Source organism: Allobosea sp. CS1GBMeth4 (genome assembly GCF_900185715.1).
GTDB lineage: Bacteria > Pseudomonadota > Alphaproteobacteria > Rhizobiales > Beijerinckiaceae > Allobosea.
The window spans coordinates 108,824-162,983 of the sequence record NZ_FYAS01000002.1 but is presented as its reverse complement, the minus strand read 5'-3'; the positions used below and the strand labels follow the sequence as shown (position 1 = coordinate 162,983).

General features: G+C 68.6%; 54 protein-coding genes and 3 tRNA genes (2 of these 57 cut by a window edge). 34 read left to right on the top strand and 23 right to left on the bottom strand.

Going from position 1 to position 54,160, the window contains the following annotated elements; all coding sequences use genetic code 11:
- Positions 1-1,544, bottom strand: the 5' portion of a protein-coding gene (locus CS1GBM4_RS00830; protein WP_186416779.1) for a valine--tRNA ligase. Its footprint begins 1,285 nt before the window's first position; only the first 1,544 of its 2,829 coding nucleotides appear in the window; it begins with the start codon at positions 1,542-1,544; its stop codon lies beyond the left edge, outside the window.
- A 205-nt stretch (positions 1,545-1,749) separates the two neighbouring features.
- On the opposite strand from CS1GBM4_RS00830, the gene CS1GBM4_RS00825 reads away from it, so the two are divergent.
- Both CS1GBM4_RS00825 and CS1GBM4_RS00820 read left to right on the top strand, forming a co-directional pair.
- Positions 1,750-2,235, top strand: a complete 486-nt coding sequence (locus CS1GBM4_RS00825; protein WP_186416778.1) for a pyridoxamine 5'-phosphate oxidase family protein — start codon at positions 1,750-1,752, stop codon at positions 2,233-2,235.
- A 12-nt stretch (positions 2,236-2,247) separates the two neighbouring features.
- Positions 2,248-2,460, top strand: coding sequence for a hypothetical protein (locus CS1GBM4_RS00820; RefSeq protein WP_186416777.1), 213 nt, complete (start codon positions 2,248-2,250; stop codon positions 2,458-2,460).
- A gap of 89 nt (positions 2,461-2,549) precedes the next feature.
- Here CS1GBM4_RS00820 and CS1GBM4_RS00815 read toward each other — a convergent pair whose 3' ends face one another.
- The 3 genes from CS1GBM4_RS00815 to CS1GBM4_RS00805 all read right to left on the bottom strand — a co-directional run bounded on the left by CS1GBM4_RS00815 (position 2,550) and on the right by CS1GBM4_RS00805 (position 5,544).
- Positions 2,550-3,125 (bottom strand): DUF2497 domain-containing protein, encoded by a 576-nt coding sequence (locus tag CS1GBM4_RS00815; protein ID WP_244606992.1) that lies wholly within the window; start codon positions 3,123-3,125, stop codon positions 2,550-2,552.
- Between the two features lie 163 nt (positions 3,126-3,288).
- Positions 3,289-4,701: a TolC family outer membrane protein gene (locus CS1GBM4_RS00810; RefSeq protein WP_244606991.1), complete on the bottom strand. Its 1,413-nt coding sequence runs from the start codon at positions 4,699-4,701 to the stop codon at positions 3,289-3,291.
- 201 nt (positions 4,702-4,902) lie between these two features.
- Positions 4,903-5,544, bottom strand: coding sequence for a methyltransferase domain-containing protein (locus tag CS1GBM4_RS00805; RefSeq protein WP_186416776.1), 642 nt, complete (start codon positions 5,542-5,544; stop codon positions 4,903-4,905).
- Between the two features lie 349 nt (positions 5,545-5,893).
- Here CS1GBM4_RS00805 and CS1GBM4_RS00800 point away from each other — a divergent pair, with 349 nt between their 5' ends.
- On the top strand, positions 5,894-6,115 hold the full coding sequence (locus CS1GBM4_RS00800) for a hypothetical protein (RefSeq protein WP_348522306.1): 222 nt from the start codon (positions 5,894-5,896) through the stop codon (positions 6,113-6,115).
- A gap of 41 nt (positions 6,116-6,156) precedes the next feature.
- Here CS1GBM4_RS00800 and CS1GBM4_RS00795 read toward each other — a convergent pair.
- Positions 6,157-6,230, bottom strand: a tRNA-Cys gene (locus tag CS1GBM4_RS00795).
- Between the two features lie 189 nt (positions 6,231-6,419).
- Between CS1GBM4_RS00795 and CS1GBM4_RS00790 the strand changes: the two genes are divergently transcribed.
- Positions 6,420-6,494, top strand: a tRNA-Asn gene (locus CS1GBM4_RS00790).
- 59 nt (positions 6,495-6,553) lie between these two features.
- Entirely contained in the window at positions 6,554-6,976 is a 423-nt protein-coding gene (locus CS1GBM4_RS00785) for a VanZ family protein (protein ID WP_186416774.1), read from the top strand.
- Positions 6,977-6,985: 9 nt separating this feature from the next.
- Here CS1GBM4_RS00785 and CS1GBM4_RS00780 read toward each other — a convergent pair whose 3' ends face one another.
- Positions 6,986-7,615: a glutathione S-transferase family protein gene (locus tag CS1GBM4_RS00780; RefSeq protein WP_244606990.1), complete on the bottom strand. Its 630-nt coding sequence runs from the start codon at positions 7,613-7,615 to the stop codon at positions 6,986-6,988.
- A 267-nt stretch (positions 7,616-7,882) separates the two neighbouring features.
- Here CS1GBM4_RS00780 and CS1GBM4_RS00775 point away from each other — a divergent pair, with 267 nt between their 5' ends.
- Positions 7,883-8,329, top strand: a complete 447-nt coding sequence (locus CS1GBM4_RS00775) for a VOC family protein (RefSeq protein WP_186416772.1) — start codon at positions 7,883-7,885, stop codon at positions 8,327-8,329.
- Positions 8,330-8,351: 22 nt separating this feature from the next.
- Here the strand turns inward: CS1GBM4_RS00775 and CS1GBM4_RS00770 are convergent.
- From CS1GBM4_RS00770 to CS1GBM4_RS00760, 3 genes are all read right to left on the bottom strand, one after another.
- Positions 8,352-8,438: transfer RNA gene (locus CS1GBM4_RS00770), tRNA-Leu, on the bottom strand.
- Between the two features lie 57 nt (positions 8,439-8,495).
- Positions 8,496-9,146: a DUF1190 domain-containing protein gene (locus tag CS1GBM4_RS00765; RefSeq protein WP_186416771.1), complete on the bottom strand. Its 651-nt coding sequence runs from the start codon at positions 9,144-9,146 to the stop codon at positions 8,496-8,498.
- A 29-nt stretch (positions 9,147-9,175) separates the two neighbouring features.
- Complete coding sequence (locus CS1GBM4_RS00760) at positions 9,176-10,756, bottom strand: AMP-binding protein (protein WP_186416770.1); 1,581 nt, start codon at positions 10,754-10,756, stop codon at positions 9,176-9,178.
- A 253-nt stretch (positions 10,757-11,009) separates the two neighbouring features.
- Between CS1GBM4_RS00760 and CS1GBM4_RS00755 the strand changes: the two genes are divergently transcribed.
- The 6 genes from CS1GBM4_RS00755 (at position 11,010) to CS1GBM4_RS00730 (ending at position 13,959) form a co-directional block, all read left to right on the top strand.
- A complete protein-coding gene (locus CS1GBM4_RS00755; RefSeq protein ID WP_186416769.1) occupies positions 11,010-11,522 on the top strand; it encodes a hypothetical protein in 513 nt (170 codons plus the stop codon).
- Between the two features lie 151 nt (positions 11,523-11,673).
- Positions 11,674-12,018, top strand: a complete 345-nt coding sequence (locus tag CS1GBM4_RS00750) for a hypothetical protein (RefSeq protein WP_186416768.1) — start codon at positions 11,674-11,676, stop codon at positions 12,016-12,018.
- Positions 12,019-12,179: 161 nt separating this feature from the next.
- Positions 12,180-12,470, top strand: coding sequence for a hypothetical protein (locus CS1GBM4_RS00745; protein ID WP_186416767.1), 291 nt, complete (start codon positions 12,180-12,182; stop codon positions 12,468-12,470).
- A 162-nt stretch (positions 12,471-12,632) separates the two neighbouring features.
- On the top strand, positions 12,633-12,968 hold the full coding sequence (locus CS1GBM4_RS00740) for a DUF1236 domain-containing protein (RefSeq protein ID WP_186416766.1): 336 nt from the start codon (positions 12,633-12,635) through the stop codon (positions 12,966-12,968).
- A gap of 138 nt (positions 12,969-13,106) precedes the next feature.
- Positions 13,107-13,364 (top strand): hypothetical protein, encoded by a 258-nt coding sequence (locus CS1GBM4_RS00735; protein ID WP_186416765.1) that lies wholly within the window; start codon positions 13,107-13,109, stop codon positions 13,362-13,364.
- A gap of 391 nt (positions 13,365-13,755) precedes the next feature.
- The gene (locus CS1GBM4_RS00730) at positions 13,756-13,959 is read left to right on the top strand and encodes a DUF4167 domain-containing protein (protein ID WP_186416764.1); all 204 of its coding nucleotides are present in this window, start codon (positions 13,756-13,758) and stop codon (positions 13,957-13,959) included.
- 954 nt (positions 13,960-14,913) lie between these two features.
- Here the strand turns inward: CS1GBM4_RS00730 and CS1GBM4_RS00725 are convergent.
- Positions 14,914-15,378, bottom strand: coding sequence for a hypothetical protein (locus CS1GBM4_RS00725; RefSeq protein WP_186416763.1), 465 nt, complete (start codon positions 15,376-15,378; stop codon positions 14,914-14,916).
- Positions 15,379-15,578: 200 nt separating this feature from the next.
- Between CS1GBM4_RS00725 and CS1GBM4_RS00720 the strand changes: the two genes are divergently transcribed.
- Both CS1GBM4_RS00720 and CS1GBM4_RS00715 read left to right on the top strand, forming a co-directional pair.
- Positions 15,579-16,649 carry a serine hydrolase gene (locus CS1GBM4_RS00720; RefSeq protein WP_244606989.1) on the top strand — a complete coding sequence of 357 codons (1,071 nt, stop codon included), beginning with the start codon at positions 15,579-15,581 and terminating at the stop codon, positions 16,647-16,649.
- A gap of 380 nt (positions 16,650-17,029) precedes the next feature.
- The gene (locus CS1GBM4_RS00715) at positions 17,030-17,932 is read left to right on the top strand and encodes a DMT family transporter (protein WP_186416762.1); all 903 of its coding nucleotides are present in this window, start codon (positions 17,030-17,032) and stop codon (positions 17,930-17,932) included.
- Positions 17,933-18,152: 220 nt separating this feature from the next.
- Here the strand turns inward: CS1GBM4_RS00715 and gpt are convergent, their stop codons facing one another.
- Positions 18,153-18,662: a xanthine phosphoribosyltransferase gene (gene gpt / locus CS1GBM4_RS00710; protein WP_186416761.1), complete on the bottom strand. Its 510-nt coding sequence runs from the start codon at positions 18,660-18,662 to the stop codon at positions 18,153-18,155.
- Positions 18,663-18,817: 155 nt separating this feature from the next.
- Here gpt and CS1GBM4_RS00705 point away from each other — a divergent pair, with 155 nt between their 5' ends.
- The gene (locus tag CS1GBM4_RS00705; protein ID WP_186416760.1) at positions 18,818-19,309 is read left to right on the top strand and encodes an anthrone oxygenase family protein; all 492 of its coding nucleotides are present in this window, start codon (positions 18,818-18,820) and stop codon (positions 19,307-19,309) included.
- Positions 19,310-19,313: 4 nt separating this feature from the next.
- Here CS1GBM4_RS00705 and CS1GBM4_RS00700 read toward each other — a convergent pair whose 3' ends face one another.
- From CS1GBM4_RS00700 to CS1GBM4_RS00675, 6 genes are all read right to left on the bottom strand, one after another.
- The gene (locus CS1GBM4_RS00700; protein WP_186416759.1) at positions 19,314-21,128 is read right to left on the bottom strand and encodes a methyl-accepting chemotaxis protein; all 1,815 of its coding nucleotides are present in this window, start codon (positions 21,126-21,128) and stop codon (positions 19,314-19,316) included.
- A 519-nt stretch (positions 21,129-21,647) separates the two neighbouring features.
- A complete protein-coding gene (locus tag CS1GBM4_RS00695) occupies positions 21,648-22,412 on the bottom strand; it encodes a competence/damage-inducible protein A (protein ID WP_186416758.1) in 765 nt (254 codons plus the stop codon).
- A gap of 124 nt (positions 22,413-22,536) precedes the next feature.
- Positions 22,537-23,388: an FkbM family methyltransferase gene (locus CS1GBM4_RS00690; RefSeq protein ID WP_186416757.1), complete on the bottom strand. Its 852-nt coding sequence runs from the start codon at positions 23,386-23,388 to the stop codon at positions 22,537-22,539.
- 67 nt (positions 23,389-23,455) lie between these two features.
- The gene (fhuF, locus tag CS1GBM4_RS00685; RefSeq protein WP_186416756.1) at positions 23,456-24,196 is read right to left on the bottom strand and encodes a siderophore-iron reductase FhuF; all 741 of its coding nucleotides are present in this window, start codon (positions 24,194-24,196) and stop codon (positions 23,456-23,458) included.
- Entirely contained in the window at positions 24,193-25,425 is a 1,233-nt protein-coding gene (locus tag CS1GBM4_RS00680; RefSeq protein WP_244606988.1) for an MFS transporter, read from the bottom strand. Before CS1GBM4_RS00680 ends, fhuF begins: the two co-directional genes overlap by 4 nt.
- A gap of 2 nt (positions 25,426-25,427) precedes the next feature.
- Positions 25,428-27,530 carry a TonB-dependent siderophore receptor gene (locus tag CS1GBM4_RS00675; RefSeq protein WP_244606987.1) on the bottom strand — a complete coding sequence of 701 codons (2,103 nt, stop codon included), beginning with the start codon at positions 27,528-27,530 and terminating at the stop codon, positions 25,428-25,430.
- Between the two features lie 281 nt (positions 27,531-27,811).
- Here CS1GBM4_RS00675 and map point away from each other — a divergent pair, with 281 nt between their 5' ends.
- Together map and radC are read left to right on the top strand one after the other, a co-directional pair.
- The gene (map, locus tag CS1GBM4_RS00670) at positions 27,812-28,636 is read left to right on the top strand and encodes a type I methionyl aminopeptidase (RefSeq protein WP_186416755.1); all 825 of its coding nucleotides are present in this window, start codon (positions 27,812-27,814) and stop codon (positions 28,634-28,636) included.
- A complete protein-coding gene (gene radC, locus CS1GBM4_RS00665) occupies positions 28,633-29,361 on the top strand; it encodes a DNA repair protein RadC (RefSeq protein ID WP_186416754.1) in 729 nt (242 codons plus the stop codon). Before map ends, radC begins: the two co-directional genes overlap by 4 nt.
- A gap of 108 nt (positions 29,362-29,469) precedes the next feature.
- Here the strand turns inward: radC and CS1GBM4_RS00660 are convergent, their stop codons facing one another.
- Complete coding sequence (locus CS1GBM4_RS00660) at positions 29,470-30,240, bottom strand: GntR family transcriptional regulator (protein WP_210201509.1); 771 nt, start codon at positions 30,238-30,240, stop codon at positions 29,470-29,472.
- 170 nt (positions 30,241-30,410) lie between these two features.
- On the opposite strand from CS1GBM4_RS00660, the gene CS1GBM4_RS00655 reads away from it, so the two are divergent.
- The 11 genes from CS1GBM4_RS00655 to CS1GBM4_RS00605 all read left to right on the top strand — a co-directional run bounded on the left by CS1GBM4_RS00655 (position 30,411) and on the right by CS1GBM4_RS00605 (position 41,742).
- Positions 30,411-31,943 carry an ABC transporter substrate-binding protein gene (locus tag CS1GBM4_RS00655; RefSeq protein WP_186416753.1) on the top strand — a complete coding sequence of 511 codons (1,533 nt, stop codon included), beginning with the start codon at positions 30,411-30,413 and terminating at the stop codon, positions 31,941-31,943.
- Positions 31,940-32,896: an ABC transporter permease gene (locus tag CS1GBM4_RS00650; RefSeq protein WP_186416752.1), complete on the top strand. Its 957-nt coding sequence runs from the start codon at positions 31,940-31,942 to the stop codon at positions 32,894-32,896. Before CS1GBM4_RS00655 ends, CS1GBM4_RS00650 begins: the two co-directional genes overlap by 4 nt.
- Positions 32,893-33,696 (top strand): ABC transporter permease, encoded by an 804-nt coding sequence (locus CS1GBM4_RS00645; protein ID WP_186416751.1) that lies wholly within the window; start codon positions 32,893-32,895, stop codon positions 33,694-33,696. The genes CS1GBM4_RS00650 and CS1GBM4_RS00645 overlap by 4 nt, the downstream gene beginning before the upstream one ends.
- 39 nt (positions 33,697-33,735) lie before the next feature.
- Entirely contained in the window at positions 33,736-34,560 is an 825-nt protein-coding gene (locus CS1GBM4_RS00640) for a creatininase family protein (protein ID WP_244606986.1), read from the top strand.
- Positions 34,561-34,630: 70 nt separating this feature from the next.
- Positions 34,631-35,686: an extracellular solute-binding protein gene (locus CS1GBM4_RS00635; protein WP_186416750.1), complete on the top strand. Its 1,056-nt coding sequence runs from the start codon at positions 34,631-34,633 to the stop codon at positions 35,684-35,686.
- Between the two features lie 14 nt (positions 35,687-35,700).
- Positions 35,701-36,756, top strand: a complete 1,056-nt coding sequence (locus tag CS1GBM4_RS00630; RefSeq protein ID WP_186416749.1) for an ABC transporter ATP-binding protein — start codon at positions 35,701-35,703, stop codon at positions 36,754-36,756.
- Positions 36,753-37,592 carry an ABC transporter permease gene (locus CS1GBM4_RS00625; protein ID WP_186416748.1) on the top strand — a complete coding sequence of 280 codons (840 nt, stop codon included), beginning with the start codon at positions 36,753-36,755 and terminating at the stop codon, positions 37,590-37,592. Before CS1GBM4_RS00630 ends, CS1GBM4_RS00625 begins: the two co-directional genes overlap by 4 nt.
- Positions 37,589-38,377, top strand: a complete 789-nt coding sequence (locus CS1GBM4_RS00620) for an ABC transporter permease (RefSeq protein WP_186416747.1) — start codon at positions 37,589-37,591, stop codon at positions 38,375-38,377. Before CS1GBM4_RS00625 ends, CS1GBM4_RS00620 begins: the two co-directional genes overlap by 4 nt.
- Positions 38,378-38,386: 9 nt before the next feature.
- Positions 38,387-39,064: an RraA family protein gene (locus CS1GBM4_RS00615; RefSeq protein ID WP_186416746.1), complete on the top strand. Its 678-nt coding sequence runs from the start codon at positions 38,387-38,389 to the stop codon at positions 39,062-39,064.
- Between the two features lie 86 nt (positions 39,065-39,150).
- Positions 39,151-40,752, top strand: coding sequence for a gamma-glutamyltransferase (ggt, locus tag CS1GBM4_RS00610; RefSeq protein WP_186416880.1), 1,602 nt, complete (start codon positions 39,151-39,153; stop codon positions 40,750-40,752).
- A 24-nt stretch (positions 40,753-40,776) separates the two neighbouring features.
- Complete coding sequence (locus CS1GBM4_RS00605) at positions 40,777-41,742, top strand: 2-hydroxyacid dehydrogenase (RefSeq protein WP_186416745.1); 966 nt, start codon at positions 40,777-40,779, stop codon at positions 41,740-41,742.
- An 82-nt stretch (positions 41,743-41,824) separates the two neighbouring features.
- Here the strand turns inward: CS1GBM4_RS00605 and CS1GBM4_RS00600 are convergent, their stop codons facing one another.
- Genes CS1GBM4_RS00600 through CS1GBM4_RS00585 form a run of 4 tightly spaced genes read right to left on the bottom strand, consistent with a single transcriptional unit; the run spans position 41,825 to position 47,377 of the window.
- A complete protein-coding gene (locus tag CS1GBM4_RS00600; RefSeq protein ID WP_186416744.1) occupies positions 41,825-43,429 on the bottom strand; it encodes a hydantoinase B/oxoprolinase family protein in 1,605 nt (534 codons plus the stop codon).
- Complete coding sequence (locus CS1GBM4_RS00595; protein WP_186416743.1) at positions 43,429-45,480, bottom strand: hydantoinase/oxoprolinase family protein; 2,052 nt, start codon at positions 45,478-45,480, stop codon at positions 43,429-43,431. Before CS1GBM4_RS00595 ends, CS1GBM4_RS00600 begins: the two co-directional genes overlap by 1 nt.
- Before the next feature lie 18 nt (positions 45,481-45,498).
- Positions 45,499-46,338 carry a PfkB family carbohydrate kinase gene (locus CS1GBM4_RS00590; protein WP_186416742.1) on the bottom strand — a complete coding sequence of 280 codons (840 nt, stop codon included), beginning with the start codon at positions 46,336-46,338 and terminating at the stop codon, positions 45,499-45,501.
- Between the two features lie 25 nt (positions 46,339-46,363).
- Entirely contained in the window at positions 46,364-47,377 is a 1,014-nt protein-coding gene (locus CS1GBM4_RS00585) for an SIS domain-containing protein (RefSeq protein ID WP_186416741.1), read from the bottom strand.
- Between the two features lie 192 nt (positions 47,378-47,569).
- On the opposite strand from CS1GBM4_RS00585, the gene CS1GBM4_RS00580 reads away from it, so the two are divergent.
- Positions 47,570-48,316 carry a GntR family transcriptional regulator gene (locus tag CS1GBM4_RS00580; RefSeq protein ID WP_186416740.1) on the top strand — a complete coding sequence of 249 codons (747 nt, stop codon included), beginning with the start codon at positions 47,570-47,572 and terminating at the stop codon, positions 48,314-48,316.
- A gap of 70 nt (positions 48,317-48,386) precedes the next feature.
- Positions 48,387-49,709: an FAD-binding oxidoreductase gene (locus CS1GBM4_RS00575; RefSeq protein WP_186416739.1), complete on the top strand. Its 1,323-nt coding sequence runs from the start codon at positions 48,387-48,389 to the stop codon at positions 49,707-49,709.
- A gap of 187 nt (positions 49,710-49,896) precedes the next feature.
- Here CS1GBM4_RS00575 and CS1GBM4_RS00570 read toward each other — a convergent pair whose 3' ends face one another.
- On the bottom strand, positions 49,897-51,423 hold the full coding sequence (locus CS1GBM4_RS00570; RefSeq protein WP_186416738.1) for an ABC transporter substrate-binding protein: 1,527 nt from the start codon (positions 51,421-51,423) through the stop codon (positions 49,897-49,899).
- A gap of 276 nt (positions 51,424-51,699) precedes the next feature.
- On the opposite strand from CS1GBM4_RS00570, the gene CS1GBM4_RS00565 reads away from it, so the two are divergent.
- The 4 genes from CS1GBM4_RS00565 to CS1GBM4_RS00550 form a co-directional block, all read left to right on the top strand.
- Positions 51,700-52,125 (top strand): RidA family protein, encoded by a 426-nt coding sequence (locus tag CS1GBM4_RS00565; protein ID WP_186416737.1) that lies wholly within the window; start codon positions 51,700-51,702, stop codon positions 52,123-52,125.
- A gap of 10 nt (positions 52,126-52,135) precedes the next feature.
- Positions 52,136-53,293, top strand: coding sequence for an FAD-binding oxidoreductase (locus CS1GBM4_RS00560; RefSeq protein ID WP_186416736.1), 1,158 nt, complete (start codon positions 52,136-52,138; stop codon positions 53,291-53,293).
- Between the two features lie 12 nt (positions 53,294-53,305).
- Positions 53,306-54,019 carry an SDR family NAD(P)-dependent oxidoreductase gene (locus CS1GBM4_RS00555; protein ID WP_186416735.1) on the top strand — a complete coding sequence of 238 codons (714 nt, stop codon included), beginning with the start codon at positions 53,306-53,308 and terminating at the stop codon, positions 54,017-54,019.
- Between the two features lie 123 nt (positions 54,020-54,142).
- Positions 54,143-54,160, top strand: partial view of an ABC transporter substrate-binding protein gene (locus CS1GBM4_RS00550; protein ID WP_186416734.1) — the 5' portion only. It continues 1,536 nt past the right edge of the window; only the first 18 of its 1,554 coding nucleotides appear in the window; the start codon lies at positions 54,143-54,145; its stop codon lies beyond the right edge, outside the window.

Below are 54,160 nucleotides of genomic sequence, written 5' to 3'. Positions count from 1 at the left end.
GTCGAGAACGGCCATAGCGCCGAGGAGAACCAGGTGTCGAGCACGTCCTCGTCGCGCTTGAGCTCGACCGGGTCGCCGTAATGGGCCAGCGCCAGGGCCTGCGCGCCGGCCTCGGATTCGGCGACGAAGCACTCGCCGTCCGGCCCGTACCAGGCCGGGATCTGGTGGCCCCACCAGAGCTGGCGCGAGACGCACCAGGGCTCGATGTTCTCGAGCCAGTCATTATAGGTCCTGGTCCAGCTCTCCGGCGTGATCCTGGTCTTGCCGTCCCTGACCGCCGCGAGCGCGCGCTGCGCCAGCGGCTGGACGTCGACATACCATTGGTCGGTCAGCCAAGGCTCGATCACCACGTCCGAGCGGTCGCCATGCGGCACGGTGTGGGTGTTCGGCTCGACCTTGCGCAGGAGCCCGCGCGCCGCCATCAGCCCGACCACGGCCTTGCGCGCGGCGAAGCGGTCGAGGCCATGCAGCGCCAGCGTCTCGCCTTCCGGCGCGGCGCCCTCCAGGAACTCGGCATTCTCCTGAATCAGGATGCGAGCTTCCCCGTCCAGGATGTTGACGACTCGGAGGGAATTGCGCTTGCCGACATCGAAGTCGTTGAAATCGTGCGCCGGCGTGATCTTGACCGCGCCGGTGCCCTTCTCCGGATCGGCATAGTCGTCGCCGAAGATCGGGATGACCCGGCCGACCAGCGGCAGCACCGCGTTCCGGCCGATCAGGCTCTTGAGCCTCTCGTTCTCCGGATGCACCGCGACGCCGGTGTCGCCCAGCATCGTCTCCGGCCGGGTCGTCGCGACGGTGATGTAGGTCGCAGGGTTCTCCGGATCGTAGGCCGCGCCCTCGATCGGGTAGTCGAAGTAGTAGAGATGGCCGTTCGGGTCCTTCGCCAGCGCCTTCTCCAGCCTGGCGGCGTCGAACGCCTCCTCGCCGCCGCGCTGCCATTTGAACGTGCCGGTCTTTTCGACCTGGACCACCTCGAGGTCGGAAATCGCCGTCTGGAATTTCGGATCCCAGTTCACCAGCCGCTTGGCGCGGTAGATCAGCCCCTGCTTGTGCAGCCCGACGAAGACCTTGAGAACGGCGGCCGAGAGCCCCTCGTCCATGGTGAAGCGCTCGCGCGACCAGTCGCAGGAGGCGCCGAGGCGCTTGAGCTGGTTGACGATCGTCCCGCCCGACTCCTCTTTCCACTTCCAGACCTCGGCCAGGAAGGCCTCGCGCCCCATCGACCGCCGGTCGGTCTTGTTCTCGGCGGCGAGCTTGCGCTCGACCACCATCTGCGTCGCGATGCCGGCATGGTCGGTGCCCGGCTGCCAGAGCACGTCCTTGCCGCGCAGGCGCTCGAAGCGGCAGAGCACGTCCTGCAGCGTGTTGTTGAGCGCGTGGCCCATATGCAGCGAACCGGTGACGTTCGGCGGCGGGATCACGATGCAATAGGGCTCGGCCCCGGGTGCCGCTCCGCGCCCGGCCTTGAAGGCGTCCGCCTCCTCCCAGGCCTTGCTGATGCGCGCCTCGACGGCGGCCGGCTCGAATGTCTTGTCCATCATCGCTCTGCTCGAACGTCGAACGGCCGGGGAGCCTGCCCCGGCCGCGAAAAACGAAAGCCAAAAGGTCTGCGGCCTTAAGAGCGCATGCGACGGCCCCGCGTCAACGACTTCGATGCGCCGGCGCGCCCGAGGCCCCTCGCCTGCGCCGCGTGGAACCTCGGCCGCTGCTCCGCAGTTGGGAACAAGACTGCAAGAGGAGCCGACCATGACCCGCAAGAGGGATCGGGACCGCGTCTGGGAGCTGATCGAGGAGATCGGCCTGTGCATGCTCGTCAGCCATGACGATGGCGGCGAGGTCCTGCGCGGCCGCCCGATGAGCGCTCATCCGCGCCGCGACGAGGATGCGATCTACTTCCTGACCGATCTGCGCGCCCACAAGGACGACGAGATCGAGATCAACGAGAACGTCTGCCTGTGCTTCGCCGGCAGCGGCGCGCAGAGCTATGTCTCGGTCTCCGGCACCGCCAACCTGCTCGACGATCGCGCCCGCGTCGCCGAGCTCTGGTCGACGGCGGCGCGCGCCTTCTGGGAGAGCAAGGACGACCCGAACATCCGCATCCTCAAGGTGCGGCCCACCTTGGCCGAGTTCTGGGACAGCCCCGGCAAGATCGTCACCACGGTCAAGATGGCGGCGGCCGCCGTCACCGGGACGCGGCCCGATCTCGGCAGCAACCGCAAAGTCCTGCTCTGAGGAGACCAGACGATGAGGCTTCTCGTCCATCTCGTCGGCGCCTGGGTCGCGTCGGAGGCGGCATCCGGCCGCTATCCCCGCCCCCTGTCGCTGGGATTGCAGCTTCTGGTCGCGCGGCTGGGCCCGCAGACCGCGCTGATGGCGCTCGCCGGCTACGCCATCCAGAGCCTGAATGAAGGCGGCGCCTTCCGCTCTCCGCTGCGGGAGCGAAGGTCGCGCCGGTGAGCCGGCCGTTTCGCGGCCGACGGCTGCGATCTGCGTTAGGATAAGATCAGAAGCCCCGTCCGCGGCAGGCGGGCGGGGCGATGCGCTACTCAGCGCCGTCCGCCGCGGGCGACGCGCTCGATCTCGGCGCGGACCAGGCGCTCGACCATCGACGGCAGATTGTCGTCGAGCCAGGTCTTGAGCATCGGCTTCAGCATGTCCTTGACCAGATCCTCCAGCGTGCGCGCATTGTTGCTGAGCACGGTGTTGGCGAGCGCGCCGAAGGCGCTCTGCACGGCGGCGCCGGTCTGGTCCGAGATCAGCGCGGTCATGTCCACCGGGGCGGGCTGGGGCGGCGCCGGCGGCGGCGGAACGAAAGCCTCGGGCTGAACCGGCTCGGGTGCGGGCTCGACGGGGGCCGCGGCCTGCGGCTCGGCGAAATCGATATCGTCGGCCGGCTCCGCGGCCGGCTCGGGCGCCGGTTCCTCGATGCGCTCGGCCTCGGCGCCGAGATCGAGCACATCGTCCTCGACCGGCTCGGGCTGCGGCTGAGGCGCGAGCGCGGCGGGCTCCGGAGCGGCCTCCTCCGGTGGCGCGGCAGGCTTCTCGTCATCGGCGATGATCCGCCGGATGGAGGCGAGGATTTCCTCCATCGAGGGTTCATTGGCCTTGGGCTGCGCGCTCATGCTGATTCCGGTCACTCGACTCATGGAGCGCCCATGGAATCAGCGCGCCCCGCATGATGAGTATTTCACCGGGAAACCGGCAGGCAAGGCGGCTGGAGGCCGGCCCACAGGAGAAATCCGGAGTGTTGCGCCGGCGCTGCGCCGCGCCGGCGGCCAGGCCGGCTCAGCGGCCGTCCGGCGTCTGCGTGCCCCAGAGCAGGCCCTTGACCTGGTCGTAATGCCTGCGGGCGTCGTAACGCTCGGCCTTGAGCTTCAGTGTCTCCGCCGAGAGCAGTCCGACCGCGGACAGGACGGCGTAGGATGCGACGACGCGGTCGCGCTGCGCCGTCACCAGCGAGGCGCGGGCGCTGACCAGCTCCTGCTGGGCGTTGAGCACGTCGAGCGTGGTGCGCTGGCCGACCTTGGCCTCCTCGCGCACGCCGGCGAGCGCGGTCTCGGCGGCCTGAACCTGAGCTTGCGCGGAGCTGATCTGCGCCTTGGCCGCCTCATGCGCCCCCCAGGCGGACACGACGGCCGCGCGCACCGTGTCGCGCGAGGTGTCAACCTCGATCCGGCGCTGCCCGGCCGTCTCCTTCGCCTGGCGCGTGCGCGAATAGACCTGGCCGCCTTCATAGATCGGGATCGTCAGGGTCGCGACCGCGCTGGCCGAGGTGCGGTTGTCGCCGAAGAACTGGTTGTCGTAGCGCTGCGTCACCAGGCCGCGCACGCCGAGGGTCGGGTAGAGATCGGCCTCCGTGACCTTGACCTGCAGCTCCGCCGCGTCGACGCCATGCAGCGCCGCGATGATCGCCGGGTGTCCCTGCAGCGCGAGGCTCAGCGCCCGCGGCAGCGACTTCGGCATCAGGTTCTCGACCGGGCGGCCGGGCGCGAGCTGCTTCGGTTCCGCCCCGACATTCTGGCGATAGCGTGCGATCGAGGTCTTGAGGTTGGATTCCGCCAGGATCGCCTGCGACTGCGCCGAGGACAGGCGCGCCTCGGCCTGCGCCACGTCGGTGCGCGTCACCTCGCCGACCTGAAACCGGTCGCGCGTCTGGCGCAGCTGTTCCTCGAGCACCTCGACGTTGTTCCGGTTGAGATTGAGGATCGCGGTGTCGCGCAGCACGTTCATATAGGAGGTGGCGGCGTCGAGCAGAACGTTCTGCTCGGTGTTGCGCAAAGTCGCGCGCGCGCCCAGCACCTGCGATTCGGCCTGGCTGACGGAGCTGCGGGTCTTGCCGCCGTCGAAGATGTTCTGGTCGACCTGGAGCCCCGCGCCGCGTGGGTTGAAGCGCGAGACATTGCGGCTGTGGGTGGCGCCCTGGGCCCCCGCCGGAATGTCGCTCTCGGTGATGCTGGCACCGATATCGGCCGAAGCCGTGATGCGCGGCCGGTAGCCCGAGAGCGCCTGCGGCACGTTCTCATTGGTCGCGCGCACCGCTGCGCGCTGCGCGTTCAGCGTCGGATTGGCCGAATAGGCGCGCGCGAGCGCCGCATCCATCGTCTGTGCCAGCGCCGGCGAGCCGGTCAGGGCTCCCAGCATGCCGGCCATCACCAGACGGCTCGCGGTCTTCTTCCGGTCGGGTCGCGTTACAATCACTGGACGCCTCTTGTGCGGACTCTAGTCACGCCCAGGCATCGCCCCAGCCTCGGCACTTGATTTAAAATCATAAGCTTCGCAGCTCGCCCCGCCAATGTTGCGAGAGGAGCCGGCCGCTTTTCAATCCTCGACTGCCGCAAAAATGCGACACCTCCGCCGGGATTAGTTCCGACGGATTACCTCTCCTGGGGACAACCGCCCTCAGAGCGCGAACGCCTCGACTTTCCGGAATTCGCGCAGCGCCGGCGCCGCCGCATCGAAGACCGGACGGCCCGAGATCGATTCGCCGGCCTTGCGATAGAGCATCACCCGCGCCGAACGCCCGATCCCCTCGATCGCGATCAGCCTGCCGCCCTGGCGGACATGCCGAAACAGCGATTCGGGCTGCGTCTCGCAGGCACCGCTGACCAGCACGGCGTCGAACTGCCTGTCGGCGGGCAGGCTCGCGACGAGTTCGGCAGCCGGCACGCCCGGCTGGTCGAAGGCCGCGCGCGCCAGCCCCAGCGCAGCCTCGTCCGGCTCGAGCAGGGTCGCCTTCGCGCCCATCGCCGCCATCAGCGCCGCGCCATAGCCCGAGCCGCCACCATATTCGAGAACCTCCTCGCCCGGCTGCAGATCCAGCACCTGGATCATCCGCGCCGTCACCATCGGCGCCGGCAGGGCCCGGCTCGTACCTGGCAGCGGCTCCTGGCGGTCGAGATAGGCGAGCTGCGCCAGCGCGGCCGGCAGGAAGGCTTCGCGCGGCACCGAGTCGGCGGCGGCGAGCACGGCACGATCGGTCACGTCATAGGTGCGCAACTGGCAATCGACCATCATGCGCCGCAGTTCGGCGAAGCTGCTCATGCTCAAGATCTCCGAAGGAAGGCACCCGGACGGGCACCGAGCCTGCCCGCGGTTTTTGGGCGAGGCCGCCGCAAAAGGCAAGCCGCCGCCGCGACCACCTCCTCCGGGCGGCCCGCGCCGCTCCCGCCGAACCGTGCGGGCTCGGGCGCCCGTTGTCCGAGCCGCCATGGAAAAACCGGAGCGACCGCATACCTGTCCCCTCGGCGCCCACGCGAACGAACGGGCGAGCTGCGCGTTTCCACCGGGCAGCGATCATCGAGGTGAAATGCGCCTTCGGCCAGCAAGACACGAACTCAGAGCCGCCTTCAAGCGCATCGAGGCCGAGCTCCCTCCCCGGTTCGCCAAGGCGATGCGCTGGCTCCAGCATCGCCGTTCGCGCCTGGTCAGGGTCCCGGCCGGGCTCGTCCTCATCGCCGGCGGCGTCTTCTCCTTCCTGCCGGTGCTCGGCGTCTGGATGCTCCCGCTCGGCCTGATGCTGCTGGCGGCCGATGTGCCGCCGCTGCAGCGGCCGATGGCGCGCTTCGCGACCTGGTGCCTCGGCTGGCTGGAGCGCTTCAGGCGCCGGCGCTAGATGCGCTGCATCTGGACGGGATCGTCGGATCGGAAAGAAGGTGGAGGCCTCGCCCGGAATCGAACCGGGGTGCAAGGATTTGCAGTCCTCTGCGTAACCACTCCGCCACGAGGCCATCCGGGAGCGCCGCCGAAGCGCGCTCCACAGCGGCGCCTATAACCACATGCCGCCGCGCATCGCAACCGAAACAAGCGCCGTCATGTGGATTGACGATGGGGCAGGTCGCGCAGCCGCGATTTTCTCCGGCCGATGCCAGCAAAAGGCTTGCACCCGGCCGGCAGCGTCGCTATACGCCGCCCACCGATCCCGGATAGCTCAGCGGTAGAGCAATCGACTGTTAATCGATTGGTCGCAGGTTCGAATCCTGCTCCGGGAGCCAGCAGTTTCAAGGGCTTGAGCGATAGACCGCTTGGGCCCTTTCTGCTTTCCGGAGATCGCATGGGACAGCGGGAAGCAGGAAGGACGGGGCCGCGCCGGTCCGGATTCGCGCCGCCGGCACGCCGTTGGGCCGCGCTGATCGGCTGGAGCGCCGTCGCCCTCGTCGTCTTCGCGACATTGTCGCCGATCGGCGCCCGTCCCCATCTCGCCGGCCCGCAGCTCGAGCGCTTCGCCGCCTATCTCGTCGCCGCCGCCGCGCTCGCCACCGCCTACCCGGCACGCAAGGGGCTGATTCTCCTCTGCATCGTCGCCGGCGCCGCCGGGCTCGAGCTCGCCCAGCATTTCGAGGCGAGCCGGCATGCCCGCGCGCTCGACGCGCTGGTCAAGATCACCGGCGGGCTGACCGGCCTCGGCCTCGCGGCGCTGGGCGAGCGCCTCTGGTCGAAATGCGCCGCCGCTCTCGCCGCCGGACGCCCGGACTGACCGGCGTCGCTACGCCGCCGGCTGCACGGCGGCGAAGGCTTCCGCGATCCGCGGCGGCGCCGTCGGGCGCGCATACATGCGCTCGAGATAGCCGCTCAGCCGCGGGAAGCCGTCGAGCAGGTCCTGCTCGTTCGCCCAGTCCATGAGATAGGCGGTGACGCAGTCGGCCGCGCCCATCCGGTCGCCGACGATGAAGGCGCGCCCTTCCATATGGGCTTCGAGGACGGCCGCCATGCGCCTGAACTCGCCGCGGGCCAGGGCGATGTCCTGCGGCAGCCGCTTCTCCTCGGGATAGAGGAAGCTGTGCTTGGCGATGCGCCAGAGCGGCTGCTCCAGCTCGGTCATCGCGAACATGATCCAGCGATAGGCCTGCGCGCGCTCGCCGACATCGTCCGGCAGCAGGCGCTTCTCCGGGAATTTCTCGGCGAGATACAGGATGATCGCTGCCGATTCGGGCAGGACATGCGCGCCGTCGACCAGCACCGGCAGCTTGCCCGCGGGGTTGAGCTTCAGGAACTCGGGCGTCTGCGCCCCGCCGCCCAGCAGGTCGACATGGACGTAGTCGAAGGGCACGCCGAGCTCCTTCAGCCCCCACATCGCCCGCAGGGTCCGCGTCGGTCCGAATCCGTAGAGCTTCATCATCGTCTCCTCCTTGCGATCGCCGCTTGGCACGCCCCTCCGGCCGGTGGCCGAACCCCGTCCGGCCCGGATGGGAGCGAGCCGCCGGCGAGATACATACCGAACGGTTTGTATCTCGCCCGGCCTGACAAGTCCTGTCAGGACCGCGCAGCGCCCCACCCCACGGCGATTGACATCGCCGAGGCCCGCAAGGTTGATACCAACCCAATTGCGGCGCCGTGAGCTGACGTGAGGCGGCGCCGGCTGCCACCCTGAGAGGAGACGACCATGAAGATCGTGACCAGCCTGAGCTTTCGCGGCCAGTGCCGCGAGGCGTTCGAGTTCTACGCCGAGGTCCTCGGCGGCAAGATCACGGCGGCCATGCCCTATGCCGACGCGCCTCCGGACATGCCGATCAGCGACGAGAAGTACAAGAGCTGGCTGATGCATTGCTGGCTCGAGGTCGGCGACCAGGCTCTGATGGGCGCCGACATGGACATCGGCTGGGCCCCGAACATCGACAAGCCCAAGAACGGCTTCGACGTCACGCTGCACACCGGCGACCGGGCCGAGGCGCAGCGCTGGTTCGATCGGCTCTGCGAAGGCGGCAAGGCGGTGATGCCGTTCGGCGAGACCTTCTGGTCGCCCGGCTTCGGCTCGCTGGTCGACAGGTTCGGCGTGCCCTGGATGATCAACACCGTCCCCGCGGCGGGCTGGAAGCCGACGCAGGGCTGAGCCGCCCCGGGGCAATGCAGGATGGTGCGGACGGCGGGGATCGAACCCGCATGCCGTTTCCGGCGAGGCATTTTAAGTGCCTTGCGTCTACCAGTTTCGCCACGTCCGCGCGGCGGAACTGGTTAGCGGCGCGAAGGTCCGGCGACAAGCGCCGGTTGCGCGGCGTTCACCGCCTTCGCGCCGGCTTGTACCATTCGACGCCGTCGGGATCGACATAGAGCCCTGGCGCGACGTCGGAGCCGATCTTCTTCTGCTCCATCGGCACGCGCACCGTGTCGTCGCGGTCGCCGCGGCGGATATAGGGGCCGCTCGCCTGCTGGCTGTGCTGGCCGCGGCCGCCATCGCCGCCGCCGATCACCGCGCGGCGGGCCGCGACCTTGTCGTCGAGCGCCGCGACCTGGCGCGGCGAGAACGCGACTTTCGCCGAGCCCTCGATGATCGGCAGCGTCCTGCCGGCGGCGCCCTCGCCGGTGACGCGGATACCGACGAAGCGCGGCACATAGCTCGCCCCGCCGCCGCCGCGCGCCAGCGCATCCCAGCCGCCCGTGGTCGAGACCTGCGCCCCGCAGCGCTTGTGGGCGCGCTCGCAGGCCGCACGCGAGGCATAGCGCGGCGCCTTCTGCTCGAATTCGGCGCGCGCGTTGCGATAGGCGTTCTCGCACTGCTCGGCCGACAGCCTGCCGGCCTCGATGCATTCGTCGCGGCGGACATAGGTCTGGCCGGCGGCCTGGGCGGCGAGGTCGGCCGGCGCCAGCGCGAACCCGGCCACGGCGAAGGCCGCCGCGCGGGCGAGGACGAGCGGAATGAGCGCGATCATGCGCCCTCCCTGATCATGCGATTGTGGCGTCACAGCAGCGGCCTCATCGTGATGGCGAGCTCGCGCGTGCCACCATAATCGATCTTGCCGTTGCCGAGCACCGGAATCGAGCCGGTGACCAGGATCGCCCTGGGCAGCCACAGTTCCGGGAAACCCTGGCGCCTGGCCTCGTCCTGCAGCGCCTTCTTCTCGGCGTCGGGCTTCTCGGTGACGAGGACGAGCTGCTCGCCCTTGCGCGAATCCGGCAGCGCCACGACCACGTGACTGTGACCGGGCCACAAGCCTGCGATCATGCTCTCGACCGCCGCCAGCGAGACCATCTCGCCGCCCAGCTTGGCGAAGCGCCGCGCCCGGCCCTTGATCGCGACGAAGCCGTCCTCGATTACGACGATGTCGCCGGTGTCGTGCCAGCCGCCCTCCGGCGGCACGATGCTGCCCGGCCGCTCGGCGTCGAGATAGCCCAGCATCACGTTGGGGCCCCTGACGCAGAGCCGCCCGCCTTCGTGGATGCCCTCGACCGGCTCGAGCTTCGCCGCGATGCCCGGCAGGAGCCGGCCGACGCTGCCCTCGCGCATCGCCTTCGGCGTGTTCACGGCCAGCACGGGCGAGCACTCGGTGCAGCCATAGCCTTCGAGGATGGTGGTGCCGTAGGGCTGCCACATCGCCCGCGTCTCCGGCTTCACCCGCTCCGCTCCGGCGACGACATAGCGCACGCTGCCGAGATCGCCGGCATCGGCGGCGCGGGCATAGCCCTGCAGGAACGTGTCGGTCGCGAGCAGGAAGGTCGCCTTGGTCTCGCCGATCAGCTTCGGCACCTGCTTGTAGTGCAGCGGGCTCGGATAGAGCACGACCTTCATCCCGTGCAGCAGCGGCACCAGGATGCCGGCGGTCAGCCCGAAGGAGTGGAAGGCCGGGAGCGGGTTCATGAAGACGTCGCGCTCGGAGATCGCGCCTTCGGCGTGCCGGAAGACCTGGCGGGCGTTCGAGACCAGATTGGCATGGCTCAGCACCACGCCCTTCGGCTTGCCCTCCGTGCCGGAGGTGAACAGCAGCACGGCCGGGTCGTCCGGGCGGCCCGCATGGCGGCGATGCACCAGCCCGGGCGCCAGCGCCGCCAGCGCGCCGAGCGCCTTGTCGAGGCTGGTCAGGCCCTTGCGGACATCTTCGAGATAGATCACCCGCCGCCCCGGCGACAGCGCCGCGACGACGTCGTCGAGCTTGGCCTGGTCGATGAAGCGGCGCGAGGTGACGATGGTCGAGATCGGCCCGATCTCGCAGGCGGCATTGAGGTTCTTCAGGCCCGCGGTGAAGTTGAGCAGCGCCGGCACGCGGCCGAACGCCGAAAGGCCGAACAGCGTCACCGCCAGGCCCTGGACATTGGGCAGCATCAGCCCGACCCTCTCGCCAGGCCGCGTCAGCGCCGCGAGCTTGCGGCCGAGCACCAGTGCCCCCAGCACCAGCCCGCCGTAGCTGAGCGGCTTGCGCTCCGGATCCTCCAGCGCGACGCGGTTCCCTCCATGGCGCGCGATCGTCGCCAGCAGGGCCTGGAACAGGCTCGTCCGGGCACCGTCGGCATCGAAGGGCCGTGCCGGCAGGTCAATCGCAGCCATCTCGCCTTGCGCTCCGGATTCGTCCCTCTCCACAGCGGAACGTAGCGACCCGACGCCTGGTTGCAATGCACCGGCCGCCACGGCGTCGGCGCGGGCACAGGCGCCGGAGCCCGGTGACGGCTCAACGATCTCGAAACGGGCTCGGCGCAATCGCAGAAATTTGACGAAGAACCCGTTCATCACGTCGCGTCATCGTCATTGAGGTTGCATGGACTCGTTGCTATCTCAGGTTGCGGAGCTGGGGATTTCAGCCGTGCCGTCCTTTCGACAACTCATCGCCGTCGCCGCCGGGTTGAGCGCGGCAGCCTTCGCCGCGCCGGCGGCTGCCGCCGGCTTCTGGGAGACCCTGTTCGGCATCCCGCCGCGCCCGGCCGTGGCGCCGCGTCCGGAGAGCGGTCCGCTGCACATGACCGTGCGGCCGAAGCGCAAGAAGGTCGTCGGCACCGGGCAGGACGGGCCGAAGACCCTGCTCGCCAAGCCGATGGAATACGCCGACGACCCGTTCTGGTATCTCAAGGACGAGACGCTGAAGAAGGGCGACGTCATCGTCCTGAAGGATCGTGTCGTGGTCTTCGACGGCGGCGCGCGCGCCTACGCCAACTTCGCCAGCTTCCAGACGAGCCCGCTGCTCTCGGCCAGGGCCAAGAGCCAGCTCCGCTATCTGGTCTCGGCGCCGAAGGACAATTCCACCGTCTGGCAGCCGGCGAAGCCCGCCGGCGAGCCCGGCGCGGCGAGCACGGCGAAGCTCCCCGAGCGGATCAACTGACGCGCAGCCCCGCCGCGTTCATCCCATTTCGAACGCATTGATTCCGCGGAACGGTCAGACCGGCGCCAGAGCTTGACCGGATTTCGCGCCTAGCCTCGTTCCGCATCGGGCCTTTGCCCATCCTCCCTCCAGCGATGGAAAGGAGAGCGCGATGCGCAACCTCGCCGGGGCCGCCTGCCTGTCCCTCGCGCTGCTCGCGGGCGGCGCGCTGGCGCAGGCCCCCTTCCCCGATCATCCCGGCCTCCAGGACCCGGCCGCGATCCGCAATGCGACCGTGGTCGAGCGCGGCTCGCTGCCGCCGCAGCTGCGCGTGCAGGTCGACAGCGCCGTCGCGCAGACCAGCCCCGACGAGCTGCAGCGGCTCAGGCAGGCGATCGACGCCATTCCCGCCGCCGCCAGGGCGCTGCAGGCCAGGGGCATGAATTCGGCCTGGGTGATCGCCGCCGCGCTCGACGAGGACGGCGACCTCACCCTGATCGCCGCGGAGACGATCTGAGCCTCCGCCACTCCGGGCCGCCGGCGCAAGCCGGGCCCGGCACCGGCCACGGGCAGCCCGGCGCTCCTGCCCCGTCCTGCGCAGCGCCATGCGAGCCGGATCCGATCGGATCCTCCGGGGCCGACCGGCTGATCCGTCTCCCTTCCGAGAGAGGACCGACCATGAAGCTGACCGAAGCCCGCATCGACAGCGCCTTGCACCAGATCGAGGCCCAGGCCGTGCCGGAGAACCATCCCGTCACCCTCCAGCTCAGCGAGCTCTTCGGCGAGCACACCTTCTTCCTCGACGCCGGCGGGCTGACGATCATCGAGCCTGTGCAGGTGGATGGCGGCGCCGACGGCATGGGCCGCGTGGTCAAGCTCGCCCGCTGGGGCGACGACACCCACCGGAACCTCGCGCCGCACGAGCCCGAATACACCGACATCGTGGTCGCGCTCGACCGGGCGGCCTGACGTGCGGCCGCTCCGGTTCCGCCTGGATGCCCGCGGCGCCGGAAGCGTGCGCTCGCCGACAATCCGGCGGGCGATGCGGGAACATCGGCTCCGCCGCCTCGTTGGCTAGGGAGGATCGGACGTGACGTCCACCCATCCCGAACCAGAGAAAGGACCAGACCCATGCTCAAGCATGTCATCTTGGCCGCCGGCCTCGTCCTCGGCTCCAGCGCCGTGATGGCGCAGAATCAGGGCCAGCCCAACGGCCTGCCCGAGCCGCCGGGCATCAGCAGCGAGATGGCGCCGCGCTTCCAGCGCTATGTCGTCGAGCAGCGGCCGACCTCCTACAGCTACGACCAGCCGGTCGTCGTCGGCGCCACCCTGCCCGCCACCGGCGTGACCTACTATCCGGTGCCGCAGGAATACGGCGTCAGCAGCACCTATCGCTACACCGTGGTCAACAACCGGCCCGTCCTGGTCGAGCCCGGCACGCGCCGCATCGTCCAGGTGATCGAGTGATCGATCCGAAGTCGCGTGGCGTACCCGTTGCGTAGCCTCGGCCCGCCCGCGAGGGCGGGCCTTTTCCGTGCCCGCCGGCTTGCGGCCCTTACAATCGCCGCGCCAGTCGCCATATGGGTGGCAGGCCCGGAGGACGTCATGGATACGACCGTGTGGCATGACGGCGCCGGCAATTGGGGCGTCTCCGACCTGCTCGAGCGCCCGATCTGCTCGATCGTTCGCGACGCGCACGGCAGCTGCTGGATCGTCCTGTCGGAGGAGCAGGTCGCCCGCCTGAGCGATATCCGGAAGGGGCCGTTCCTGTCGGTGAATGCGGCGATGACAGCCATCGAGAAGAATCTCAATGGGCCATGCCGCCATCGCACGGCCACCGCTCCGGCGGACCATTTTCCCTGAGCCTCGGACCGGTCAACCTCATTCGGCCACAATGCCGGGCTATAAGAACGGCGCAGGATGGATTCGCTGGTCTCTCATCGGGGATCGCGGCGAGCCTCCAGCCCCTCCGTCGACAATTTGATTGCTGCAGACGGCAGCAGCATCGGCGTCCCTGGACGGCGATGTCCCATTACGCCGCGTGGCCTCCGCCGCGCGATAAACGAGTACACATGCAAGATACGACAAGACTGAAGCCGACTGAGTCCCGCCATGGCGCCGACATCGCCGCCATGCAGCCGAGAGCCGCCGCCGACTGGAAGCCGCAGCCCTGCGGCCTCAGCCGCGAGGAACTGCGCCGGATCGTCCGGAAAATGCTGGGATGAGGAAGCTGGTTATGACCACGCACCAACCCATGACGTCGAAGAACCGCGCCCCCCGCTCGGAAGGGCGCGCCGCGCCCCGGCGGACGATGCCGGGCGCCAGCGCGCAGGCGAACTGCGAGCGCTACCGGACCCTGGCCGAGGCCAGGGCCCGCGCCGGCGACCGCATCGAGGCCGAGCGCTGCTATCAGCACGCCGAGCATTATCAGCGCCTGCTCAACGGCACCGCCGCCTGAGCCGCCGGAACCGCGCCCCGACCTGCTCCCGCAGGGATGCCTCGGCGAAAGGCTGATCGCCTTGCCTCCGTCCGTCCCCCTTGTGGGGAAGGGCATGGGGATGGCGGACGAACGACCGGGTACGAGGCGATTTGTAGAAGCGGACCAGCCGGTTCCCGGCGAAGTCGGTTCGACTTTGCGCCCCCCGCCCCTGCCCTTCCCCACAAGGCGGAGGGGTTCCCCGCGCCCTTCCCGTCATGGTCGGGCTCGTCCCGGCCATCCACGTTTTCGCCCGGTCGACCAGGCGCCGTGGTCGAGACGTGGATGCTCGCCATAAGGGCGGGCCTGACGGCGAAGCCCGCGGGGATATATCCCCAATCGATCCCCGCTCCCGAAACCCCGCTTATGCTTCGCCTGTCCCGCCCGAACCGAGGGGGCTTCGCGAGGCATCATGAGGCCGGGCGGGAGAGCGGTGTTTCGTGGCGACAGGGCCTTGCGAGCCCGGAGGAGCCCGGCTCCGCGGAAGTGCGATCCACTTTCGCGAGCTTGCTCCTTCCACCACGGAGGGATTTCGTCGTTCGGGGCAGGCACCCCGGTCCAGCCGGACGCAACACACGACGAAGGCTCGAAAGAAAACCGCGCGCGGGGGCTGGGCAGCGGCCAGTGGCGCTGCCTCGACATTTCGACATCGACATTCGGCACGCAGCCGTCGACTGCGACGCCGCCCAGCCCCGCGCCTCCCTCGGGATCGCGCCTGCGTTCAAACCCTCGCGGCGATGAGCCGGCGGGAGGCTCCACCGTGGATGAAGGAGCTCGGCCTTCGCGAAGCCACTGGTCTCACCGGGCGACCGGAGGGAGACCCGGGACCCACTCACGGCAAGGCCCCTGGCGTGCTCTGCGCTACGCTCTGGCCGGGATGACCTGAATCTTGGGAGGTTCTAACCATGCCGCTGAGCAGATTGATCACGTCGCATGTTAGAGGGCGCTCTCCCCCACAGAGAAGTTCGTAATATCAATCCTGCGGTCTGAGCACGTCTTATCAAAGTAAAATACGGAACCATTCAATTTAATAGTGGAAACAGCCGAATTCAGATCGGATCTATCGAATTTGACTCCGCCATGCTCCAAAAAAGAACCGAACTCATCAATCTCAATGGAACTGAATGACGCATCTACGCCTGGAAGGATCAGTTTTTCTGACTGCGTTGAACCAGGATAAACGAAAACCAAAATAATCTTGTCGTGCTCCGGTGAAAAATAGAACGATAAATCATCGAATCTAACTACATCAGCAGTGTCGAGCCTAAAGAACTCAAAGGGCAGGCCAAGGCGAAAAACATTCTCGATGCCCCTCTCTAGCTCTGACCGAATCTTCAATATCGCCGGGTGCGAGGGCAGCGAGGCGAATGCCGCGCACAACGCCATCTTGCTCTTCCGCATATGGTCAACGTTCCGGCTCGTTGAACACGCAGCTGCCTTTATATACCGAGGGTTGTAAACGCTCACATACCTGTTCCGACTGTCCGCCGCCAGTAATCATTGCACCTTGCGCACAGCCTGACCTGCACCGAGAGACGAAGACGCCTCGCAGCAGCAATGCTAAACCCGCCCCGTCAGCCCCCGCCTCCCCGAGTCCCGCCTTGCCCCATTCCCTCTCCCCCGCCCGTCTCCAGGCCGCCATCGACTTCGCGCAGGCGCACGACTCCCCCTGGCCGCGCAGCATGTTCTATCCGGACGGCGCCTATGTCGGGAACCGCGAATGGGACGAGAAAGGTCCCTGGACCGAGATCGTCGGGCCGGTCGAGCCGCGCGGCGGGCCGGCCGGCGTGGTCTTGAAATGCGGTCAGGTCGTCGCCGAATGGGGCGATGTCGAGCGGGCCGACATGACCTTCTCGATCGCCAAGAGCTATCTCTCGGTGCTGGCCGGCCTCGCCGTCGCCGACGGCTTGATCGCCGATATCGACGAGCCGGTGGGCCGGAGCGTCGACGGCCCGCATTTCTCCAGCCCGCACAATGCCAAGGTCACCTGGCGCCATCTGCTCAACATGAACAGCGAATGGCAGGGCGAGATCTTCGGCAAATCCGACCAGGTCGACCATTTCAGGCAGATCGGCATCGGCGCCGACAACAGCCGCAAGGGCCAGCGCCGCGAGCTCAGCGAGCCCGGCAGCCTCTACGAATACAACGACGTCCGGGTGAACGCGCTCGGCTACGCGCTGCTGCGCCGCTTCCGGAAGCCGCTGCCGCAGGTGCTGCGCGAGCGCATCATGGATCCGATCGGCGCCTCGCAGGGCTGGCGCTGGGAGGGCTACGAGACCTCCTGGGTCGAGATCGACGGTGAGCGCATGCAGTCGGTCCCCGGCGGCGGCCATTGGGGCGGCGGCCTCTTCATCAGCGCCCGCGACCATGCCCGCTTCGGCCAATTGATCGCGCAGAACGGCGTCTGGGAGGGGCGCGAGCTGATTCCGGCCGCCTGGCTGGCGCAATCGGTCATCCCCTCGCCGACCCTGCCGAATTACGGCTTCCTCTGGTGGCTGAACCGCGGCCCCGCCGCCAATCCGAAGCTGCCGGCGAGCGCCTTCAGCGCGCAGGGAGCCGGCAACAACCTGATCTGGATCGACCCGGAGCACGAGCTCGTCGCCGTGCTGCGCTGGATCGACAAGGCCGCAATCGACGGCTTCCTGGAGCGGCTGGTCGCGGCGGTGGAGTGATTGACGCCGGAACCGCGACGCGCCCCCCTCTCCTGACAGATTCCTCCGCGAAACGCGAAGAGGCGCGGGTAACCCCTCCCCCTGGGGGAGGGGAAGGGGTGGGGGGCGAAAAGTCGGACGGCGTTCGCCGGGAATTGGCTGGTCCGCGTCTACAAATCGCCTTGCACCCAGTCGTTCGCCCCCCATCCCCATACCCTTCCCCACAAGGGGGAAGGGAGGAACAAAGGCGATCAGCCTTGTGCGGAGGAATCCGCACAGGATAGGGAGGCCTCGCGGTTCCCCGCCCATGCGTCCGAGGTAGAGCCTCCTGCCGCGCCCACCCTTGCCGCCACCTCCCCTTACGCCCATAAGCCGCCCTGCTTCCGCAAGGCCTTCCCCCAGTGTCCAATCCCGCCTCCTCCCGCCTCGCCATCGGCTTTGCCTGCGGCATCCTCGCGGCCGTGATCTGGGGCGTTCAGGCGGTGGTCTCGCGGCAATCGGTGGCGGACGGCCTCTCGGCCGGCGACGTCACCATGCTGCGCTTCCTCGCCGCCGCGCTGGTGCTGCTGCCCTTCGCGCTCCGGCGCCTGAAGCCGTTCCCGGTCGGCCGGCTCGGCTGGACGAAGGCGCTTCTCCTCACCGCCATCGTCGGGCCGAGCTACAGCCTGATCCTGGTCGGCGGCGCGCATTTCGCCCCGGCCCTGCACTCCTCGGTGATCTCGCCCGGGCTGATCCCGGTCGCGACCGCGCTGCTCGCGAGCCTCGTCCTCGGCGAGCGCATCGCGTCGCTGCGGATCGTCGGCCTCGGCATCATCGTCGCCGGGGTTCTCGTGTTCTCCTTCGAGGCGATCGCGAACACGCCGACCCGCGAAGGCGCCTGGATCGGCGACCTGCTCTTCGTGCTGATCGCCCTGCTCTGGTCGGTGTTCGGCCTGCTCGCCCGGCGCTGGGGCGCCGACGCCGTCGAGGTCACCATGGCGACCTGCCTGCTCTCGGTGCCGCTGCTGCCGCTGCTCGCGCTGGTCCAGCCGGTCAACCTGCTCGCCGTGCCGCTGCCGGCGCTCGCGCTGCAGGCGCTCTATCAGGGCGTGCTGGTCGGGGCGGTCGCGCTCTTTCTCTACACCGAGGCGGTCGCCATCCTCGGCGCCGCCCGCGCCGCGCTGTTCCTGCCGCTGGTCCCGGTGGTCACGGCGCTGTCCGGCGCCGCCTTCCTCGGCGAGCGCGCCTCGGCGCTGGAGATCGCCGGCATGGCGCTGGCCGTCACCGGCATGGTCGTGGCGCTCCGCGCGCCGAGCAGCGCCTGAACTCCGCCGTCACTCCGGGGCGGGCCGGCAGGACCGCGCCCGGAGCCCATGACCGCGACGCGGCTCCAGTCGTCATGCTCGCCCTTGTGGCGAGCATCCACACCTTGAACGCACGCTCGACCCGCGAAGACGTGGATGGTCGGGACAAGCCCCACCATGACGAAAAGAGGGGTGGGTTCCGGGCTCGCCGCTGTGCGGCGCCCCGCAAAGACGGCTGCCCTCAGCCCTTGTGGTCCTTGGCGATCGGCTCGACATAGGCGAGCCCCATGTCCCAGGGGAAATAGATCCAGGTGTCCTGGCTGACCTCGGTGACGAAGGTGTCGACCACCGGCACGCCGGCCGGCTTGGCGTAGACCGTGGCGAAATGCGCGTTCGGCAGCATCTCGCGCACGACGCGCGCCGTCTTGCCGGTGTCGGTGAGGTCGTCGACGACCAGAACGCCCTTGCCCCTGCCGTCGCCGATGGCGCGGATCGAGGGCGCGATCTCCTTCATCACCTTGAGCTCGGACTGGTTCTTGTAGTCGTGATAGCTCGCGACGCAGACCGTCTCGATCAGGCGCAGGCCGAGCTCGCGGCAGATGATCGCCGCCGGCACCAGCCCGCCGCGGGTGATGCAGACCATCGCCTCGAACGGCCCGGCATCGGCGAGGCGCCAGGCGAGCGCGCGGGCGTCGCGATGGAACTGGTCCCAGGAAACGGGGAAGGCCTTGTTGGCGGCGGGGTCGGCCATGGCGGGTCCTGCGCGGGCTTCAGGAGAGAGCCCTTCCGCAAAGCGCATTCGGCGAAGGCTGGCAAGAGCCCGAAGGCCGAAATCCCCCGCGAGGAGCGGGAACGATCGCGCCGGCCGATGGTTGCTCGGGCAACAGGACAGGACCGGAAGCCACCATGCTCGTCGCCGTCCAGATCCTCGCGATCCTGCTCGCCGCCCTCTCGATGACGGCCGCGCTCGGTCATGCGCTCGAAATGCCCGGCAAGCTCCGGCTGGCGCGGGAGCATTATCTCGCGGTCCAGACGATCTACTATCCCGGCTTCACTGTCGCCGGCGGCCTCGGCGAGATCGGCACCATCCCCGCCAGCGCCGCGCTCGCCCTGATGCTCCCGCCGGGGAGCGCCGCCTCCCGGCTCGCCTGGGCGGCCTGCGCCAGTGCTCTGGCCGTCCAGGCCCTGTACTGGCTCGTCGTGCACCCGGTGAACCGGCACTGGCTGAAGGACAGCGAGCTCGACGCCGCCAGCGAGCGCTTCTTCAACACCGGCGCGGACGATCACACCGCCGGTTGGACCGCGCTGCGCGACCGGTGGGAACGCGGCCACGCCATCCGCGCCGTCTTCGCGACACTGGCGCTCGTGCTGCTCGCGGCCGCGACAGCGAGCGCCTGACCGCTCAGAACTCGGCCCAGCCGTCAGCGCCCCCGCCCGAGGCGACCCGCACCGGCGCCCGGGCCGCCGGCTGCGCCGGCGCGACCGCTGCCTTCATCGCCGGCAGCACCGCGCGCAGGCTCGACGCCATCGCCCCGGCCGTGTCGCCGGGGCCGAGCCGGAAATCGCCGACCAGCGCGGCGAGCGCCTGCGTCTCGGCCTGCAGATCGCGCGAGAGCTTCGAGCTGGCATCCGCCATCAGCGAGTTCTTCTGGGTCATCTCGTCCATATGGGCGACTGTCTTGGCCATCTCCTCGACGCCGTTGGCCTGCTCGGCCGCGGCGCTCGAGATCTCGGCGATGGTGCCGGCGACGCGATGAGCCGCCTCGACGATCTCGTCGAGCGTGCGCCCGGCGTCCTTGACCAGCTTGACGCCGGAGCGCACCTGCTCGCTCGAATTGGTGATCAGCGCCTTGATGCCGTTCGCCGATTCGCTCGAGCGGCCGGCCAGCGCCCGCACCTCCGAGGCGACCACGGCGAAGCCGCGCCCGGCATCGCCGGCCCGCGCGGCCTCGACCGCGGCGTTGAGCGCCAGAAGATTGGTCTGGAAGGAGATCTCGTCGATCATCGAGATGATGTCGGCGATCGAGGTCGAGGCCTGCTCGATCCGCTCCATCGCGGTGACGGCGTCGGTGACGATGGCGCCGCCGCGGGCGGCGACCGTGCGCGCCTCCTCGCCGAGAGCGGCGGCCTGGCGCGAATTGCCGGCGCTGGTCTTGATCGAGGCCGCGAGTTCCTCCGTCGTCGCCGCCGTCTCCTGCAGGCTCGAGGCCTGGTTCTCGGTGCGCTCGGCGAGCTTGACGCTTTCCGAAGCGATGCGGTCGGCAGCGCCCGCGACCTTGGCAGAGATGACGCCCACTGCGCCGATCACCTCGGCCATGTTGTCGAGCAGCCCGTTGATGTCGGTGCAGAGCGTCGCGATGCCGCCCTCCTTGCCGGCGAGCGGGATGCGCTGCGTCAGGTCCTTGTCCTTCGCCCGGCCGATGATCGCCTGCGCCTCGTCGACCGCGGCCGCGAGCTGCCGGGCGGCCTTCTGCGCCTGCGTGATGTCGGTGGCGTATTTCACGACCTTGGTCGGGCGGCCCTTGGCGTCCATGATCGGGTTGTAGCTCGCCTGGATCCAGACCTCGCGCCCGCCCTTGCCGAGGCGCAGATACTGGCCGGCATCGTATTCGCCGCGGCCGAGCTTCTCCCAGAAGGCGCGATAGGCCGGCGAGTCCCGATAGGCGGGCTCGCAGAACATCGAATGATGCTGGCCCCTGATCTCGGCCAGACTGTAGCCCATCGCCGCGAGGAAATTCTCGTTCGCGTCGAGTATCCGGCCGTCGAGCGAAAAGGAGATCACCGCCATGGCCTTGCCGATGGCGGCGACCTGGCCGCGCAGGTCGGCCTCGCTGTTCTTCTGCTCGGTGATCACGGTGGCGAGCTTGACGACCTTCACCGGCCGCCCGTCCGTCCCGAGCACCGGGGTGTAGCTGCCGGCGATCCAGACATCGCTGCCATCGGCGCCCATGCGCAGGAACTGGCCCGTCACGAACTCGCCGCGCCCGAGCCGCTCCCAGAAGGCCTTGTAGGCCGGCGCCGCCGCCTCCTCCTTCGGCACGAAGATGCTGTGATGGCGCCCCTTCACCTGGTCGAGGCTGTAGCCGAACGCCGTCAGGAAGATCTCGTTGGCGTGCAGGATCGTGCCCTTCAGGTCGAAACTGATCATCGCCATCGAGCGATTGATCGCGGCGATCTCCAGGGACTGCTCGCTCCGCGCGAAGGGGTTCAGTTGCATTCCACGCCTCATGGTTTCCGACGACACGACGGTTCGATGACGGCAGGGAAGGACAGATTGATTAACGAAAACTCAAGACGCAGAGGAACGCGCGGGCTAAATTGCTCTTCTCAGACGAATTTACGGGGATGTACATCGTATTGTACAACTCAGAGGCGCAGCATCAGCATAACCCGTCACAATACACGTTTGATCCAGATCAAGCCGGCGGAAACCTAGCGTCAGGAGGACGCGCCGAGGCCCGCCCCGCAGCGGCCGGCGGCCGCACCGCGCGGCAAGCTTCCCGCCCCGCGGCATCGTCGAGTTCTGGCCGGCGGCGCCGGCATGCCGAGCGAGGGATGGGACGGTCGGATCAGGGCGCGGCGGCGCGCCCGGGGGCAGGAGCGCCGGCAAACGGGTCTTCGTCCCGTGCGGGCCGTTCCGCCGAGCATGGGACGGCCCGGTCGGGCCGGCGCCTACGGTCCATCGCTCCGTCTTCGCGCAGAGCGGCGCGGGGGCGCGGCCGATCCGCCGGACCTGCTACGGCTGGAGGCGCGCGCGCTCCGCCTCCACCATCGCCCGGACGGCGGCCACCGCCTTCCCCAGCTTCTCGGGGTCGCGCGAGCGGATGACGATGTTGGTGTCCGGCCCGGTCTCCGACCAGAACGGATAGGATCCGATGGCGCAGTCGGGATGGGCCTTGGCGACCTCGGCGAGCGGCGTGCCGATATCGCCCTCGCGCAGGCCCGCCTGCACCGTCTCCGACAGGATCTTGGCACCGGTCCTGAGCGTCGGCCCCACAGCGTCGAGCATGGCCTGCATGATCGCTGGGACTCCGGCCATGACATGGACGTTGCCGATCCTGAAGCCCGGCGCCTTCGAGACCGGATTGGCGATCAGCTCGGCTCCTGCCGGGATCCGGGCCATGCGCAGCCTGGCCTCGTTGAGCTGGTCCTTGGGAAAGCGCTCGAGCAGCATGTCGATCGCGCGCTGGTCGTGGTCGATCGGCACGCCGAAAGCGGCGGCGACGGCATCTGCCGTGATGTCGTCATGGGTCGGCCCGATGCCGCCGGTGGTGAAGACGTAGGTGTAGCGCGAGCGCAGCGCGTTCAGCGCCGAGACGATCTCGTCGGTCAGGTCCGGCACGATCCGGACCTCGCGCAGCTCGATGCCGATCTTGGTCAGGTACTCGGCGATGTAGCCGATGTTCTTGTCCTTGGTCCGCCCGGACAGAATCTCGTCGCCGATCACCAGGATCGCGGCTGTGACGACGGGCTGGAAGGCGGGCGATGGCGCTGCCGTCATGGGCTTGTCCCCGATACTCTGAAATGCCGTTGCGCGCGCCGATCTGCGAATGAGTTAAGCTGCTTGCACGCGGTCGCTCAAGCGGCGCGCCAGTCGGGGCCGCCATGCGCGCGCGGCGTGGGCGTCACGGGCTCTTGCGCTCGTAGACGAGGTTGAGCCGGGTCTGGGCGACCAGCCTGTAGCCCTTGCTCTCCAGCAGGGCCGGCAGGTCGCTCTGCCAGCGTCCGCGCGAATCCTCGACGATGATGAAGCCGGGCCACAGCGCCTCCGGCGCGTCGCGCAGGAACGGCTCGAGGATCAGGTCCTCCGCGCCCTCGACGTCGAGCTTGACCGCGTCGAGCCGCTCATAGCCCTCGCTCTGCACCAGGGCGAGCAGCGTCGTCGCCGGCACGCGCACGGAGGTCGCGCTGCTCGAGCGCAGGATGCGCACGCTCGATTCGCCCTTGTTGGCCGGATCGAGGAAGAGCGTCAGCTCGCCCGGCTTGTCGGCCAGCGCGCAGGCCACCGCCTTGACCGTGCCGAACGGGTTCTGGGCGATGTTGTAGGTCAGGCGCGCGAAGACCTCGGGCTGCGGCTCGACCGCGAGGATGCGCGCCCCGCGCCCGGCCCGGGCCGCGACGAACAGCGAATAGGCCCCGATATTGGCGCCGATGTCGATGAAGCAGAAGCCGTCGCGGATCCGCGCTGCCAGGAGCTCGCGCTCCTGCGCGTCGAAATATTGCGGCGTGAACAGCACGCGCTTCTCGCAGACATTGCCCTCGGGATAGAGCCGCATCTGCGCGCCGAGCGCCTCGATGTCGACCGGACGCCCCTTCAGCGAGTTGAGCCCGAGCCGGCGCAGCGCATAGGCGAGCTTGCGCCCGAGGAAGGAATCCGAGGCGCCGCGCGTCCAGCCGATGATGCGGGCGACGAGCCCCTGCGGCGCGAAGGTGCCGAAAGGCTTGTCCTCGGCCGATCTGATCTCATTGAGTGCCATCGGCGCGCTGTACACCCCAAGCGCCGGCGGCGCCAGAGCCGGATCGTCGCCGGCGTGGCGAACCGGGTCAGGCGGCATCGCTCGCGGCCGCAGCGCAGTCCGCGTTCAACGGGCAGAGGCTGCCGCAATCGGCGACGCCGGCCAGGAGATAGCGCAGGCAGCAGAGCTTGCGGCGCCGGACCGGCTCGCCGCTCTCGACCGGGTAGCGCACCGCCTCGAACATCGGGTTGCGCTGGCCTCCCGGCTCCAGTCGGCGTTCCAGGCGCAGCCGCGCCGCCGCGAGCGCCCGCGGGTCAGCGAGTTCGGCCGGCAGCTGGTGCAGGGTCCATTCGAAGATCGCCGCCGCATTGGCCCAGAGCAGCCGCGGCGAGACCCGGAACTGTCCGGCGAGCCGGGCGATCAGCGGCGCGACATGGCCGTCGAGCAGCCGTCCGAAGCGCTCCGCCCCACCGGCATGCGCCGTCCCCTCGTCCGGGATGACGATCGCGCTCGTCAGCCCCGCCTCCTGCGGCACGATCGCGATCCGGTCGAGCTCGAGCGGCAGGTCGCGGTCGCACAGCAGGGTCGCGAGCGTCGCCGGGACGACCAGCGCGCCGAAATGCCATTGCGTCCACATCGAGACCAGCGCCCGCGGGTCGCTGCCGGGATAGAGCGCGGCGAAGCGGGCGATCAGCCGGTCGGCGCCGCCGTCGAGCAGATCCCGGCCCGGCAAGACCTCGCGCCCTGCGCCCGGCAGCACGAGCTTGTCCCTGTACCGGGCCAGCGCCTCGGGAAAGCACGCGGCGAAGGACGGCAGCGGCCCGGTCATCCCGGCGCCGCCTGCCGCCGGGCCGCCGGCCGATCCGGGACGGCCGGCCCGCCGAGCAGCGCCGTCAGCGGCGCCGCGACCAGCGCGGCCGCCGCGGCGAGCGCGAAGCAGGCGCCGTAGCCGAGATGCTGCGCGACCCAGCCGGAGCCGACCCCCGCGGCCATGCTGACCAGCCCGTCCATGCATTGCAGCAGGGTGAAGTCGACGCCGGCCTGGCGCGGGTCGGACAGCGCCATGAAGCGGGCATAGAGCGCGACGAAGCCGAGCGCCATGACGCCGGAGGAACTCGCCAGCGCCAGTGTGAGCACGAGCGGCTGCGGCAGGCCGCGCCAGGCGGCGAGACCGAGCCCCGCGAGCGACGAGGCCTGCAGCAGCAGCGCCAGCACGAGCACGCTGCGCGCACCGAACGCCCGCACCAGCGCGCCGCCGAGCAGCGCGCAGGCGAAGCCGACCGCCAGGCCGCCGATGCCGTTGACCAGGCCGATCGAGGCGAGATCGAGCCCGCTGTCGACCAGATAGGGACCGAGCATGGCGACGCCCCATTTCTGCGCCGGCACGTAGATGGCGGCGAGCAGGAGGCCCGCGCGCATCTCCGGCCGCTTCAGCGCCTGTTTCAGCGCCGGCTGGTGCGTCCGCCGTGCCGGTGCGGCTGGAGGCGGCGAGAGCAGGAAGGGCAGCGCCAGGACGAGGAGCAGCCCCGCCATGGCGAAGCTGGCCAGCCGCCAGTCGAGCCGCGCCACCAGGACGAGGAACAGGCCGGAGCCGATCGCCGAGCCGAGATAGGCCCCGCCGACCTGGGCGGCGTTGCCCCAGCCGTGATGGGCCTGCGACAGCGTCTCGACCGCGTGCCCGTCGCAGGCGATGTCGCCGGTCGAGGCGGCGAAGGCGATCAGCACGAAGACGCTGATCAGCGGAACGAACGCCACCGGTCCGATCAGGCCGACCGCGACGAGCCCGACGGCCGAGATCAGCGTCGTCGCCAGCACGATCCTGCGCGAGCGCGCCCGGCCGGCAGCCGGCAGCCGGTAGCGCTCGACCGCAGGCGCCCACAGGAACTTCAGCGCCCAGGGCAGCACGGCGAGATAGGTCAGGCCGATCTGGTCGAGCGGCAGGCCGCGCTCGCGCAGCACGCTCGGCAGGGCGATGAAGGTCAGCCCGCCGATCACGCTCTGGCCGACATAGAGCCCGCCGATGGCGAGGACGACCGCCGCCGGCGGCGGCAGGGACACCCTCACCAGCGATAGCGCAGGCTGGCGATGACCTTGCGTCCCTCGTCGAAATAGCAATAGCCGGCGGTGCAGGTCTGCTCGACCTCGTCAAGCAGGTTGGTGGCGTTGACCTGAATGCGCATGCCCTTCAGCTGCGGGCTGAGATTCTCCAGATCGTAGCGGATCGAGGCGTCGACGAAGGTGCGCGCCTTGTTGTCGATCACCGGCCGGCCGAGATTGTCGCCGAGGCTGGAGCCGACATAGCGCACGCCGCCGCCGATCCCGAGCCCGCGCGCCGGCCCGTCCTGCACGGCGTAATCGAGCCAGAGCGAGGCCATGTGATAGGGTACGCTGGTCAGCCGGTTGCCGACGGTTTCCTCGGTCAGTTTCTTGATGCGGGCGTCGTTGTAGGAATAGGAGGCCTGCAGGCTGAGCCCGTTCGCGAGCGAGGCGACGCCCTCGATCTCGAACCCGCTGGAACGCAGGTCGATCTGGACCTGGCGGTTGAGGCCGTCGACGACCTCGTAGACCACCCCGTTCTCCTGGCGGATGTTGAACACCGCGGCGCGCAGCGAGGCGTTGTAGCCCGGCAGATCGTATTTCACCCCGAGCTCGGCCTGCTTGCCGCTCGTCGGCTGCGCGACGCCGCCATTCAGCACCGTGCCGGGATTGGGCACGAAGGAGGTGCCGTAGCTGACATAGGGCGCGAGCCCGAACGCGGTGACGTAGGACAGCGCGGCCCGGCCGGTGAACTTGCCGTCGCTGCGCCTGCTCTCGGTCGGCACCGCGCCGGCCGAGCCCGCCTCGAAGGCGCTGTCGACCCAATCCTGGCGGAGGCCGGCCGAAAGGCGCCAGTTCCCCCATTTGACCTGGTCCTGCAGATAGACGCCGGTCGTGGTCAGCCTCTGCTCTGTCCGCCACAGGAAAGCAGGATTGTAGCCGAGCGGCACGCCGCCGAAGGCTTCCTTGCTCTTGTAGTGCAATCGGCTGAAGTCGACGCCGGCGAGCAGCGTATGGTCGAGCGCGCCGGTGCGGACCTTGGCCTCCAGCGAGCTGTCGATCGAGAAGCCCTCGGTGTTCTCGCGGGTCAGCCCCGGCTCGCCATAGACGTATTGCTGGTTGTTGCCGAGCTTCGAGAAGCGGGCGCGCTGGCGGAAGGTGAAGACCTCGTCGAACCTGTGCTCGAACTCGTAGCCGATCCGCGCCTGCTGCTGGCGGAAGTCGTTATAGCGCCTGTCGCCGACATAGACCCTGGTCGCGCCCATGGTCTTGAACAGCACATTGCCCTGGCGGTCGACGTAAGGGCCGTACTGGTTGAGATAGGCCGCCGTGCCGCCGGTGGTCGAATCCATGTACTCGCCGAGCACGGTGAGCTGGGTCGCCTCGTTCGGCTTCCAGGTCAGCGCCGGCGCGATGAAGATCCGGTCGTCCCTGATCGCGCTGATGTCGCTCCTGGCGTCGCGGATGAGGCCGGTCAGTCGGTAGAGCAGCGTCCCCTCCGGATTGGCCGGGCCGGACAGGTCGAAATTGAACTGCTTGCGCCCGAAGGAGCCGGCCTGGACCTCGATCTCGCGGAAGGGCGTCTGCGTCGGCCGTTTCGAGATCAGGTCGACGATGCCGGCGCTGGTGCTGGCGCCGTAGATCGCCGAAGCCGGCCCCCGCAGCACGCTGATCGCCTCCAGCCCATAGGGTTCGAGCCGCATCAGCCCGTTCGGGCTGCCGATCTGGCGCAGCCCGTCGCGGAACACCGCGTTGTGGGTGACGTCGATGCCGCGGATGGTGAAGGCGTCGTAGCGCGGATCGAAGCCATAGGTGCCGATCCTTGCGCCCGGCGTGTAGGCCAGGGCCTCGAGGAGGTTCTGCGGCTTGCGCTCCTCCAGCTGCGCCTGCGTCACCGTCGAGACCGACATCGGCGTCTCGAGCAGCGGCGTGTCGGTCTTGGACGCGCTGCGACCCGAGGTCGCGACATAGCCATTGGCGGTGAAGACGCCCTTCTCGCCGGAACCCTGGCCCTCGACCACGATCGTGTCGAGCTGGATCTGGCGCCCCGGCTCGGCCTGTGCGAACGCCAGGGTGGGCAGGAAGGCGAGGGCCGACGACCCCAGCAAGGCAAGACGACTATTCACGGCACGCGACTCTCGGCAGGATCGAATGTCCGCGCCCTACCAATCTCGGAACAACAGAGTCAATACTTTATAGTTTTGAATTATTACAGAAAAAGATAAACTCAATTCTGGAATTCATATCGAGAATAGCTTTATCGCATCAGGGCACAGATGAATCTCGCCGCATCCGCTTTCGGCCTCGCTCGACCTCCGCGCCGTTCCGGCGACGCCGGCCGGGGCGCATCCGCCTTGCGCCCCGGGCCAAACCCAATAGATAAGGGGTCAAGGAGCGGCCTTCCGACATGACCTTGAATGAATCGATCTCGCGGGCGCGGCGCGACCCGGCCATCAAGCTGCATGGTCCCGAGGCCTTCGCGGCGATGCGCAAGGCCGGGCAGATCACGGCGCGCGGCCTCGACATGCTCGCCGCCGAGGTCAGGCCCGGCGTGACCACCCAGCGCCTCGACGATCTCGCCTTCCAGTTCGCGATGGACAACGGCGCCTATCCGGCGACCCTGTTCTACCGCGGCTACACCAAGTCGATCTGCACCTCGATCAACCATGTCGTCTGCCACGGCATCCCCGACGACAAGCCGCTGCGCGAAGGCGACATCGTCAACATCGACTACACGCTGATCGTCGATGGCTGGCATGGCGATTCCAGCCGGATGTTCGCGGTCGGCGACATCCCGCGCAAGGCGGAGCGGCTGATCGAGATCACCTATGAGAGCCTGCTGCGCGGCGTCCGCGCGGTGCGGCCGGGGGCGACGACCGGCGATATCGGCTTCGCCATCCAGCGCTATGCCGAGGGCGAGCGCTGCTCGGTGGTGCGCGACTTCTGCGGCCACGGCCTCGGCGAGGTCTTCCACGACGCGCCGAACATCCTGCACTATGGCAGCCCCGGCGAAGGCGTCGAGCTCAAGCCCGGCATGCTCTTCACCATCGAGCCGATGATCAATCTCGGCAAGGCGAGCGTGAAGGTGCTCTCCGACGGCTGGACGGCGGTGACGCGCGACCGCTCGCTCTCGGCCCAGTTCGAGCACACGGTCGGCGTGACCGACACCGGCTGCGAGATCTTCACGCTCTCCCCCGCCGGCCTCGACAACCCGCTCGCACCGCGCACATGAAGACCGGCGGCAACGGCAAGCCAGCCCTGGTTGCCGCCGCCTCCGACGACGCGCCGCCGCATCATCTCGGCCATCGCGAAAGGCTGCGCCAGCGCTTCCTCGGCGCCGGCGAGGCCGCCCTGCCCGATTACGAGCTGCTCGAGCTGCTGCTCTTCCGCTCGATCCCGCAGCGCGACGTCAAGCCGCTCGCCAAGCAGCTGATCCAGCATTTCGGCTCCTTCGCCGAGGTGATCGGCGCGCCGATCGCAAGGCTGAGGGAGGTCAAGGGCGTCGGCGACAGCGTCGCGCTCGACCTCAAGATCGTCGAGGCGGCGCTGAAGCGGGCGATGAAGGGCCAGGTCGCCAACAAGCCGGTGCTCTCCTCCTGGTCCTCGGTGGTCGATTACTGCCGCCTCGCCATGGCCTTCGCCGAGCGCGAGCAGTTCCGCATCCTCTTCCTCGACAAGAAGAACGCGCTGATCGCCGACGAGGTGCAGCAGACCGGCACCGTCGACCACACCCCGGTCTATCCGCGCGAGGTGATGCGCCGGGCGCTCGAGCTCTCGGCGACGGCGCTCATCCTCGTGCACAACCACCCGTCCGGCGACCCGACGCCCTCCGGCGCCGACATGCGCATGACCCGCGAACTGGTCGACATCGCCAGGCCGCTCGGCATCGCCATCCACGACCACATCATCGTCGGCCGTGACGGCCATGCCAGCTTCAAGGGGCTCGGGCTGATCTGACGCGGCCAGACACACCCCTCGTGAGGTGGAATAAGGCCGCTTCAGGAGCGGAAATGCTCCGGCGTTGACCAGGATGTGCGGCTCGATCCCGCGCTCGCGCCATCCATTTCAATCCGCGTCGCCAAGCGAATAGCCCGGCAGGCGCGAGACGACGCCGCCGATCGGGCGCAGATGCTGCTCCAGAACCGCGCGCGCCCGGGCTTCGTCCCAGGCCTGAAGGGCATCGAGCAGGGCGTAGTGCTCACCGCGAATGCGCTCGATCCGGTTCGGGTCGATGCGCAGCGCGGTCATGGCGACACGCTGCTGGCGCGAGCTGAGCGACTGGTAGAGCTCGGACAGAACCTCGTTGCCGAGCGCCGTGACCATGGCGGAATGGAAGGCCTGGTTGAGTTCGACCCGGGCGAAATGATCGCTGAAAGGCGTATCCTCCAACCGGTCCAGGATGGCCGTCATCTGCTGCGGCACCGGAATCCTCTGCTGGCAGATGCGCGCGACCGCATAGCCCTCGATCATCCGTCGCGTTTCATAGAGATCGACCAGTTCCTGCGCCGTGACCTGGCGCACGAGCGCCCCGCGACGCGGCAACAGGTCGATGAAGCGCTCCGCCTCCAGCCGGTGGAAAGCCTCGCGCACCGGCGTCCGCGAGATACCCAGCACCGAGGAGATCTGCTCCTCCTCGATGAAGGAGCCGCCGGCGAAGTTGCCACGCAAGATCTGCTCGCGGACATGAGCGTAGACCCGCTCGCGCGCGGGCTTCGCGGCGGACGGCCCAGACTCCCGCGCCTTCATTCCATCAGCGATTTGCATATCGCAACCGCCTTCCATCACGATCCAAGGCGTCGACACCCGAACATCCGCCACGTATACATGACGCATCATGATTTTGCACCATCGCCGAGAAGCACCCCGCAGAAGCCTGCGCCACGATCGGTCGGCGCCGGCCGCCACGCCGCATCGGCGGGCACGCGGTTCCATGATGGCGCTATTCTTGCTCGGCGCAGACCAGCTCCGATCAGGCCCTCTCGCAGCCCGCCACTGAGGATGAAGTCATGACGCTCTCCCGCCGCACGCTTGTTGGAGCCGGCCTCGCAGCCCCGCTGCTGGCCTCTCCCCTCCTGAGCGGGCCGGCGGCGGCGCAGCGCGCCAGCGGCATCCTGCGTTTCGGTCTCTCCGCCTTCCCACCCAATCTCCAGCCCTGGGTTTCGACGGGCGCCTCGGCCGGGACGGTGAAGCTGCTGACGCATCGCAGCCTCGTCTCCTATGACAACAAGGGGCAGTTGCGCGGGGAGCTGGCGGAATCCTGGGCCATCGACGCTGACGGCGCCTGGGTCTTCAAGCTGCGCCAGGGCGCCGTCTTCCACAATGGCGAGCCGGTGACGGCCGACGATGTCAAATGGTCGATCGAACAGATCGCCGGCGAGAAGTCGACCGCGTATATGCGGACGCAGTTCCAGGAGATCGAGCGCGTCGAGATCCCGAACCCGCAGACGATCCGCCTGGTCACCAAGACGCCTCAGGCGACGCTGCCGAGCTGGTTCGGCAACTACAACACCTTCGTGATCTGGCGGAAATCGACCCCGAACGAACCGATCGGCGCCGGGCCCTTCCGGCTCGCCGGGCAGGAGCGCGGCACCTCGCTCGATCTCGTCGCCTTCGACAAGTTCTACAAGCCCGGCTTCCCCAAGCTGAAGGGCATCAGGTTCATCGTCTACGCCGACGAGAACCTGCGCAACGCGGCCCTGATGGCCGGCGACGTCGACATGATCGAATACGTCCCCTGGCAATCCATGGCCGCAGTCGAGGCCGAGCCGCGGCTCAAGCTCGATTCGGTCGAGGGTCCCTTCATGGACATCCTCTTCAACGGCACCAAGCCGCCCTTCAACGATCCGCGCGTGCGCAGGGCGGTGGCCCATGCGGTCAAGCGCGAGGACATCGTCAAGGCCGCCTTCTTCGGCCGCGGCAAGCCGCTGGAAGGCCTGCCGATCGTCGAGGGCACGCCCTGGTGGGACAAGGACCTCGCACGCGGATGGGCCTATGACCCCGCCCGCGCCAAGGCGCTGCTCGCCGAGGCCGGCTTCGCCAACGGCTTCCAGACGACGCTGCTTTCGACCGCGCAGTTCGGCATGCACAAGGACACCGCCGAGGTCGTCCAGCAGCATCTTTCCGCCATCGGCATCCAGTGCGAACTGCAGCTGCCGGACTGGTCGACGCGCGTCAGCCGCGGCTCACGCGGCCAGTACGACATGGCCATCCATGGCGTCTCGGCCGACAACAACGACCCGGACGGGCTCACCGTCGTGCTCGACACCTCGCTCTCGCCGAGCCACGGCCGCTCCTTCAAGGTCGAGGCGCCGCGGACCATCGCCGCGCTCGCCAAGGGCCGCGCCGAGTTCGACCAGGCCAAGCGCGTCGAGATCTACAGGGAGATGCAGCGCGCTGCGCTCGAGGAGGTGCCGCTCGTCGGCCTCGCCTGGCGCTCGCAGGGCTATGGCATGAACAAGGGCGTGAAAGGCTTCACCAACCTGCCCGGTGCGCTGACGACCTCGTCGGGCGGCATGCTCGAGGAGACCTTCTTCGGATGACCGGCGTCTGGCTCGCGCATCGCATCGCGGTCTCGCTGGTCCTGGCCTGGGTCGTCGCAACGATCGTCTTCCTCGCTTTGCACATGGTGCCGGGCGATCCGGCCGAACTCCTGCTGTCGACCGGCGGCATCTCGCCGGACCCGGCCTCCGTCGCCGAGCTTCGCCAGAAGCTCGGGCTCGAACGGCCGCTCCTGATCCAATACGGCGCCTTCCTGGCCGGGCTGCTGCGCGGCGATCTCGGCACCTCGCTGGTCGACGACTACCCCGTCCTCCACGAAATCGCGCTGCGCCTGCCGCGCACGCTCGAGCTGATCTTCGCCGGCACGCTGCTGGCGATCATCATCGGCGTTCCCGCCGGCGTCTACGCTGCGATGCATCGCGGCGGCACGTTCGACCGTTGCGCCTCGGGCGTGACCGCGCTCCTGCTGGCGGTCCCGGTCTTCGTCGTCGGCACTCTGCTCGTGCTGCTCTTCGCGCAGACGCTGCGGATCATGCCGGCCGGCGGCTTTGCGCCCTTCGCGCAGGATCCCCTGCTTCATCTCAAGCTGCTGGCCCTGCCGGCGATCGCGATCGGCAAGGGGCTCGCCGCCGTGCTGTTCCGCATGACCCGCGCCGCCATGCTCGACGCGCTCGCCAACGACTATGTCCGCACGGCCCGCGCCAAGGGCCTCGCGCCCGGCCGCATCCTCGTCGTCCATGTGCTGCGGAACGCGCTCAACCCCGTCATCACCGTGCTCGGCCTGCACATGGGCACGCTGCTCGGCGGCACGGTGCTGGTCGAATATGTCTTCAACTGGCCCGGCCTCTCGACGCCGCTGCTGCGCGCGGTCGAGGCGCGCGATTATCCGATGGTGGTCGGCATCGTGCTGACGATTTCCGTGCTGTTCCTTCTGATCAACCTGATCGTCGAAATGCTCCAGGCGGCGCTCGACCCGAGGATCGGCGCACGATGAGCCGGCTCTGGTTTCCAGGCGCCTTCGTCGCGCTGATCCTCCTGCTGGCGCTCGCCGCTCCGCTGCTCGGCCTGCCCGATCCGGTGCGGCAGGACATCGCGCTCCGCCTCGCCGGACCGATGTCGGGCTCCTGGCTCGGTCGCGACGAATTCGGCCGCGACGTGCTCTCGCGCCTGATATGGGGGGCACGCACCAGCCTCTCCGTCGCCTTCGCCTCGGCGTTGACGGCCTGCGTCATCGGCGTCGCGCTCGGGTTGATCGGCGGCTGGTCGCGCGGCGTCGGCTCACTCCTGTCGGTGCGCAGCATGGACATCATCCTGTGCTTCCCGCCGGTGCTGCTGGCGCTGCTCGTCGTGACGCTGCTGGGACCGGGCGCCGCGACGCTGATCCTGGTGCTCTCGGTGCTCTACCTGCCGGGCTTTGCGCGCGTGACCTACTCCGAGGTTCTCTCCGTGCGCGGGCGCGACTATGTCGAGGCGACGCGGGCGCTCGGCGCCCCGACCTGGTACATCCTGTTGCGCACCGTGCTGCCGAACATCGCCGGCCCGGTGCTGGTGCAATTGTCGCTCGCAGTCGCCGCCGCCGTGGTGCTGGAGAGCGGGCTCTCCTTCCTCGGGCTCGGCGTCGTCCCACCAGCGCCCTCATGGGGGCTGATGATCCGTGGGGCGCGCGCCACCATGGAGCAGGCGCCGCTGCTGCTGATCTGGCCCTGCGCGGCGCTGACCCTGACCATCCTCGCCATGAACCTGCTCTGCGACGCGCTGCGCGACGCAGTCGATCCACGCACGGCGGGGCGCTGACCCGCTCCCCTCCTCCACCAGCCTGACAGGAACCACACCATGGCTGCCAAGACCGATCCCCTTGTCCATATGGGCACGATCTCCGGGGGCGAAGCCCGCGAGATCCTGAAAGGCAATCCCGTCATCCTGCTGCCGATGGGCAGCCATGAGGACCAGGGTCCGCATGCGCCGATGGGCGACTATCTGCTGGCCGAGAAGATCGCCGAGCTCGCCGCCATTCACGCCACAAGGGCCGGCACGCGCACGCTCGTCGCCCCCGTCCTGCCCTTCGGCGGCGCCGACTGGTTCGGCTCGATGACCGGCGGCATCGCGATCTCGCAGGCGACGCTGACCACCGTCATCGCCGAGATGGTCGACTCGCTGCATCGCAACGGTCTGACCCGGCTCATCGTCATCAACGGTCATGGCGGCAATGTCGGGCCGATTTCCGAGGTGGCACGCGAGCTTTATCTGCGCGAGCAGATGGTGCTGCCGAGCCTCTACCTCTGGCGCATAGGCTATGGGCTGCTGCCGTCGATCGTCGGCGCGGAGAAGGCTGCCGCCGTCTCCGGCCATGGCGCCGACCCGCTGACCTCGATCGGGCTGCATCTCTTCCCGGAACTGATCCGCAAGGACCTGATCCCGGAGGGCAAGCCGCTCAAGCGCGATCCGGTCCTCGACCTGCCCTTCACGGGGCTCGGGACGGCCTCCTTCGAAGGCGCCGAGGTCGCGATGCCGAACGAATATGACGAGGTCTACAATCTCGGCGTCGCCAAGGGCGATCCGAAGCTCTGCTCGGCCGAGACCGGGGCGGCGCTGACCGAGAAGCTGACCGAGATCTGCGCCCGCTTCATCGTGCATTTCGCCGGCAAGGTCGAAGCCTGAGGCCCAGTTCGCCCATCGCAATCCGGCGGCGCGGCGCGCCGCCGATCCAGCAATCAGCAGGAGCTGCCCCATGCCCACACGTCGTCTCGTCCTTCAGGCCGGCCTCGCGACCGTGGCTGCGCCTGCGCTGGTGCGCGCGCAATCGAGCCTCAGCGGCACGATCACGCTGATGTCCTATGCCGGCATCTTCCAGGACAACTACACCAAGGCAGTGGTCGAGCCGTTCCAGCAGGCGCATCCGGGCGTGAAGGTCAACTACGTGCCAGGCGGCACGTCGGCCCAGATGGTCGGCAGCGCTCGCGCCCAGAAGGCCGACCCACAGGTCGACGTCACGATCATGGACGTGACGACGTCGAGCATCGGCAACAGCGAAGGGCTGTTCGAGAAGCTCACCCCCGCCGAGTTCCCGGTGCTGAACGAGCTCCTGCCCGAGGCGCGCGCCGCCGGCGGCGACTATGGCCCGGCCGTGACCTTCGATCATCTCGTGCTGGTCTACGACGCGGCGCTGCAGCCGCCGCTGGCCAAGCTCGCCGATCTCTGGCGGCCTGATCTCAAGGGCCTGCTCGCCGTGTCCGCCCCCCCGAACATCCAGGGGCTGGCGCTCACCGCCATGGTCGAAAAGATGGAAGGCGGCGACCATCGCAAATCGATCGACGCCGCGATCAGAAAGCTCAAGGCGCTCGCCCCCTCCGTGAGCACCTTCGAGCCGAACCCGGACGGCTATTCGCTGATCCTCAATGGCGTGGTGAAGGTCGCGACCGGCTGGAATGCACGTTCGCAGCTCTATGCCGACCAGACCGGCGGCAAGATCGCCGCGCTGCTGCCGCCCGAAGGCTCGGTCTTCCAGATCAACACGATCAACCTGACCGCAGGCTCGAAGAACCGCGCGGCGGCCGCAGCCTTCGTCAACTATGCGCTGTCGCAGCCGGCACAGAAGGCCTTCACCGAGCGAATGTTCTACGCGCCGACCAACGGCAAGGCGCAGATCGACCCCAAGGCGATCGCACGCACCGCCGCCGCGCCGGAAAGCCGCGCCCGGATGATCGATCTCGACTGGAACGAGGTGCTCAAGGTGCGCGACCAGTGGAACAATCGCTGGCGCCGCGAGGTGGTGGCGGCGCGCTGAGCAGAACCGGACCGATGAGCTATCTCGAACTCTCCGGGCTGCAGAAGCGCTACCGTGACGCCGTCGCGGTCGACGACGTTTCGCTGTCCGTCGAGAAGGGCGAGGCCGTCGCGCTGCTCGGCCCCTCCGGCTGCGGCAAGACGACGACGCTGCGCATGCTCGCCGGCCTCGTCGATCCCGATCGCGGCGCGATCCGCCTGGACGGCGCCGAGGTCACCAGGCTGCCGGCGCACAAGCGCAACATGGGCTATGTCTTTCAGTCCTATGCGCTGTTCCCGCATCTCTCCGTTGCGCGCAATGTCGGCTTCGGCCTGGAGGAACGCCGAGTCGCCAAGGCTGAAATCGCCCGGCGTGTCGTGGAGGCGCTGGCAATGGTCAGGCTCTCGGGACTCGATCAGCGCCGTCCACGCGAGCTTTCGGGCGGCCAGCAGCAGCGCGTGGCGCTGGCCCGCTCGCTCGTGATCCGGCCCTCGGTGCTGCTGCTCGACGAGTCGCTCTCCAATCTCGACGCCAAACTGCGCGACACGATGCGTCACGAGATCCGCTCGATCCAACGCTCGCTCGGCATCACCACGCTCTTCGTCACCCATGACCAGGTCGAGGCGCTGACGATGTGCGACCGGATCGCGGTGATGCATCGCGGTCGAATCGCGCAGATCGGCTCTCCCGAGGACATCTATGAACGGCCGGCGACACGTTTCGTCGCCGAGTTCGTCGGCCGCGCCAATGCCCTGCCGGCGACGCGCGATGCCGAGGGGCGCGTCGTCCTCTGGGGCGAAAGGCTCCCCGTCGCCGCGCCCGCCGGTGGCGAGTTCGACCTGTTCGTGCGCCCCCAGCGCATCCGCATCCTGCCGATCTCGGAACCTGTCGCGGACGGCATGGCGCGCGTGACCGGCAAGGTGCTGCGCAGCGTCTTCGTCGGCGACCATGTCGAGGTTCTCGTCGAGGGCGCCGCCGGCCAGATCCAGGTCGAGCTGCAATCGGGCACGGCCCTGCCGCAGGAGGGCGCCGAGGTCGCGCTCGTCTGGCGGGCGCGCGACACGCTGCCTTTCCCGCGCGAGACCGCATGAGCGACGCCCGTCTCAAATGGCTGCTTCTGCCCGCCGGCCTGTTCGTCCTGGCCGTCTATGCCTGGCCGACGCTCGGCCTGTTCCGCAACGCCTTCAACGAGACCGGCCCGACCGGCGCCATGGTCGAGACCTGGTCGCTCAAGACCACGGCCGAGGTGCTCGCGGACAGCTTCACCTTCGAGCTGACGCTGAATTCGCTCTGGCTCTCGCTGAGCGCGACGCTGCTTGCACTCGCGCTGTCCTATCCGGTCGCGCTCTTCCTGTTCCGTACCAATTCACGCTTTCGCGGCCTGCTCGCGGTGGTCGCGATCATGCCGATGCTGATCTCCGGCGTGGTACGCGTCTTCGGCTGGCTCGCCATCCTCGGCGATCGCGGCCTCGTCAATTCGCTGGCGCAGTCGTTCGGCCTGATCACCGCGCCGATGAAGCTCGTCTTCAACTGGACCGGCGTCACCATCGGGCTGGCCGAGAGCATCATGCCCTACATGATCCTGGCCCTGCTCGCCGGCTTCGGTCAGCTCGACCGGACGCTCGAAGAAGCCTCGCGCTCGCTCGGCGCCACCCCGATGCGGACCTTCCTGCGGGTGACGCTGCCGCTGAGCCTGCCGGCATTGGCGCTCGCCGCTGGGCTCGGCTTCGTGCTGTCGATGTCGGCCTATATCACGCCGAAACTGCTCGGCGGCGGCCGCGTCTTCGTGCTGGCGACCGAGATCTTCGAGCAGGCGACGACCAACACCAACTGGCCGGTGGCCTCGGTGCTGGCGATCTACACGCTCGTCCTGCTGCTCCTGCTGCTCGCCGCCTCCAACCTCGCGGCGCGGGGGCTGAAGCGATGAACGGAGCCGGACGCGTCCTCTCCAGCCTCGCGGGCCTCGTCTATGCGCTGATCCTGGCGCCGATCGCGATCGTCGTCGCGCTCGCCTTCTCGGCGGACAATTTCATCCTGTTCCCGCCCTCGGGCTATTCGCTGCGCTGGTTCAGGGCGCTGGGCGCGCATGGGCCGCTGCTCTCGGCGCTCTGGCTCAGCGTCCAGATCGCCAGCGTGGTCACGGTGCTCTCGCTCGTCATCGGCGTGCCCGCCGCGCTGGCGCTGGCCAAGGGGCGCTTTTCGGGGCGTGACGCGCTGACGAACTTCTTTCTCGCGCCGCTCCTCCTGCCGACGCTGATCACGGGTCTCGCCCTGCTGCTGTTCTTCACGCCGCTGCGGCTGACCGCGACGCTGCCCGGCCTCGTGCTGGGGCACATGACGGTCACCGTGCCCTTCGTCATCCGGATGATGACGACGGCGTTCTCGACATTGCCCGACGATATCGAGGCGGCTGCGGCGACGCTGGGTGCCGAGCCGTGGCGTGTGGTCCGGCGGGTGACGTTGCCGCTGGTGACGCCCGGCCTGATCGCCTGCGCCTGCCTGTGCTTCCTGCTCTCCTTCGACGAGACGGTGATCTCGCTCTTCCTGTCGGGCCCGCGCGCCGCGACCCTGCCGGTCGAGATGGTGCGCTATGTCGAAGGCCGCACCGACCCGCTCGTCGCGGCGCTCTCGGTCGTGCTGATCGTCGCGACGCTGATCGTCGTCATCATCGTGGAACGTCTCGTCGGCATCGCGCGCGCCGTCGGAAAATAGGAGATTCCCATGCCCGATTACCGCATCGCCCCGATGCCGGAACAGCTGCCGGCCGCGCTTGTCGAGAAACTGCAGAAGGTCGAGACCGCGACCATCGGCCATTCCCGGCACTGGGGCTTCATGGATCGTGGCATCCAGCCTTTGCTGCGCGGCAAGCGCATCGCGGCCGCGGCCGTGACGCTCGCCATTCCTGGCCAGGATTCCACGCTGCTGCACCACGCGCTCGGCCTGCTGCGGCCGGGCGACATCCTCGTCGTCGACCGGCTCGGCGACGACAAGCATGCCTGCTGGGGCGGCGGCGTCACCGTCGCGGCGAAGGCGGCCGGCGCGATCGGCGGCATCGTCGACGGCCCCTGCACCGACCTGACCGAGATCGAAGACTCGGATTTCCCGATGTGGTGCCGCGGCATGTCGCCGATCACGACCCGGCTCTACAATCTCGGCGGAACGCTCAACCTGCCGATCTCCTGCGGCAATGTTCCCGTCAAAGCCGGCGACGTCATCCTGGCGGATGAGTCCGGCGTGCTGGTGCTGCCGCGCGACGAGGCGGAGGCGATCGCCGACGCCGCCATCGCCCGGCAGGAGCGCGGCGAACGCAACCAGGAGCGGGTGAAGGCCGGCGAGAAGCTCGGCGACATCTCGGGCGCGACCAGGATGGTGCTCGACGCGCTCAAGCAGAACGGCTGAGGAACAGGCCCGTGAACGCGATCCCCCCTGTGCCGCGGCTGGCCCCGTTCACCTGCGAGAAGCGGCCGGCCACCGGCTCGCGCGGGATGGTGGTGACCAACCACCCGCTCGCTTCGGCGGCGGGCTCGCAGATGCTGCTTGCGGGCGGCAACGCAGTCGATGCCGCCGTCGCCTCGCTCTTTGCGCTGACCGTCGTGGAGCCCATGATGGTCGGCATCCTCGGCGGCGGCGTCGCGCATGTCCGCATGGCGGATGGCCGCCATGTCGTCCTCGACGGGCTCTCGACCGCGCCGCTCCAGGCGACGCCCGACATGTATGACTGCCTCTCCGACGAGGTCGGCCGGCAGCGGGACGTGCGCGACCGGCTCAACGTCGTCGGGCCGAAGGCGGTCGCGGTCCCCGGCGCACTGGCCGGCTGGTGCGAGGCGCTTTCGCGCTTCGGCACGCTCTCGCTGGAGGAGGTGCTGCAACCGGCGATCGCCTTGGCCGAACGCGGCTTCGTCACCACGCCCTATCTCTCCAACTGCATCACCGACAATGTCGCCGATCTCGGGCGCGATCCCGGGCTCTCGGCGCTGCTGCTGGCGGGAGGCAAGGCGATCGAACCCGGCACGCGGCTCGTTCAGGCCGACTATGCCGCAAGTCTGCGCCTGATCGCCAGACAGGGTCCAGCCGCGCTCTATGACGGCCCGCTCGGCAAGGCGCTGACGGATTTCATGGCGGCGAGCGGGGGCTTGATCGCGCAGGCCGACCTGTCCGCCTACAAGGTCGCGACGCGCGAGCCCGTGCGTGGCAGCTATCGCGGCCATGAGATCGTCGGCCCGCCGCCGCCCTCCTCCTCGGGCGTGCACATCGTCCAGATGCTCAACATCCTCGAGGGCTACGACATCGGCTCCCTCGGCTTCGGCTCGGCGGATGCGGTGCATCTTCTGGCGGAAGCGCTCAAGATCGCCTTCGCGGACAGGGCCGTCGCCACCGCCGACCCCGCCTTCATCAAGGTTCCGGTCGAGCGGCTCGTCGACAAGGCCTATGCGGCCGAGCGGCGCGCTCTGATCGCGATGGACCGAGCCAAAGCCTGGAGCGCCGGGCTCTCCGGCGGCGAATCTGCCGACACGACCCATGTCACGGTCGCCGATGCCCATGGCAATGTCGTCGCCGCGACCCAGACGATCAACGGGCTCTTCGGCGCCTGCACGCAGATCCCCGGCACGGGGATGCTGACCAACAACTACATGTTCAATTTCGACCCGCATCCCGGCCGCGCCCTGTCGATCGCGCCCGGCAAGCGCGTCTTCACCTCGATGGCGCCGATGATGGTGCTGCGCGACGGCAAGCTCGCCTTCGCCCTCGGACTGCCCGGGGCTCTGCGCATCTTTCCCTCCGCCCTGCAGGCGATCGTCAACCTGATCGACCATGGCATGAGCCTTCAGGAAGCGGTCGAGGCGCCGCGTGTCTGGACCGAGGGCGGCGTGCTCGAGCTCGAGTCCGCGATCCCGGACAGCGTCGCGGACGAACTCACGGCGCGCGGCCACAGGATCCTGCGCATGCCGCGCATCGCTGGCGGCATGAACGCCATCGCCGTCAACCCGGACGGCACGCTGACAGGAGCGGCCTGCTGGCGCGCCGACGGCACCCCCGTCGGGATATCCGGCGGGCTCGCGCGCGAAGGCGTGCGCTTCACCATCTGACCCTTTGCCACCGGATCCCTGATCATGCCCGAAACCATCGTGCTCCTCGACATGACCGCCCCCGAGCGCGCCGAGAAGCTGCGCGCGCTGCTGCCGCCCGGCTTCGTGCTGACCCACGGCACGGCGCGCGGCGACGCACACATGAAGGAGATCATTGCCGGGGCCGACTACGCGATTTCCGGCCAGGTCGGCGTTTCGGCCGATGTGCTGCGCGCGGCCAGGAAGCTGAAGCTGCTGCATAAATGGGGCGTCGGCGTCGACAATATCGACGTCGCGGCGGCGAAAGAGCTCGGCATCAAGGTTGCCAGGACCACGGGCAGCAACGCCGTGCCGGTCGCCGAGTTCGCGCTCGGCCTGACGCTCGCCGCGTTGCGCTTCATCGGCTATGGCCACGCCGAACTGAAAAAGGGCCATTGGCGCACCGGGCACATGCCGGGCGACACCTACACGCTTTCGGGCAAGACGGTCGGCATTGTCGGCTTCGGCGCCATCGGCAAGAACGTCGCCAGGCTGCTCAAGGGCTTCGGCTGCACCATCCTCTATGCGAAGCGCCAACCGCTCGACGCCGCGGAAGAGGCGGCGCTCGGCGTCAGGCACGCTTCGATGGCGGAGCTTCTGGCGCAGTCCGACGTCGTCTCGCTGCATTGCCCGCTCACGCCGGAGACCACCAATCTGATCGATGCCGCCGCCTTCCGGACGATGAAGAAGACGGCCGTGCTGGTGAATGTCGCCCGCGGCGGCGTCGTCAACGAGGCCGACCTGGTCGTGGCCCTGCGCGCGAAGGAGATCGCAGGCGCGGCGATGGATGTCTTCTCCGTCGAGCCGCTGCCCGCCGACAGCGAATTGCTCACGCTCGACAACCTCGTCGTGACGCCGCATCTCGCCGCCATGGCCGCCGACAATTTCGCGCCCACCGTCAAGCGGATGTTCGCCAATATCGAGCACGTCTCCCGCGGCGAGCCGGTGCCGCCGCTCGACCTCGTAGTGTGAACTTTGCCACCTGCCGTGGGCACCTGGTTCCTCGTCGTGGTCGGCACACAAGCCCGACCATGACGATCCGCCGCCGGCCGGCTCAAACCCGACCCTCGGCAAGGTCCCGCGCCCGCGCCTCCGGGCTGCGTTCGGAGGCCGGGCCATAGCCGCCGGCGCCGGGCGTGATGATCTCGACGATCTGCCCGGCTTCCAGCGCGCCGTCGCCCTTGACGAAGGGCTCGACGCCCTCGCTGAAGGCGAAGGAGCCGCCCTGCCCCGGCCCGCCACCGGCAATGCCCCAGGGCTGCGACGTCAGCCGTGAATTGTCGAGGTTGAGTCGGCAAGGCGCTTCGGCTCTGTAGACACGGCGCAAGCCCATGCCTCCGCGCTGGCGGCCCAGCCCGCCCGAGCCGTCGACCAGCTCATAGCGCAGGAGCGTGAGCGGATACTCGACCTCGAGCGCCTCGACCGGCAGGTTCGAGGTGTTGGTCATATGGACATGGACGCCGTCGAGACCGTCCTTGGTCGCGCGCGCGCCGCTGCCGCCGCCGATCGTCTCCAGATAGACCCAGAGATCGCCGCTGCCGGGCTGCGCCCCCATGAAGGTCGCCGCGGCGACCGCGCCCGAGCACGCCGCGATGACGCGCTCGGGGACGGCCTGGGCGAGTGCGCCATGGATGAGGTCGACGACACGCTGGCAGGACGCGATGCGTCCGTTCACCGCCGCCGGATGGACGCAGTTGAGCACCGTCCCTTGCGTGGCGGCGACGGTGAGCGGCCGCGCCAGGCCTGCATTGGGCGGGATCGTCGGGTCGGCGACCGTCTTGACGGCGTAGTACACCGTCGAGAGCAGCGCGGTGTAGACCATGTTGAAGCCGGTGCGCATCTGCGGCGGCGAGTCGAAAGCGAGCGTCATCTGCTCGCCTGCGACGGTGATCTCGACCGAGAATTTCAGCGGCTCGTCGATCTCCGGATTGTCGAAGGAATCCTCGAAGCGATAGACGCCGTCGGGAATCGAGGCGATGCCGGCGCGCATCTTGCGCTCGGCATAATCCTGCAGCGCCCTGCCGGCGGCGAGGACGGTCGAGCGGCCGTATTTGTCGCAGAGCGCGCGAACGCGCTCGACGCCGAGCCGGTTCGCCGCCATCTGGGCGCGCAGATCCGAAAGACGCTCGCGCGGGACCTGGCAGTTGAGCAGGATCAGTTCCTGCACGTCCTTCATCAGCACCCCGCCGTCATAGAGCCGGATCGGCGGGATGCGGAGACCCTCCTGATAGATATGGGCGTGGCCGCGATCGGCGAAATCGGAATGATGGGCCGTGTTGACGGCCCAGGCGACCATCTCTCCGTCATGGAAGATCGGCTCGGCCAGGACGATGTCGGGCAGATGCGTGCCGCCGCCCTCATAGGCGTCGTTGCCGATGAAGACGTCGCCGGGCTTCATCTCGGCGATGGCATGGCGTTTCAGGATATGCGGGATGATGCCGATGAACGAGCCGAGATGCATCGGAATATGCTCGGCCTGGCAGAGGGTGTCGCCCCCGACGTCGAAGAGCGCCGTCGAGCAGTCGCGGCGCTCCTTGATGTTGGTGGAGTAGCTCGCCCTGACCAGCGCCTCGCCCATCTCCTCGGTGATCGAGGCGAAGGCGGAGCCGATGACCTCGACGGTGATCGGATCGACGGCGACGGATGCGGTCGCGTTCATCACGGCGTCTCCAGGATCAGGTTGAGATAGGGCTCGACACGGGCGGTCATGCCGGGCAGCAGCACCGTGGTCGCGTCCATCTGCTCGATGATCGCCGGCCCTTCGATCAGGTTGCCCGATTTCAGCGCGTCGCGGTCATAGATCGGGCAATCGACGAAGCCCCCCGCCTCCGGGAACCAGACCTCGCGCCGGCCGACGAGGGCGGCGGAGGCATCCGGCCCGGCATCGGGCTGCGGCCGGAACTCGGCCTTCGGCACGAAGCCGATCGCCTCGACGCGGTAGGTGACGAGTTGCACCGCCTCGCCCTCGGCAATGAAGCCGTAGAGCCGCCTGTGCGCCTCGGCGAAGCCCTCAGCGAGAGCAGCGATCGTCCCGGCCGTGATCGCCCCTTCCGGCAGGTCGATGGCGAGTTCGTAGTTCTGACCATGATAGCGCAGATCGGCGGTGCGCCTGACCCTGCGATCGGCGGGGGCAACCTTCTCCTCGGCGAACCAGTGCTCGGCCTGGGCTTCGAGACCGGCGAAGACCTCGGCCATGTCGCCGACGAGCCCGTCACCGAGCGTCGCCAGGCGCGTCGTCGCGAAATTGGCGCGCAGATCGGTGAGCAGCAGGCCGAGCGCGCAGCCGATCCCGGGATTGCGCGGCACGATGATGCGCTTCATCTCCAGCTCGCGCGCGAGACGGGCGGCGTGAAGCGGCCCCGCCCCGCCGAAGGCGACCAGCGCGTAATCCCGCGGATCATGGCCGCGCTGGACGCTGATGACGCGAATGGCCTTGGCCATGTTGGCGGTGACGACCGAGATGATGCCCTGCGCCGTCGCCATCAGGTCGAGGCCGAGCTTGTCGGCGATGCGGCCGATCGCCTGCCGCGAGAGCGACTGGTCGATCGGCATGCGCCCGCCGAGCAGATGCGTCGGGTTCAGCGTCTGAAGCACGACATTGGCGTCGGTGACGGCCGGTTCAGTGCTGCCGCGGCCGTAGCAGACCGGGCCTGGGTCGGCGCCGGCGCTGCGCGGCCCGACCTTGAGCAGGCCGCCCGAATCGATCGCCGCGATCGAGCCACCGCCGGCGCCGACCGTGTGGATGTCGAGCATCGGCGCCTTGATCGGATAGCCGTGGACGATCGCGTCGCTGGCGAGCTTGGCCTCGCCCTTGCGCAGCAGCGCGACGTCGGACGAGGTGCCGCCCATGTCGAAGGTGATCAGGTTCGCGATCCCGGTCATCGCGCCGATCGCCTGCGCCGCAACGACGCCGGTCGAAGGCCCCGACAGCACGGTCCGCACCGGCAGGCGCGCAGCCATGTCGAAACCGATGACACCGCCATTGGATTGCGTCAGATGCGGCGTCGCGGTGACGCCGAGGTCCTCCAGCCGCCCGGCGAGGCGCTGGATGTAGCCTTGCATGACCGGGCCGAGATAGGCGTTCACCACCGCCGTCGAGATGCGTTCATATTCGCGGAATTCCGGCGCGACCTCATGCGAGGTGCAGATGAAGGCCTCGGGGAATTCCTCGGCCACGATGCGCCGCGCGATATCCTCATGCTCGGGGCGGACGAAGCCGTAGAGAAAACCGATCGCGACCGCCTTGACGCCGGCCGCCTTGAGGGCGCGCGCCGCCTGGCGCACGCCGTCTTCGTCGAGCGGGGTTTCGACCGAGCCGTCATGGCGGACGCGCTCGGCGACGCCGAAGCGCAGGTCGCGGGTGACGAGCGGCGCGGGCTTGTCGGCCTGGAGGTCGTAGAGATCCGGGCGCTTCTGGCGGCCGATCTCGATCAGGTCGCGGAAGCCGTCGGTCGTGATGAGACCCGTCCTGACGCCGCGATGCTGGATCAGGGCGTTGGTGCCGACCGTCGTGCCATGGCCGAAATAGACGACCTCGCTCGGCCTGGCGCCGACGCGTTCGCAGCCCTCCTGCGTGCCGAGCGCGATGGCGCGGGACGGATCGTCCGGCGTCGAGGGCACCTTCCAGACCGCGACCTGGCCGCTGGCATCGTCGAAGAGGCAGACATCGGTGAAGGTCCCCCCGGAATCGATCCCGATACGCCAGGCCATGATCCCCAATCCTCCCGTTCAACCGAACGCCGTCTCTGCGGCGGCCGACCACGGCACGCCATGGCCGAAGCCGCCCTGATAGGCGCAGACCGTCGCGGCATTCGCCGCGCCCGCGGCCAGCGCCTCCGGAATGCTTTTCTCCTCCAGCACGGCCAGAAGAAACGCGGCGATGAAGCCGTCGCCGGCGCCCAGCGTATCGACGATGTCGGCCTCGGTGATCCCGCTCTGGTGGAATACCCCACCCGCCATCGCCAATGCGCCGCGCGCGCCGCGCGTCACCACCACGAGGCCGGGCCCGGCATCGGCACAGCAGCGAGCCAGATCGCGGCATTCGGCGTCGGAACCGGAGGGGAAGGACAGGAAGGCGATGTCGAGCGAGGGCAGCGTCGCCGCCAGATTGGCCTCCGTCCAACGCTCGGAGAAGTCATAGGAGAAACGGCGCACGGCACGACGGAGCGTCGCAAGCTCGCCGTCGAGTTCGCTGTAGACGCTCGAATGCACCAGATCGAAGGCCGCGACATAGGCAAGATCCTCGGGCGAGAACCGGCCCCATTGCCCACGCACCCCGTGCTGCGAGCGCAGGAAGCGGCGGTCATTGCCGTCATGACCGATGAAGGCGCGGGCATTGTCGCCGGCGAGGATGCGGCAGCGGCTGGTATCCACGCCCTCCCGGCGCAGGGCGTCGACGATCAGCATCCCGCCCTCGTCGGAGCCGAGACAGCCGAGATAACCCGTCTCGGCGCCGAGCCTGCGGGCCAGGACCGCGACATTGACCGCATTGCCGCCGGGGAATTGCAGGCCGCGATCGACATAGGTGTCGACCGTGTTGTCGCCGAGCCCGAGCAGCCTGCGGGTCATGAGCGCCTCCGCTCCATACCGAGATTCAGTACGCGACCTTCCACATGTAGCGGCGGGTCGAGAGCGGCTGATCGTGGAGCACCGACAAATGCGCCGCCATGCGCTTCAGCGCCGATTGGAGAATGTAGGGCGCGACGATCGGGCGGATCTCCGGCGCGATGCCCTTCATCGCGAAATCGCGCGAATCGTATTTCATCACGCGCCCGGCATGGGTGTCGCAGAACGCCGAGACGCGCTCCATCAGCGGGCGGCTCGGATCTTCCCCGCTGATCAGGATGAGCGGCGTGCTGCGGTCGATGATCTCGAACGGGCCGTGGAAGAACTCCGCCGCCTCGATCGGGTAGCTGTGCAGCCAGAGCATCTCCATCAGGATGCAGACCCCGAAGACATAGGCCGTGGTGAAGCCCGGCCCCGAGGCGACGTGATAGAAATTGCGGTCCTGCGCATAGAGGCGCGCATCGGCGGCGGCGCGCTCCTCGTTCTGCTCCGCGGCATCGCAGATCGCGCCGGGCAGCGCGTCGAGCGAGGAGACGAGCTTGTCGCCGAGCGGCCAGCCTTCCTTTTCCGCCATGACCCCGCCGACCAGCGCCTGCATCAGCATGAACATCGCCACGAAGGATTCGCTGGTCTCGCCGACGATGAAGCGTTCGGGAACGGATTGGCCCAGCGGCTTGTCGGCGTGCTGGCTGAACGCCACGACCTTGCAGGGCCTGTCCTTCAGGAACGCCGCGGCGGCGACCGTCTCCGGCGTGGTGCCGGATTTGGAAGCGAGCAGGACCAGCGTGCGGCCGTCGAGGCGCGGCGGATCGATCGCCATGAACTCCGCCGGGAAATAGCGGCGCACCTCGATGCCCGGGGAAAAATGCTCGAGCCAGTATGCGATGCCGAGCATGGCGCGGTTCGCCGAGCCGCAGGCGACGAGATAGATCCGGTCGATCTCCGGAGCGAGGCGGCGGCCGAGCGCGAAGGCCCGTGGCACGGCGGCGCGGGTCTGCGCGAGCCCCTCCTGCACGCGGGCACGATCGTAGGCGATGGACATGGAGAACGTCACTTCCAGGCGGCGAGGAATTGGTATACACCAATCACCTATACCAATGCCTGTCAACCATAGTCCAACCGGTCCGTGGATCAGCGCGATCGCGACGGATCTGCGGGTTTATGCGTCCGACAGGTGGAGCCGACACGATCTCCGCTATATGCGGAAGCGGGAAGCATCCGAGAGACGCCAGCCATGCGCGAACCCGTGAAGCGGGCCAAGCCGATCTACGTCGAGGTGCAGGATTATCTGCTCGATCTCATCAGCGGACCGGACTATGGCCCGGGCGACCGCGTCCCGTCCGAACGGGCGCTCGCCGATACGCTCGGCATCAACCGCATGACCGTGCGCAAGGCGATCGACAAGCTCGTCGACCGCAAGGTGCTGGAGCGCAACGGCACCAGCGGCACCCGCGTCCCGCTGGTCCAGGTGACGCGCCCGATCGAGGTGCACTCGACCCTCGGCATCACCCGCCTCATCCGCAATGCCGGCGGCGAGCCCGGCAACAAGCTGCTGCATTTCGGCGAGGAGAAGGCGACCGAGAGCATCGCACGTCGGCTCGACATCGCAGCCGGCTCCGACCTGATCATGTTCCGCCGGCTGCGCACGGTGAATGACGAACCGTTCTGCATCGAGACCAGCTACCTGCCGGCGGCGCGCTTCACCGGCCTCGTGGCGGAAGACCTCGTCGGCGGGCAGTCGCTCTACGAACTGCTGAAGGTCCGCTATGGCGTCGAGGCCAGCGCGCGCGACCGCGAGATCGGCGTCGGTATCGCGACGGAGCTGGAGGCCCGCTTGCTTCTGCTCCAGCCCGGTTCGCCCACTCTGGTCTTGAGGCTGGTGGCGCGCGACGGCGACGGCACGCCGATCGAATACATGAAATCGGTCAACCACCCCCACCACGTCGTCTTTCGCAACTCCACGCCGGCCCCACAGGACTGATCATGCCGCTGCCTGCCTTTCGCTCCCGGCCTGGGGCCGGGCTTTCGTCTCCGGCCGGGGAGCACATGTGATGGGCATCACGATCGAGACGATCGACGCCGACGCGACCCTGCCGAAGAGCAGCGACGTCGTCGTTATCGGCGGCGGCATCATCGGCATCATGACCGCGCTCTTCCTGGCGAGAGACGGAATCTCGGTCACGGTCTGCGAGAAAGGCGAGGTCGGCCATGAGCAGTCGGGCCGCAACTGGGGCTGGGTCCGGATCATGGGACGCGATCCCGGCGAGATTCCGCTCGGTCTCGAAAGCATGCGGCTCTGGACCGAGATGGACAGGCTCGTCGGCGGCGACACCGGCTTCACCCGCTCCGGCATCGTCTATGTGGCGGATACGCCGGCCAAGCTAGCCGAGCACGAGGCCTGGCTCGACCATGCCAGGCAATACCAGCTCGACTCCCGGCTGCTGAGCTCGCGCGAGATCGAGAGCACCCTGCCCGGCTGCAGGCGCGCCTTTGCCGGGGCGCTGTTTACACCGAGCGATGCGCGGGCCGAGCCGCAAAAGGCCGTGCCGGCCATGGCGCGCGCGCTGCGCCGTCATGGCGGCACTGTGCTGACGCGCTGCGCCGTGCGCGGCATCGAGACCACGGCCGGCCGCGTCAGCGCCGTGGTGACGGAACGCGGCCCGATCGCCTGCTCCCAGATCGTGCTCGCGGGCGGGGCCTGGTCGCGCCTCTTCCTCGGCAATCTCGGCATCGACTTCCCGCAGCTCAAGGTCCTCGGCTCGGTCCTGCGCACCGAACCGCTCGACGGCCCGCCGACCCATGCCGTCGGCGGCTCGGACTTCGCCTTCCGCAAGCGTCAGGACGGCGGCTACACCATCGCCCATCGCGGCGCGAGCACCGCCGAGATCGTGCCGGACTCGTTCCGCCTGTTCGGTGATTTCCTGCCTTCGCTGCTGAAGCAGCGGCATGAGCTCAGATTGCGTCTCGGGGCGCGCTTCCTGGAAGAGGCGCGGACTCGGCGGCGCTGGGCTCTCGACGAGGTGACGCCTTTCGAGTGCATGCGCGTGCTCGATCCGGCGCCGGTAGGCAAGATCCTGAAGGAAGGGCAGGCCAATCTGATCAAGGCCTTTCCGGCTTTCGCGGGCCTGAAGATCGTGGAGGCCTGGGGCGGCTTCATCGATGCGACGCCCGATGCCGTGCCGGTGATCGGCGAAGTGCCGCGCCTGCCCGGCTTCTTCATCGCCAGCGGCTTCTCCGGCCATGGATTCGGCATCGGGCCGGGCGCCGGGCGGCTCATCGCCGATCTCGTCAGGGGCGCCACGCCGCTGATCGACGCCAGGCCTTTCCGGCTCGAGCGCTTCGCCCGGCTGGAACGCACGACCAGGGTCGCCTGAGGGCGGCCGGCTTCCCTTCAGCCCTCATCGCGAGGAGCCGCGCCCTCCCCTTGCGGGAGACGGTGGCTCGGCGAAGCCGGGGCGAATGACGGGTCGCGCGACATCTCCGTCATGCTCGCCCTTGTGGCGAGCGTCCACACGTGGAAGCCTCGCGCCCGCATCACGTAGCCAAGCCGGAGCGATCAGGTCAGCCCAGCGAGGTCTCTTCCAGCGAATAGGCCGAAAAGAAATTCGTCCCGCCCGGCAGAGCCTTGAAGCCGGTCACGCCCTTGACCATGCCATAACCCTGGGAGCGCCAGGCGAGACCGACGAGGGGCGCCTGCTCCAGCGCGAGCTTCTCGAGCTCGGCATAGATGGCCTTTCGCCTGGCGAGATCGAACTCGGCGCGTCCCTTGGCGAAAAGGGCGTGGATCTCCGGCGTCGGCAGACCGAAGCTGCGCGAGATGTTCGGCGGCAATTCGCCGTCGAGCAGCGGTGCGAGCCCGTCCGGATCGTTGTTGTCGGCCGTCGTGCCCTGGACGCAGAATTCGTAGCGGCCCTTGCCGCCGAGATCGACGCGCGAGGCCCAGTCCGGCAGGTTGAGTTTCACGTCGATGCCGATCTCGCCGAGATGGGCCTGCACCACCTCGGCCGTCGATTTGTGCATGCCGTATTGCGCCGTCGAGAGCAGCGTGCAGGAGAAGCCCTTCGGAACGCCGGCCTCCGCCATCAGCTTCCTGGCCCTGTCGGGATCATAGCTCCAGAATTTCGCCCGCCCGGCATCATGATAAGGGCTGGTGTCGGGGATCGGGATGCCCTGGAGCGGCGTGCCGCGTCCGAAGAAGGCAGCCTGGACGATATCCTCGCGCCGGATGGCGAAACCGACCGCCTGGCGCAGGCGCGGATCCTTGAACGGCCCGCTGGTGCCGTTGAAGTTCAGACCCATGAAGGGGCCGTTGGCCGCAGCGAGATGAAGGCGCGGATCCTTCTCGATCGCCGCCATGTGCTGCCAGGGCACATATTCGATCAGATCGACATCGCCGGCCTGGAGCGCGGCGACGCGCAGGTTCTCATCAGCATAGGCCGTGAGCTTGATGCCGGCGAGCCTGGGCAGGCCCGGCTTGTAGTATTTGTCGAAGGCCGCGACCTCGATCGACACGCCGCGCTCCTGGTCCTTGACCACGAACGGACCCGCGCCGACGCCGAGGCCGCGCCCCTCGATCGAGTCCCTGGCGATGATCGGCGCGTGCGGGCTGGCCAGCCAGATCGGCAGCGTCACCGTCGGCTGCTTCATGACGATACGGACGGTGCGGGGATCGGGCGTCTCGATCGTCTCGATGCCGCCGAACTCGGCCCTGAGGAAGGCGGTGGAATTCGGCGCGGCGATCTGCTCCAGCGTCCATTTGACGTCGTCGGCCGTCACCGGCTTGCCGTTATGGAAGCTCGCCTGCCTCAGCTTGAAGATCCAGCCGGTCGGCCCGTCCTGCGTCCAGGATTCCGCGAGCTCGGGCCGGACCTCGCCCTTTTCGTCGAAACCGGTCAGGCCGCGGAAGATCAGCAGCTTCACGGTCAGCGCGGCGGTGCCCGTATGGACCCATGGCTGCAGGCTCGGCGGAAAGCTCGACAGGCCGAAGCGCAGGACCTTCCTCGCTGGCGTCTGGGCGAAGGCGGAGGCCGTAACCAAGGGAAAGCTGGTTCCGGCGGCGAGAAGGGCACGGCGCGAAATCATCGTCATCGGAGATCCCCTTGCTGGCGGCCAGGGAACAGCATGGATTGGTGTATACCAAACGTCAATCGCGTCCTCGCTCGGAGGTGGTGCGCGTCATTTTCGGCGCGAGCGCCGTATCGGGTCCCCTACGGTTTCCACGCACCCTTGTCGCCGACGTGCCTTGACAGCGTCGAACGGCTTAAGTGGTATACACCAATCATGTCGGCACCGCGCGGGCAAGCGATCGCCGACGCATGGTGGAAGCCGCCATGCCGCGCCGACCATGCCTGAATGGAGATCCGCATGAGCGAGATCATCAAAGTCAAATCCGGGAGCAAGTACGAGGATCTGAACAGCTACTCGCGGCTGGTGGTCGCCGGCGACATGATCTTCGTCTCCAACACGGCCGGGCGGAACTATAAGACCCGCGCCATCGCCAGCGACGCCAGGGGCCAGGCCGAGCAGGCCTTCCGCAATATCGAGGGCGCGCTCGCCGCCGTCGACGCCTCGCTCGCGGACGTCGTCGCGATCAGGGTTTTCGTGCCGGACATCGCCGACATGGAGGCGGTCGGCGAGGTCGTCGGACGCAAGTTCCGGGGCATCGACCCCGCCAACACCACGACCTGCACGCCGCTCGGCCAGCCTGAGCTCAAGGTCGAGTTCGAGGTGACGGCCTATCGCCGCCGGTCGGACGAAGCCGAAAAGCGCATCAGCGTCGATCTCTCCTGAGGCTGTCGACATGCCGGACGTCGTCATCGTCGGAGGCGGGATCAGCGGCACGGCCGCAGCCTACGAGATCGCGCGCGCCGGTCATTCGGTGACATTGTTCGAGGCCCGCAGCCTCGCGGCCATGGCGTCCGGCTGGACCCTGGGAGGCGTCAGGCAATCCGGGCGCGACCCGGCCGAGCTGCCGCTGGCGAAGGCCGCCGTCGAACGCTGGGGTGGGCTCGACGAGGAGCTCGACGCGGCGACCGGCTACCGCCGGCGCGGCAATCTGCGGCTTGCGCGGACGGAAGCCGAGATCGAGGTGATCCGCGAACTGGTCGTCGAGCAGCGCAAGCTCGGGCTCGCCATCGACTATCTGCCGGACAATGCGGCGATCAGGGCGATCGCACCGGCCATCGGCTCGTCGATCCTCGCCGCCTCGTTCTGCCCGGGCGACGGCCATGCCGACCCGGTTCCGGTGGTGCGGGCTTTCGCAGCGGCTGCCGCACGTCATGGCGCGACCATCCGTGACGGCACCGGCGTAAGGGCGCTGCAGCGAACCGGCGACAGGGTCACGGGCGTCGAAACCGCCAGCGGCGAGATCGTCTCGGCCGACCAGGTGATCGTCGCGACCGGCATCCATGCACCCGAACTGCTCACGCCGCTGGGGCTCGATCTGCCGCTGCGGGTCAAGCTCGTCTGTGTCCTGCAGAGCGTACCACTGCCGCCGCTGTTCGAGCAGGTCTTCGGCGTCGCCAATGCCGATTGCGCCGGCCGGCAGGAGGTCGACGGGCGCCTGCGCGTCACCACCGGCATCGGCGACTGGCCCTTTGAGCCGGCCTCCTGGACATTGGATGCGCTGGCGCCGCGCGCGGCGGACATCACCGCTCTGATCGCGCGGGTGACGCAGGTGCTTCCGGCTGCCGCCGATGCGGGGATCGCGCGCCTCTGGGGCGGCTTGATCGACCTCACGCCGGATGCGCTGCCGGCGATCGACGCCCATACCGGCCTCGACGGCTTGATCGTCGCGGCCGGCTTCTCGGGCCATGGCTTCGGCATCGGTCCGGTCACCGGCGAAATCCTCGCCGATCTTGCGCTGTCGAAGCAGCCGCGCTTCGATCTCAGCCCGTTCAGGCTGGACCGCTTCGCACGTGAACCGGCGGCGGGCGCCGCGCTGACGCTGCACGGCTAGAGGACATGGCAGATGCTTGCCCCCATTGGACGCGTCATTCTGATCTCGGGCGCCAATCGGGGCATCGGCCGCGCGGTCGCCGAGGCGCTGCATGAGCAGGGCTACAGCCTGAGCCTGGGCGGGCGCGACCTCGGCTCGCTCCGGACCATGAGCGCGGGCTGGGATCCAGGCCGTGTCCATATCGCGCGCTACGACGCACAGGACTGGACGAGCCACCGCGCCTGGACCGATGCCGCGATCGCGCGCTTCGGCCGGATCGACGGCCTCGTCAACAATGCCGGCATGCACAGCGCCATGACCTTGCACAAGCCGGACGAGGCCGAACTCGATGCGATCTGGGCGGTGAACTGCAAGGGCCCGCTCAACCTGATCCATTGCGCGCTGCCGCATCTGGAGGCGAGCGGCACGGGCCGCATCGTCAACGTCGCCTCGATGTCGGGCAAGCGCGTGCGCAACGACCACGTCGCCTACAACATGGCGAAGCACGCGATGATCGCGCTGAACCATGCGGCGCGGCGCGTCGCCTGGGACAAGGGCGTCCGCGCGACCGCGCTCTGCCCCTCCTTCGTGCGGACCGACATGACGGCAGCGAGCACGGCGCTCACGCCCGAAGCGATGACCCAGCCGGCCGATCTGGCGCAGCTGGTTGCCACGCTCCTCGCGCTGCCCAACAATGCCTCGGTCGCGGAATTGCTGGTCAATTGCAGGCTGGAGGACATGCTCTAGGCGCGCTGACCGAGGGACAAGGACAGGACAGGCTTCGCGCTCCGGACGGATCGTCGTCCTGCTCGCCATCACCGGCACAAGGCCGGGACCGCCGATACCCAACAAGAACGCAGGGGAACAGCAATGAAACGAACCGGATCG

What these genes read in the sequence shown, in the direction of transcription:
- CS1GBM4_RS00725 (WP_186416763.1), bottom strand. Translation starts at nt 15,378, where the DNA reads ATGCGGAAGAGCAAGATGGCGTTGTGCGCGGCATTCGCCTCGCTGCCC.
- CS1GBM4_RS00745 (WP_186416767.1), top strand. Translation starts at nt 12,180, where the DNA reads ATGAAGCTGACCGAAGCCCGCATCGACAGCGCCTTGCACCAGATCGAG.
- ggt (WP_186416880.1), top strand. Translation starts at nt 39,151, where the DNA reads ATGGTGGTGACCAACCACCCGCTCGCTTCGGCGGCGGGCTCGCAGATG.
- CS1GBM4_RS00760 (WP_186416770.1), bottom strand. Translation starts at nt 10,756, where the DNA reads ATGGCTGCGATTGACCTGCCGGCACGGCCCTTCGATGCCGACGGTGCC.
- CS1GBM4_RS00825 (WP_186416778.1), top strand. Translation starts at nt 1,750, where the DNA reads ATGACCCGCAAGAGGGATCGGGACCGCGTCTGGGAGCTGATCGAGGAG.
- CS1GBM4_RS00645 (WP_186416751.1), top strand. Translation starts at nt 32,893, where the DNA reads ATGAGCCGGCTCTGGTTTCCAGGCGCCTTCGTCGCGCTGATCCTCCTG.
- CS1GBM4_RS00640 (WP_244606986.1), top strand. Translation starts at nt 33,736, where the DNA reads ATGGCTGCCAAGACCGATCCCCTTGTCCATATGGGCACGATCTCCGGG.
- CS1GBM4_RS00815 (WP_244606992.1), bottom strand. Translation starts at nt 3,125, where the DNA reads ATGAGCGCGCAGCCCAAGGCCAATGAACCCTCGATGGAGGAAATCCTC.
- CS1GBM4_RS00730 (WP_186416764.1), top strand. Translation starts at nt 13,756, where the DNA reads ATGACGTCGAAGAACCGCGCCCCCCGCTCGGAAGGGCGCGCCGCGCCC.
- CS1GBM4_RS00600 (WP_186416744.1), bottom strand. Translation starts at nt 43,429, where the DNA reads ATGAACGCGACCGCATCCGTCGCCGTCGATCCGATCACCGTCGAGGTC.
- CS1GBM4_RS00695 (WP_186416758.1), bottom strand. Translation starts at nt 22,412, where the DNA reads ATGACGGCAGCGCCATCGCCCGCCTTCCAGCCCGTCGTCACAGCCGCG.
- CS1GBM4_RS00705 (WP_186416760.1), top strand. Translation starts at nt 18,818, where the DNA reads ATGCTCGTCGCCGTCCAGATCCTCGCGATCCTGCTCGCCGCCCTCTCG.
- CS1GBM4_RS00805 (WP_186416776.1), bottom strand. Translation starts at nt 5,544, where the DNA reads ATGAGCAGCTTCGCCGAACTGCGGCGCATGATGGTCGATTGCCAGTTG.
- CS1GBM4_RS00750 (WP_186416768.1), top strand. Translation starts at nt 11,674, where the DNA reads ATGCGCAACCTCGCCGGGGCCGCCTGCCTGTCCCTCGCGCTGCTCGCG.
- CS1GBM4_RS00660 (WP_210201509.1), bottom strand. Translation starts at nt 30,240, where the DNA reads ATGATGCGTCATGTATACGTGGCGGATGTTCGGGTGTCGACGCCTTGG.
- CS1GBM4_RS00650 (WP_186416752.1), top strand. Translation starts at nt 31,940, where the DNA reads ATGACCGGCGTCTGGCTCGCGCATCGCATCGCGGTCTCGCTGGTCCTG.
- CS1GBM4_RS00585 (WP_186416741.1), bottom strand. Translation starts at nt 47,377, where the DNA reads ATGTCCATCGCCTACGATCGTGCCCGCGTGCAGGAGGGGCTCGCGCAG.
- CS1GBM4_RS00615 (WP_186416746.1), top strand. Translation starts at nt 38,387, where the DNA reads ATGCCCGATTACCGCATCGCCCCGATGCCGGAACAGCTGCCGGCCGCG.
- CS1GBM4_RS00655 (WP_186416753.1), top strand. Translation starts at nt 30,411, where the DNA reads ATGACGCTCTCCCGCCGCACGCTTGTTGGAGCCGGCCTCGCAGCCCCG.
- gpt (WP_186416761.1), bottom strand. Translation starts at nt 18,662, where the DNA reads ATGGCCGACCCCGCCGCCAACAAGGCCTTCCCCGTTTCCTGGGACCAG.
- map (WP_186416755.1), top strand. Translation starts at nt 27,812, where the DNA reads ATGACCTTGAATGAATCGATCTCGCGGGCGCGGCGCGACCCGGCCATC.
- CS1GBM4_RS00560 (WP_186416736.1), top strand. Translation starts at nt 52,136, where the DNA reads ATGCCGGACGTCGTCATCGTCGGAGGCGGGATCAGCGGCACGGCCGCA.
- CS1GBM4_RS00780 (WP_244606990.1), bottom strand. Translation starts at nt 7,615, where the DNA reads ATGAAGCTCTACGGATTCGGACCGACGCGGACCCTGCGGGCGATGTGG.
- CS1GBM4_RS00580 (WP_186416740.1), top strand. Translation starts at nt 47,570, where the DNA reads ATGCGCGAACCCGTGAAGCGGGCCAAGCCGATCTACGTCGAGGTGCAG.
- CS1GBM4_RS00565 (WP_186416737.1), top strand. Translation starts at nt 51,700, where the DNA reads ATGAGCGAGATCATCAAAGTCAAATCCGGGAGCAAGTACGAGGATCTG.
- CS1GBM4_RS00605 (WP_186416745.1), top strand. Translation starts at nt 40,777, where the DNA reads ATGCCCGAAACCATCGTGCTCCTCGACATGACCGCCCCCGAGCGCGCC.
- CS1GBM4_RS00555 (WP_186416735.1), top strand. Translation starts at nt 53,306, where the DNA reads ATGCTTGCCCCCATTGGACGCGTCATTCTGATCTCGGGCGCCAATCGG.
- CS1GBM4_RS00595 (WP_186416743.1), bottom strand. Translation starts at nt 45,480, where the DNA reads ATGGCCTGGCGTATCGGGATCGATTCCGGGGGGACCTTCACCGATGTC.
- CS1GBM4_RS00630 (WP_186416749.1), top strand. Translation starts at nt 35,701, where the DNA reads ATGAGCTATCTCGAACTCTCCGGGCTGCAGAAGCGCTACCGTGACGCC.
- CS1GBM4_RS00570 (WP_186416738.1), bottom strand. Translation starts at nt 51,423, where the DNA reads ATGACGATGATTTCGCGCCGTGCCCTTCTCGCCGCCGGAACCAGCTTT.
- CS1GBM4_RS00575 (WP_186416739.1), top strand. Translation starts at nt 48,387, where the DNA reads ATGGGCATCACGATCGAGACGATCGACGCCGACGCGACCCTGCCGAAG.
- CS1GBM4_RS00820 (WP_186416777.1), top strand. Translation starts at nt 2,248, where the DNA reads ATGAGGCTTCTCGTCCATCTCGTCGGCGCCTGGGTCGCGTCGGAGGCG.
- CS1GBM4_RS00800 (WP_348522306.1), top strand. Translation starts at nt 5,894, where the DNA reads ATGCGCTGGCTCCAGCATCGCCGTTCGCGCCTGGTCAGGGTCCCGGCC.
- CS1GBM4_RS00625 (WP_186416748.1), top strand. Translation starts at nt 36,753, where the DNA reads ATGAGCGACGCCCGTCTCAAATGGCTGCTTCTGCCCGCCGGCCTGTTC.
- CS1GBM4_RS00740 (WP_186416766.1), top strand. Translation starts at nt 12,633, where the DNA reads ATGCTCAAGCATGTCATCTTGGCCGCCGGCCTCGTCCTCGGCTCCAGC.
- CS1GBM4_RS00590 (WP_186416742.1), bottom strand. Translation starts at nt 46,338, where the DNA reads ATGACCCGCAGGCTGCTCGGGCTCGGCGACAACACGGTCGACACCTAT.
- CS1GBM4_RS00635 (WP_186416750.1), top strand. Translation starts at nt 34,631, where the DNA reads ATGCCCACACGTCGTCTCGTCCTTCAGGCCGGCCTCGCGACCGTGGCT.
- CS1GBM4_RS00785 (WP_186416774.1), top strand. Translation starts at nt 6,554, where the DNA reads ATGGGACAGCGGGAAGCAGGAAGGACGGGGCCGCGCCGGTCCGGATTC.
- CS1GBM4_RS00700 (WP_186416759.1), bottom strand. Translation starts at nt 21,128, where the DNA reads ATGCAACTGAACCCCTTCGCGCGGAGCGAGCAGTCCCTGGAGATCGCC.
- radC (WP_186416754.1), top strand. Translation starts at nt 28,633, where the DNA reads ATGAAGACCGGCGGCAACGGCAAGCCAGCCCTGGTTGCCGCCGCCTCC.
- CS1GBM4_RS00735 (WP_186416765.1), top strand. Translation starts at nt 13,107, where the DNA reads ATGGATACGACCGTGTGGCATGACGGCGCCGGCAATTGGGGCGTCTCC.
- CS1GBM4_RS00620 (WP_186416747.1), top strand. Translation starts at nt 37,589, where the DNA reads ATGAACGGAGCCGGACGCGTCCTCTCCAGCCTCGCGGGCCTCGTCTAT.
- fhuF (WP_186416756.1), bottom strand. Translation starts at nt 24,196, where the DNA reads ATGACCGGGCCGCTGCCGTCCTTCGCCGCGTGCTTTCCCGAGGCGCTG.
- CS1GBM4_RS00765 (WP_186416771.1), bottom strand. Translation starts at nt 9,146, where the DNA reads ATGATCGCGCTCATTCCGCTCGTCCTCGCCCGCGCGGCGGCCTTCGCC.
- CS1GBM4_RS00775 (WP_186416772.1), top strand. Translation starts at nt 7,883, where the DNA reads ATGAAGATCGTGACCAGCCTGAGCTTTCGCGGCCAGTGCCGCGAGGCG.
- CS1GBM4_RS00690 (WP_186416757.1), bottom strand. Translation starts at nt 23,388, where the DNA reads ATGGCACTCAATGAGATCAGATCGGCCGAGGACAAGCCTTTCGGCACC.